General features: G+C 65.8%; 53 protein-coding genes (2 of these 53 only partly in view). 40 read left to right on the top strand and 13 right to left on the bottom strand.

Features of this window, described 5'->3' with window-relative positions; translation table 11 throughout:
* Window positions 1-40, bottom strand: partial view of a bifunctional phosphopantothenoylcysteine decarboxylase/phosphopantothenate--cysteine ligase CoaBC gene (gene coaBC / locus BLP96_RS05525; RefSeq protein WP_089683944.1) — the beginning only. Its footprint begins 1,217 nt before the window's first position; 40 of the gene's 1,257 nt are visible here — the first part of the coding sequence; it begins with the start codon at window positions 38-40; its stop codon lies off the left edge, out of view.
* A 161-nt stretch (window positions 41-201) separates the two neighbouring features.
* On the opposite strand from coaBC, the gene radC reads away from it, so the two are divergent.
* The 11 genes from radC (at window position 202) to BLP96_RS05470 (ending at window position 10,346) form a co-directional block, all read left to right on the top strand.
* A complete protein-coding gene (gene radC, locus BLP96_RS05520; protein WP_089683942.1) occupies window positions 202-876 on the top strand; it encodes a RadC family protein in 675 nt (224 codons plus the stop codon).
* Window positions 877-1,096: 220 nt separating this feature from the next.
* Complete coding sequence (gene rpmB, locus BLP96_RS05515; RefSeq protein ID WP_089683940.1) at window positions 1,097-1,333, top strand: 50S ribosomal protein L28; 237 nt, start codon at window positions 1,097-1,099, stop codon at window positions 1,331-1,333.
* Between the two features lie 29 nt (window positions 1,334-1,362).
* Window positions 1,363-1,518 carry a 50S ribosomal protein L33 gene (gene rpmG / locus BLP96_RS05510; protein WP_021819788.1) on the top strand — a complete coding sequence of 52 codons (156 nt, stop codon included), beginning with the start codon at window positions 1,363-1,365 and terminating at the stop codon, window positions 1,516-1,518.
* Window positions 1,519-1,605: 87 nt separating this feature from the next.
* Window positions 1,606-2,430 carry a bifunctional DNA-formamidopyrimidine glycosylase/DNA-(apurinic or apyrimidinic site) lyase gene (gene mutM, locus BLP96_RS05505; protein WP_089683938.1) on the top strand — a complete coding sequence of 275 codons (825 nt, stop codon included), beginning with the start codon at window positions 1,606-1,608 and terminating at the stop codon, window positions 2,428-2,430.
* Between the two features lie 22 nt (window positions 2,431-2,452).
* Entirely contained in the window at window positions 2,453-3,643 is a 1,191-nt protein-coding gene (locus BLP96_RS05500; RefSeq protein WP_089683936.1) for a class I SAM-dependent rRNA methyltransferase, read from the top strand.
* Between the two features lie 37 nt (window positions 3,644-3,680).
* Window positions 3,681-4,001 (top strand): putative signal transducing protein, encoded by a 321-nt coding sequence (locus BLP96_RS05495; protein WP_089683934.1) that lies wholly within the window; start codon window positions 3,681-3,683, stop codon window positions 3,999-4,001.
* 34 nt (window positions 4,002-4,035) lie between these two features.
* Window positions 4,036-4,476: an acyl-CoA thioesterase gene (locus BLP96_RS05490; protein WP_089683931.1), complete on the top strand. Its 441-nt coding sequence runs from the start codon at window positions 4,036-4,038 to the stop codon at window positions 4,474-4,476.
* A gap of 171 nt (window positions 4,477-4,647) precedes the next feature.
* Window positions 4,648-5,763: an alanine dehydrogenase gene (gene ald / locus BLP96_RS05485; protein WP_089683929.1), complete on the top strand. Its 1,116-nt coding sequence runs from the start codon at window positions 4,648-4,650 to the stop codon at window positions 5,761-5,763.
* A 307-nt stretch (window positions 5,764-6,070) separates the two neighbouring features.
* On the top strand, window positions 6,071-7,096 hold the full coding sequence (locus BLP96_RS05480; protein WP_089683927.1) for a tryptophan--tRNA ligase: 1,026 nt from the start codon (window positions 6,071-6,073) through the stop codon (window positions 7,094-7,096).
* A gap of 228 nt (window positions 7,097-7,324) precedes the next feature.
* A complete protein-coding gene (locus BLP96_RS05475; RefSeq protein WP_089684090.1) occupies window positions 7,325-8,485 on the top strand; it encodes a YeeE/YedE family protein in 1,161 nt (386 codons plus the stop codon).
* 181 nt (window positions 8,486-8,666) lie between these two features.
* Window positions 8,667-10,346, top strand: a complete 1,680-nt coding sequence (locus tag BLP96_RS05470; RefSeq protein WP_089683924.1) for an NAD-dependent malic enzyme — start codon at window positions 8,667-8,669, stop codon at window positions 10,344-10,346.
* A gap of 197 nt (window positions 10,347-10,543) precedes the next feature.
* Here BLP96_RS05470 and acnA read toward each other — a convergent pair whose 3' ends face one another.
* On the bottom strand, window positions 10,544-13,288 hold the full coding sequence (gene acnA / locus BLP96_RS05465; RefSeq protein ID WP_089683922.1) for an aconitate hydratase AcnA: 2,745 nt from the start codon (window positions 13,286-13,288) through the stop codon (window positions 10,544-10,546).
* Window positions 13,289-13,499: 211 nt separating this feature from the next.
* On the opposite strand from acnA, the gene BLP96_RS05460 reads away from it, so the two are divergent.
* Complete coding sequence (locus tag BLP96_RS05460; protein ID WP_340147956.1) at window positions 13,500-13,682, top strand: CPXCG motif-containing cysteine-rich protein; 183 nt, start codon at window positions 13,500-13,502, stop codon at window positions 13,680-13,682.
* Window positions 13,683-13,818: 136 nt separating this feature from the next.
* Window positions 13,819-14,769 carry a thioredoxin-disulfide reductase gene (gene trxB / locus BLP96_RS05455; RefSeq protein ID WP_089683918.1) on the top strand — a complete coding sequence of 317 codons (951 nt, stop codon included), beginning with the start codon at window positions 13,819-13,821 and terminating at the stop codon, window positions 14,767-14,769.
* Window positions 14,770-14,807: 38 nt separating this feature from the next.
* Here the strand turns inward: trxB and BLP96_RS05450 are convergent, their stop codons facing one another.
* The gene (locus BLP96_RS05450) at window positions 14,808-15,086 is read right to left on the bottom strand and encodes a SlyX family protein (RefSeq protein WP_245682174.1); all 279 of its coding nucleotides are present in this window, start codon (window positions 15,084-15,086) and stop codon (window positions 14,808-14,810) included.
* A gap of 97 nt (window positions 15,087-15,183) precedes the next feature.
* Between BLP96_RS05450 and BLP96_RS20480 the strand changes: the two genes are divergently transcribed.
* The gene (locus BLP96_RS20480; protein WP_089683914.1) at window positions 15,184-15,648 is read left to right on the top strand and encodes a cold-shock protein; all 465 of its coding nucleotides are present in this window, start codon (window positions 15,184-15,186) and stop codon (window positions 15,646-15,648) included.
* A 187-nt stretch (window positions 15,649-15,835) separates the two neighbouring features.
* Here the strand turns inward: BLP96_RS20480 and BLP96_RS05440 are convergent, their stop codons facing one another.
* The 7 genes from BLP96_RS05440 to map all read right to left on the bottom strand — a co-directional run bounded on the left by BLP96_RS05440 (window position 15,836) and on the right by map (window position 23,606).
* On the bottom strand, window positions 15,836-16,234 hold the full coding sequence (locus BLP96_RS05440) for a hypothetical protein (RefSeq protein WP_089683912.1): 399 nt from the start codon (window positions 16,232-16,234) through the stop codon (window positions 15,836-15,838).
* Window positions 16,235-16,252: 18 nt separating this feature from the next.
* Entirely contained in the window at window positions 16,253-17,425 is a 1,173-nt protein-coding gene (dapE, locus tag BLP96_RS05435) for a succinyl-diaminopimelate desuccinylase (protein ID WP_089683910.1), read from the bottom strand.
* Entirely contained in the window at window positions 17,412-18,437 is a 1,026-nt protein-coding gene (gene dapD / locus BLP96_RS05430; protein WP_089683908.1) for a 2,3,4,5-tetrahydropyridine-2,6-dicarboxylate N-succinyltransferase, read from the bottom strand. The genes dapE and dapD overlap by 14 nt, the downstream gene beginning before the upstream one ends.
* A gap of 59 nt (window positions 18,438-18,496) precedes the next feature.
* Window positions 18,497-18,835 carry a Spx/MgsR family RNA polymerase-binding regulatory protein gene (locus tag BLP96_RS05425; protein WP_089683906.1) on the bottom strand — a complete coding sequence of 113 codons (339 nt, stop codon included), beginning with the start codon at window positions 18,833-18,835 and terminating at the stop codon, window positions 18,497-18,499.
* Entirely contained in the window at window positions 18,829-20,037 is a 1,209-nt protein-coding gene (gene dapC / locus BLP96_RS05420; RefSeq protein WP_089683904.1) for a succinyldiaminopimelate transaminase, read from the bottom strand. The genes BLP96_RS05425 and dapC overlap by 7 nt, the downstream gene beginning before the upstream one ends.
* 90 nt (window positions 20,038-20,127) lie before the next feature.
* Window positions 20,128-22,803 (bottom strand): [protein-PII] uridylyltransferase, encoded by a 2,676-nt coding sequence (locus BLP96_RS05415; protein WP_089683902.1) that lies wholly within the window; start codon window positions 22,801-22,803, stop codon window positions 20,128-20,130.
* Between the two features lie 11 nt (window positions 22,804-22,814).
* Window positions 22,815-23,606, bottom strand: a complete 792-nt coding sequence (gene map / locus BLP96_RS05410; protein WP_089683900.1) for a type I methionyl aminopeptidase — start codon at window positions 23,604-23,606, stop codon at window positions 22,815-22,817.
* Window positions 23,607-23,905: 299 nt separating this feature from the next.
* Between map and rpsB the strand changes: the two genes are divergently transcribed.
* The 18 genes from rpsB to tilS all read left to right on the top strand — a co-directional run bounded on the left by rpsB (window position 23,906) and on the right by tilS (window position 44,869).
* Window positions 23,906-24,649, top strand: coding sequence for a 30S ribosomal protein S2 (rpsB, locus tag BLP96_RS05405; protein WP_089683897.1), 744 nt, complete (start codon window positions 23,906-23,908; stop codon window positions 24,647-24,649).
* An 84-nt stretch (window positions 24,650-24,733) separates the two neighbouring features.
* Window positions 24,734-25,603, top strand: coding sequence for a translation elongation factor Ts (gene tsf / locus BLP96_RS05400; RefSeq protein WP_089683895.1), 870 nt, complete (start codon window positions 24,734-24,736; stop codon window positions 25,601-25,603).
* Between the two features lie 116 nt (window positions 25,604-25,719).
* The gene (pyrH, locus tag BLP96_RS05395; RefSeq protein ID WP_089683893.1) at window positions 25,720-26,505 is read left to right on the top strand and encodes a UMP kinase; all 786 of its coding nucleotides are present in this window, start codon (window positions 25,720-25,722) and stop codon (window positions 26,503-26,505) included.
* Between the two features lie 4 nt (window positions 26,506-26,509).
* Window positions 26,510-27,067 (top strand): ribosome recycling factor, encoded by a 558-nt coding sequence (gene frr, locus BLP96_RS05390; protein ID WP_089683891.1) that lies wholly within the window; start codon window positions 26,510-26,512, stop codon window positions 27,065-27,067.
* Window positions 27,068-27,123: 56 nt separating this feature from the next.
* Window positions 27,124-27,891, top strand: coding sequence for a polyprenyl diphosphate synthase (gene uppS / locus BLP96_RS05385; protein WP_089683889.1), 768 nt, complete (start codon window positions 27,124-27,126; stop codon window positions 27,889-27,891).
* On the top strand, window positions 27,884-28,684 hold the full coding sequence (locus BLP96_RS05380; RefSeq protein WP_089683888.1) for a phosphatidate cytidylyltransferase: 801 nt from the start codon (window positions 27,884-27,886) through the stop codon (window positions 28,682-28,684). Before uppS ends, BLP96_RS05380 begins: the two co-directional genes overlap by 8 nt.
* Before the next feature lies 1 nt (window position 28,685).
* Window positions 28,686-29,891, top strand: coding sequence for a 1-deoxy-D-xylulose-5-phosphate reductoisomerase (gene ispC / locus BLP96_RS05375; RefSeq protein ID WP_089683886.1), 1,206 nt, complete (start codon window positions 28,686-28,688; stop codon window positions 29,889-29,891).
* 38 nt (window positions 29,892-29,929) lie between these two features.
* Window positions 29,930-31,288 carry a sigma E protease regulator RseP gene (gene rseP / locus BLP96_RS05370; protein ID WP_089683884.1) on the top strand — a complete coding sequence of 453 codons (1,359 nt, stop codon included), beginning with the start codon at window positions 29,930-29,932 and terminating at the stop codon, window positions 31,286-31,288.
* 126 nt (window positions 31,289-31,414) lie between these two features.
* Window positions 31,415-33,760, top strand: a complete 2,346-nt coding sequence (gene bamA, locus BLP96_RS05365; protein ID WP_245682168.1) for an outer membrane protein assembly factor BamA — start codon at window positions 31,415-31,417, stop codon at window positions 33,758-33,760.
* 25 nt (window positions 33,761-33,785) lie between these two features.
* Complete coding sequence (locus BLP96_RS05360) at window positions 33,786-34,298, top strand: OmpH/Skp family outer membrane protein (RefSeq protein WP_089683882.1); 513 nt, start codon at window positions 33,786-33,788, stop codon at window positions 34,296-34,298.
* 37 nt (window positions 34,299-34,335) lie between these two features.
* Complete coding sequence (lpxD, locus tag BLP96_RS05355) at window positions 34,336-35,376, top strand: UDP-3-O-(3-hydroxymyristoyl)glucosamine N-acyltransferase (protein ID WP_089683880.1); 1,041 nt, start codon at window positions 34,336-34,338, stop codon at window positions 35,374-35,376.
* 143 nt (window positions 35,377-35,519) lie between these two features.
* On the top strand, window positions 35,520-35,963 hold the full coding sequence (gene fabZ, locus BLP96_RS05350; protein ID WP_089683878.1) for a 3-hydroxyacyl-ACP dehydratase FabZ: 444 nt from the start codon (window positions 35,520-35,522) through the stop codon (window positions 35,961-35,963).
* The gene (gene lpxA / locus BLP96_RS05345) at window positions 35,960-36,727 is read left to right on the top strand and encodes an acyl-ACP--UDP-N-acetylglucosamine O-acyltransferase (protein ID WP_089683876.1); all 768 of its coding nucleotides are present in this window, start codon (window positions 35,960-35,962) and stop codon (window positions 36,725-36,727) included. The genes fabZ and lpxA overlap by 4 nt, the downstream gene beginning before the upstream one ends.
* Window positions 36,728-36,729: 2 nt before the next feature.
* Complete coding sequence (gene lpxB, locus BLP96_RS05340; protein ID WP_089683874.1) at window positions 36,730-37,932, top strand: lipid-A-disaccharide synthase; 1,203 nt, start codon at window positions 36,730-36,732, stop codon at window positions 37,930-37,932.
* The gene (gene rnhB, locus BLP96_RS05335; protein ID WP_089683872.1) at window positions 37,929-38,555 is read left to right on the top strand and encodes a ribonuclease HII; all 627 of its coding nucleotides are present in this window, start codon (window positions 37,929-37,931) and stop codon (window positions 38,553-38,555) included. The genes lpxB and rnhB overlap by 4 nt, the downstream gene beginning before the upstream one ends.
* Window positions 38,556-38,767: 212 nt before the next feature.
* Complete coding sequence (dnaE, locus tag BLP96_RS05330) at window positions 38,768-42,271, top strand: DNA polymerase III subunit alpha (protein ID WP_089683870.1); 3,504 nt, start codon at window positions 38,768-38,770, stop codon at window positions 42,269-42,271.
* Window positions 42,272-42,521: 250 nt separating this feature from the next.
* Window positions 42,522-43,475 carry an acetyl-CoA carboxylase carboxyltransferase subunit alpha gene (locus BLP96_RS05325; protein WP_089683868.1) on the top strand — a complete coding sequence of 318 codons (954 nt, stop codon included), beginning with the start codon at window positions 42,522-42,524 and terminating at the stop codon, window positions 43,473-43,475.
* Between the two features lie 92 nt (window positions 43,476-43,567).
* Window positions 43,568-44,869 (top strand): tRNA lysidine(34) synthetase TilS, encoded by a 1,302-nt coding sequence (gene tilS / locus BLP96_RS05320; protein ID WP_089683866.1) that lies wholly within the window; start codon window positions 43,568-43,570, stop codon window positions 44,867-44,869.
* Here tilS and ppx read toward each other — a convergent pair.
* Window positions 44,850-46,373, bottom strand: coding sequence for an exopolyphosphatase (ppx, locus tag BLP96_RS05315; protein ID WP_089683864.1), 1,524 nt, complete (start codon window positions 46,371-46,373; stop codon window positions 44,850-44,852). The genes tilS and ppx overlap by 20 nt on opposite strands.
* 501 nt (window positions 46,374-46,874) lie before the next feature.
* Between ppx and rho the strand changes: the two genes are divergently transcribed.
* The 8 genes from rho to BLP96_RS05285 all read left to right on the top strand — a co-directional run bounded on the left by rho (window position 46,875) and on the right by BLP96_RS05285 (window position 53,809).
* Window positions 46,875-48,134 (top strand): transcription termination factor Rho, encoded by a 1,260-nt coding sequence (gene rho, locus BLP96_RS05310; protein WP_089683862.1) that lies wholly within the window; start codon window positions 46,875-46,877, stop codon window positions 48,132-48,134.
* Between the two features lie 72 nt (window positions 48,135-48,206).
* Window positions 48,207-49,706, top strand: a complete 1,500-nt coding sequence (gene ubiD / locus BLP96_RS05305) for a 4-hydroxy-3-polyprenylbenzoate decarboxylase (RefSeq protein ID WP_089683860.1) — start codon at window positions 48,207-48,209, stop codon at window positions 49,704-49,706.
* Window positions 49,703-50,482, top strand: a complete 780-nt coding sequence (locus tag BLP96_RS05300) for an NAD(P)H-flavin reductase (RefSeq protein ID WP_089683858.1) — start codon at window positions 49,703-49,705, stop codon at window positions 50,480-50,482. The genes ubiD and BLP96_RS05300 overlap by 4 nt, the downstream gene beginning before the upstream one ends.
* On the top strand, window positions 50,479-51,192 hold the full coding sequence (gene folM / locus BLP96_RS05295; RefSeq protein ID WP_089683856.1) for a dihydromonapterin reductase: 714 nt from the start codon (window positions 50,479-50,481) through the stop codon (window positions 51,190-51,192). The genes BLP96_RS05300 and folM overlap by 4 nt, the downstream gene beginning before the upstream one ends.
* Before the next feature lie 147 nt (window positions 51,193-51,339).
* The gene (locus tag BLP96_RS20475) at window positions 51,340-51,465 is read left to right on the top strand and encodes a hypothetical protein (protein ID WP_281182549.1); all 126 of its coding nucleotides are present in this window, start codon (window positions 51,340-51,342) and stop codon (window positions 51,463-51,465) included.
* 309 nt (window positions 51,466-51,774) lie between these two features.
* On the top strand, window positions 51,775-51,939 hold the full coding sequence (locus BLP96_RS20095) for a hypothetical protein (RefSeq protein WP_176761464.1): 165 nt from the start codon (window positions 51,775-51,777) through the stop codon (window positions 51,937-51,939).
* 5 nt (window positions 51,940-51,944) lie between these two features.
* Window positions 51,945-53,012 (top strand): 3-deoxy-7-phosphoheptulonate synthase, encoded by a 1,068-nt coding sequence (locus BLP96_RS05290; protein WP_089684087.1) that lies wholly within the window; start codon window positions 51,945-51,947, stop codon window positions 53,010-53,012.
* A 284-nt stretch (window positions 53,013-53,296) separates the two neighbouring features.
* A complete protein-coding gene (locus BLP96_RS05285) occupies window positions 53,297-53,809 on the top strand; it encodes a DUF3087 family protein (RefSeq protein WP_089683854.1) in 513 nt (170 codons plus the stop codon).
* Between the two features lie 15 nt (window positions 53,810-53,824).
* On the opposite strand, the gene ppk1 is transcribed toward BLP96_RS05285, so the two are convergent.
* On the bottom strand, window positions 53,825-56,044 hold the full coding sequence (gene ppk1 / locus BLP96_RS05280) for a polyphosphate kinase 1 (RefSeq protein ID WP_089683853.1): 2,220 nt from the start codon (window positions 56,042-56,044) through the stop codon (window positions 53,825-53,827).
* 41 nt (window positions 56,045-56,085) lie between these two features.
* Window positions 56,086-56,563: the 3' end of a porphobilinogen synthase gene (gene hemB, locus BLP96_RS05275; RefSeq protein WP_089683850.1), read on the bottom strand. Its footprint extends 530 nt past the window's final position; the window shows 478 of its 1,008 coding nt (coding positions 531-1,008); its start codon lies off the right edge, out of view; it ends in the stop codon at window positions 56,086-56,088.

Below are 56,563 nucleotides of genomic sequence, written 5' to 3'. Positions count from 1 at the left end.
GCCCGGCGTGCCGGTTGGCGGAGGAAAAAGAGGACGACATGACGGCTTCCCGCGCTGGAATCCAGCCATCTACCTTACCACCCTGGCGAATGTCGCGCAGCCGCGGTGTGACGTTGGCCGAGCGGCTACACTGGTGGATGCGGCGGGAATGCCGTGAGGCGGTCTCGCAACGCTGAAGCCATCATCGAGAAGGAGACAGGGATGTCGATTCGCGACTGGCCGGAGGGCGAGCGCCCCCGGGAAAAACTGCTGGCGCTGGGGGCCGAGGCGCTTTCCGATGCCGAGTTGCTGGCGATCTTTCTGCGCGTGGGCGTGGCCGGTCGCTCGGCGGTGGACCTGGCTCGCGATCTGCTTCTCGAGTTCGGCGGCCTGCGCCAGTTGCTCGAGGCCGATCGCGAGCGTTTCTGTGCAGCCAGGGGCATGGGCAGCGCCAAGTTCGTTCAGTTGCAGGCGACGCTGGAGCTGTCGCGGCGTCACCTGGCGAGCCAGCTGGCCCGGGGCGATGCACTGACCTCGCCGACCCTGGTGCGGGCCTACCTGGCCTCCCAGTTGCGTCACCTGGGCCATGAGGAGTTCGCCGCGCTGTTTCTCGACACCCAGCATCGGGTCATCCGCTTCGAGTCGCTGTTCCGCGGTACCCTGGACAGTGCTTCCGTCTACCCTCGGGAGGTGGCGCGCCGGGCGCTGGAGCTGGGAGCCGGAGCGGTTATCTTCGCCCACAATCACCCGTCCGGCGTTGCCGAGCCCAGCGGAGCCGACCGGCGCATCACCGAGCGGCTCCGCGAGGCACTCGCGCTGTTCGAAATTCGGGTGCTGGATCATTTCGTGGTCGGGGATGGGGAGGTGGTGTCGTTCGCCGAACGCGGCTGGCTTTAGACCGCCTCTTCGATCTGTCCCCGTCATGCCCAACTGCGATTCCCCTAAGTCTTTGCGGATGGACTTGCCTGTAAGGGGGCGCTCTGGTATAAAGTGCAGCCTTTGAATTCCCTTGGGTCAAATCACAACGGGGTCGTTCCCGGTTTGCCCGACAGGTTTTGAACACTCAGGTCGCGAATGCTCATGTCGCGAATACCTGGCCAAGCGGTTGGAGGCTCCCATGTCCAAAGTATGTCAGGTTACCGGCAAGCGCCCGGTGACTGGTAACAACGTTTCACACTCCCAGCGCAAGACGCGTCGTCGCTTCTTGCCCAATCTGCACTCCCACCGCTTCTGGGTGGAGTCGGAGAACCGCTTCGTCAAGCTGCGCGTTTCCTCCAAGGGCATGCGCATCATCGACAAGAAGGGCATCGAGGCGGTGCTCAGCGACATTCGCAAGCGCGGCGAAGCCGTCTAAGTCAAGCGTTCACCTGAGGGAGAGCAGTCATGCGCGACAAGATCAGAATGGTGTCCAGCGCCGGTACCGGCCACTTCTACACCACCGACAAGAACAAGCGGAACACTCCGGACAAGCTCGAGATGAAGAAGTTCGACCCGGTGGTCCGCAAGCACGTGATGTACAAGGAAGCCAAGATCAAGTAACGCTTGATGGCATCCTTCCGCAGGTAGCGAGACCTGTCCCTGAACCCGGCCCTGAGGTCGGGTTCTTGCGTATCGACGGACGAGACCATGCCCGAGCTACCCGAAGTCGAGACCACCCGCCGCGGCATCGCTCCTCACGTGGAGGGGCGCGAGGTCGTCGAGGTGATCGTGCGCGAGCCGCGTCTGCGCGTGCCGGTACCGGCCGACCTCGTCGACCGGCTGGTGGGAGCTCGCCTGGGACCGCTCGGCCGGCGCGCCAAGTACCTGCTGGTGCCCGTCGAGAGCGACGAGCCCGGTACGCTGCTGTGGCACCTGGGCATGTCCGGCAGCCTGCGCATCGCGCGCCTGGGCGAGTTGCCGCGCAAGCACGATCACCTCGACCTGGTGCTCGGCGACGGCGGCATCCTGCGCTACCACGATCCGCGTCGCTTCGGCTTCGTCGACTGGCTGACCGGCAGCGTGGGGGTCGACCGCCGGCTGGCGCGGCTGGGGCCGGAGCCACTGTCCGAGTCTTTCGACGGTGAGCGGCTCTACCGTCTGTCGCGCGGACGCCGCCTTGCCGTCAAGCCCTTCGTGATGGACAGTGCCGTGGTGGTCGGCGTGGGCAACATCTATGCTGCCGAGGCGCTGTTCCTGGCCGGCATCGATCCGCGACGCAGTGCCGGGCGTGTCTCGCTGGCGCGTTATCACCGCCTTGCCGCGGCGGTGAAGGAGGTGCTGGCCGCCGCCATCACGCAAGGCGGAACGACCCTGCGAGACTTCGTCGGCGGTACCGGCGAGCCGGGCTATTTCAAGCAGCGCCTCAACGTCTATGGCCGTGCCGGCGAGGCCTGTCGGCGTTGCGGCGACGAGCTGCGGCTGGTGACGCTCGGCCAGCGAGCCAGCGTCTTCTGTGCCCGCTGCCAGACCTGACCCCTTTTCTGCGAGATGGATCATGACCCAAGCGCTGCGTCTGAAGAAGAATGCCGACCGCCGACTCAAGGCCGGCCATCTGTGGCTCTACTCCAACGAGATCGATACCGACGCCACGCCGCTCAAGGACTTCGAGCCGGGGGCTCAAGCGCTGGTGGAAGCGGCCGGCGGCAAGCCGTTGGGCATCGCTTACGTCAACCCCCACTCGCTGATCTGCGCGAGGGTGGTCTCGCGCGACCCGAGCGTGCGGCTGGATCGTTCGCTGCTGGTGCACCGCTTCAACCAGGCACTGGCGCTGCGCGAGCGGCTCTATGCGAAGCCCTTCTACCGGCTGGTTCACGGCGAAGGCGATCTGCTGCCGGGTCTGGTGGTCGACCGTTTCGATGACGTGGTCGTCGTGCAGCTCAATACGCTGGGCATGGAGCGTCTCGGCGAGGAGGTCGTGGCCGCCCTCGACAAGGTGCTCGCACCGCGTGTCATCGTCTTCAAGAACGACTCCTCGGGACGGCGCCAGGAGCGGCTCGAGGCGAGCGTCGAGGTGGTCAAGGGCTCGCTCGACGGGCCGGTACTGATGGAGGAGAACGGCGTACGCTTCGCGGTACCGGTGCTCGACGGCCAGAAGACCGGCTGGTTCTACGACCATCGCCCCAACCGTGCCTGGCTCAACGCCCTGGTGCCCGGCAAACGGGTCCTCGACGTGTTCAGCTACGTCGGGGGCTGGGGCGTGCAGGCGGCGGCTCATGGCGCCTCGGAAGTGCTGTGCGTGGACGCCAGCGTCCCGGCGCTGGAGCGGGTGTCCGAAAATGCCGCGCTCAATGGCCTGCACGAACGGGTGGCGGTGGGCGAGGGCGACGCTTTCGAGGCCCTGTCGGCACTTCGCGCTGAGGGTGAGCGCTTCGACGTGGTGATCCTCGACCCTCCCGCCTTCATCAAGAAGCGCAAGGACATCGCCAGCGGAGAGCGCGCCTACTCACGGCTCAACCGCGAAGCGATGCGCCTGCTGGGGCGCGATGGCCTGCTGCTATCGGCATCGTGCTCCATGCACCTGGCCCCCGAGCGTCTCGTGGAGGTGGTACGCGGGGCCGTGCGCCATCAGGACCGTCACGGTCAGGTGATCTTTCAGGGCCATCAGGCGGGGGATCATCCGGTGCATCCGGCGATTCCCGAAACCGCCTACCTGAAGGCGCTGGGCGTCAGGGTGTTTCGGGACTAGCAGGGGAACGCCGGCGCTCGCTGCCGGCTCTACGCCCATGAATGACTTTTCCTACGTTCGCGTTTTCGCCCACTCCAATGCACTGCTGGTCAGTCATGTGGGGAATCTGCTCGAGGCAGCCGGCATTCCTGTCGAGCGGCACAATCTGGCGCTCGGCGGCGGTGCCGGCGAGCTGCCGCTGACCGAGTGCGAACCGCAAATCTGGGTGGCGCCGCACAATTACGAACGCGCAGAGGCCCTGATCCACGCCGCCATGACGGGCATCAGCGGGGCTCCGGGGTGGACCTGCCCCGGCTGCGGCGAGGCGCTGGAGGGGGCGTTCGATACCTGTTGGCGCTGTGGCACGCCGAGAGCCTGACTCCACCAGGATCGATCCAGCCAAGGAGAGCGCCATGTCGCAGGCGTGGGACCTTCCCGATCCGTTCGTCATCGAACTCACGGTGGCCGCGTCGGCCATCGACGAATATGGGCATGCCAATAACGCCGAGTATCTGCGCTGGGTCGAACGGGTGAGCTGGGCCCACTCGGAGCACCTGGGGCTCGACCTGGCGCGCTACCGCGAGCTGGACCGCGCCATGGCGGTGCATCGTCACGAACTCGACTACCTGGCCCCGGCCTTTCAGGGAGAGCGCCTGCAACTGGCGACGTGGATCGTCGGCTGCGATGGCCGCCTCACCCTGACTCGGCGCTTCCAGCTGATACGTTCTGCCGACGACCGTACTCTGCTGCGAGCTCGTACACGCTTCGCCTGCATCGAACTCTCCAGCGGTCGGCCGCGGCGCCTCCCCGAGGAATACGTTGCCATCTACGGCGGTGCGCGCATTGCCGAGTGAGGCTGTGTTTTTTTTGTCAGCCTTTTTTCTTTCGATACGATTTTCTGATGTGAATTTGATATTTGGAGTTTGTTACCGTTTTTCGTTTTGGCTCCTTCATGTTTTGACTGCCTGTGCTGTAATGCGCGTGTTCCCATCTAACAACACGCAGCAGATGCTCAGGAGGTACCCATGCAGATCGCCGTCCCGAAGGAAATCAAGAACCATGAATATCGCGTCGCCCTGACCCCCACGGGCGCACGCGAGCTGGTGGCACGTGGCCATCGAGTGACCGTGCAGGCCGGTGCCGGCGAAGGTGCGGGCTTCCCCGATGCCGCCTACGAAGCGGCCGGCGCGGCGCTGGAAGCCGACGTGGCCAAGGTGTGGGACGCCGCCGAGCTGATCCTCAAGGTCAAGGAGCCGCAATCCGAGGAGGTCGCGCGCCTGAAGGCCGGCCAGACGCTGTTCACCTACCTGCACCTCGCCGCCGAGGAGCGCCTGACCCGCGGCCTGATGGCCAGCGGTGCTACCTGCATCGCCTACGAAACCATCACCGACCGCCAGGGCGGTCTGCCGCTGCTGGCGCCGATGAGCACCGTGGCCGGGCGCATGGCCATCCAGGCGGGCGCCCACAGTCTGGAGAAGGCTCAGGGCGGATCCGGCGTGCTGCTGCCCGGCGTGCCCGGCGTGGCTCCGGCCAAGGTGGCGGTGATCGGCGGCGGTGTGGTGGGCGAGAACGCCGCCCGCATGGCGCTGGGCCTGGGCGCCGAGGTGACGGTGCTGGACAAGTCGATCCCGCGGCTGGAGACCCTCGACGACCGTTACCAGGGGCGCATGAAGACGGTGTTCTCCACTGCCGATGCCATCGACGAGGCGGTGCGCGAGAGCGACCTGATCGTTGGCGCGGTGCTGATTCCCGGCGCTGCCGCGCCCAAGCTGATCACCCGCGCCATGCTCGCCGACATGAAGCCCGGCAGCGTGCTGGTGGACGTGGCCATCGACCAGGGCGGCTGCTTCGAGACCAGCCGTGCCACCACCCACGCCGAGCCGACGTACATCGTCGACGGCGTCGTCCACTACTGCGTGGCCAACATGCCGGGCGCCGTGGCGCGCACGTCCACTCAGGCGCTGACCAATGCCACCATGCCCTACGTCATCGCCCTGGCCGACAAGGGCTGGAAGCAGGCGCTGGCCGACGATGCCCACTTCCTGCCCGGGCTCAACGTCCACGACGGCCAGGTCACCTACCGGGCCGTGGCCGAAGCTTTCGACCTTGAGAGCGTCGATCCCGCGCGCCTGGTGAGCTAATCACTCAGCACCTAGGCATCCCACTGTGGCGAGCGGCGCCGGGGATAGGCCGCAGTGGAGGTCCGATGCCATGGGTGAGGAGCACTGCTCCGAACGGGCTGGCCATGGATGGCCAGCCCCGGTCCTGCAAGCGGAGCAGGATGCGAGAGCGAAGCAGGGCATCGGTAGCGCCCAGGGATGGATTTACAGCGCCTCCACGGAGGCCTGTCGCCGGGAAAGCCGCGGGGGACCGCATCTGGCTAGGTCGCCTTGACCGTCCCCTCGCGTTACCATAGCGGGCATTTCCGATCAGCAGAGTCCGCTTTCCATGAGTGCAGCTTCCCAGAAGACACGCGTTCTCACCGGCATCACCACCACCGGCACGCCCCACCTGGGCAACTACGTCGGCGCCATCAAGCCCGCCATCGCGGCCAGCCAGGATCCCAGCGTCCAGTCCTACTACTTCCTCGCCGACCTGCACGCCCTGATCAAGTGCCAGGATCCCAAGCGCGTGCAGGCGTCACGCCTGGAGATCGCCGCCACCTGGCTGGCGCTGGGCCTGGATACCGACAACGCTATCTTCTACCGCCAGTCGGACATTCCCGAGATCCCCGAGCTCACCTGGTTGCTCTCCTGCGTCTGCGCCAAGGGGCTGATGAACCGCGCCCACGCCTACAAGGCGGCGGTGGCGGAGAACGAGGCCGCCGGCAACCAGGATCCCGACAAGGGCATCACCATGGGCCTGTTCGGCTACCCGGTACTGATGGCCGCCGATATCCTGATGTTCAACGCCCACAAGGTGCCGGTGGGTCGTGACCAGATACAGCACATCGAGATGGCGCGTGACATCGCCGGTCGCTTCAACCATCTCTACAAGGGCGACTACTTCGCCTTGCCCGAGGCGGTGGTGGACGACGACGTGGCGACCCTGAACGGCCTCGATGGGCGCAAGATGTCCAAGAGCTACAACAACACCATCCCGCTGTTCGTGTCCGAGAAGAAGCTGCTCAAGCTGATTCGCAAGATCAAGACCAACTCGCTGGAACCCGGCGAACCCAAGGATCCCGACACCTGTACGCTGTTCCAGATCTATGCTGCCTTCGCCACTCGCGAGCAGCGCGAGGCGATGCGCGCGGAATACGCGGCGGGCATTGGCTGGGGCGAGGCCAAGAACCGCGTGTTCGACTACCTCAACGAGCACCTCAGGGAGCCCAGGGAGCGCTACCAGGCGCTGCTGGAAGATCCGGGGCATATCGAGGCGGTACTGATGAAGGGCGCCGAACGGGCCCGGGCCCAGGCGGCACCCACCATGGATCGCCTGCGTCAGGCGGCGGGCCTCGGTCGTTTCGTCTGACTCTGCGGGTGGTACCCACCCATGCTGCGGGCGCCCTTGGGCGCCCGCTGGCATTGCGTTACCGCTCGTTATTCCTTTAGAGAATTGATATCTTTTTTTAAATGCTTTTACGTGCTTTGCCTCGATGGTTATCCTGCCGGTCAATCGGGCACTAGCCCTTGACGACTTCAGGAGGACACCGTGAGTGAACTCGCCCTGACCCAGCGCCCCCGCCTTTCCGTACCTGCCATGGCAGCAGGCGCTCTGCTGCTGGGCGCCCTGGCCGTGGGTGCCGCCTTTGGCGCGCGCATCGGTTGGCTGATGGTGGTCGGCGGTCTGTTCGGCATGGTGCTTTACCATGCCGCCTTCGGCTTCACCGCGGCCTGGCGGGTATTCATCGTCGAGCGTCGCGGGCGCGGCCTGCGTGCGCAGATGGTGATGCTGGCCATCGCCGTGTTGCTATTCTTTCCCGCTCTGGGTGCCGGCAGCCTGTTCGGCCAGTCGGTCTACGGTTTCGTGGCGCCCATTGGCGTCTCGGTGGTGGTCGGTGCCTTTCTGTTCGGCGTGGGCATGCAACTGGGCGGTGGCTGCGCCTCCGGCACTCTGTTCACCGCCGGCGGCGGCAACGCGCGCATGCTGATCACTCTGCTGTTCTTCATCGTCGGTTCGCTGATCGGCACGGCTCACTTCAGCTGGTGGCAGAGCCTGCCGGCGTTTCGTCCCGTCTCGCTGGTCGGCGAATTCGGCGCTGGCGGCGGTATCGTCGTGAGTCTGGCGCTGTTCGCCGCCATTGCCGCCTTCACCGTACTGATGGAAAAGCGCCGTCATGGTCAGCTGGAGCAGGCGCCGCGTATCGACGCCGGCAACCGGCGCTGGCTGACCGGCCCCTGGCCGCTGCTGGCCGGTGCGGTGGCACTGGCGCTGCTCAACTTCGCGACCCTGGCCCTGGCCGGCCGGCCCTGGGGCATCACCTCGGCCTTCGCGCTGTGGGGGGCCAAGGGGTTCGAGTTCCTGGGCGGCGACGTCTCCGCCTGGGGCTACTGGCAGTCGCCCGGCAATGCTGCTGCCCTGCAGAACAGCGTATGGAGCGACATCACCACGGTGATGAACGTCGGCATCATGGTGGGCGCCCTGGTGGCGGCCTCGCTGGCCGGCAAGTTCGCTCCCAACTTTCGCATTCCGGCCAAGTCGGTGCTGGCTGCGGTGCTCGGCGGCATTCTGCTCGGTTACGGGGCGCGCCTGGCCTTCGGCTGCAACATCGGTGCCTACTTCAGCGGCATCGCCTCCGGCAGTCTGCATGGCTGGGTGTGGCTGGTGGCCGCCTTTGCCGGCAACATGCTGGGCGTCAAGCTGCGCCCGTTGTTCTTCGAGGGCGAGGCGGCTCGTCAGCCGGCCGCCAAGGGTTGCTGAGTGGCGAACCTGGCGAGCGTGCCGCGCCCCGGCTCCGGCCGGGGCGCCGCCGTTTCAGGCGTGGTAAAGTGTCGCACGAGGCGCCACTAGAGCGCCGAGACTGTGTCCGAAAGCTGGCTGCGCTCGCCGTCTTTCCAGGCACAGCCTACGGCACGTTCCAGTCACCGCATCGAGAGAAGAGATGACCACCGAACCCAAGCGTCCCCTCTACATTCCTTATGCCGGACCTCCGCTTCTGGAGATGCCACTGCTCAACAAGGGCAGTGCCTTCACCCGGGAGGAGCGCATCGAGTTCAACCTGATCGGCCTGCTGCCGCAGAATGTGGAGTCCATCGACGAACAGGTCGAGCGGGCCTACCGCCAGTACCAGCAGTGCCGGACCGACCTGGACAAGCACGTCTACCTGCGCGCCATTCAAGATGACAACGAGACCCTCTACTTTCGGCTGGTCTCGGAGCATCTGGCGGAGATGCTGCCGATCATCTACACGCCGACGGTCGGCAAGGCGTGCCAGGAGTTCTCGAACATCTATCGCAACCATCGCGGGCTGTTCGTCAGCTACACCGACCGCGAGTACATGGACGACATCCTGCGCAGCGCCACCAAGGACAACGTCAAGGTCATCGTCGCGACCGATGGGGAGCGCATCCTCGGCCTCGGCGATCAGGGCATCGGCGGCATGGGCATTCCCATCGGCAAGCTGGCTCTCTATACCGCCTGCGGCGGGATCAGCCCCGCCTATACCTTGCCGATCATGCTCGACGTGGGCACCAACAATCAGGCGTTACTGGACGATCCCATGTACATGGGCTGGCGGCATCCGCGCATCTCCCAGGAGGAGTACGATGCCTTCATGGCCGAGTTCATTGCGGCCGTGAAGCGGCGCTGGCCCAATGTGCTGCTGCAGTTCGAGGACTTCGCCCAGGCCAACGCCGTGCCCCTGCTGGAGCGCTACCGCAACGAACTGTGCTGCTTCAACGACGACGTTCAGGGTACCGCCTCGGTGGTCGTGGGTACCTTGATGGCGGCCTGCCAGGCTCGCGACGAGAGCATCGGCCAGCAGCGCGTGGTGTTCGTGGGTGCGGGGTCGGCCGGCTGCGGCATCGCCGAGCAGGTGGTGGTGGCCATGCAGGCCGAAGGTCTCTCCGAGAAGGAAGCCCGCAGTCGGGTGTTCATGGTCGACCGCGAAGGCTTGGTCACCGACGACCAGGCCTGGCTGCGCGATTTCCAGCGTCGTCTGGCCCACGATTCCGCCCTCACCGAGGGCTGGCAGGGGCAGGATCTGGTGGAAACGATCCGCCAGCTCGCGCCATCGGTACTGATCGGCGTCTGCGGCCGGCCGGGCATCTTCACCGAGGAAGTGGTGCGTACCATGCATGCCGGCTGTGAAATGCCAGTGATCATGCCGCTTTCCAACCCTACGTCCCAGGCCGAGGCGCTGCCGGAGGATGTCATCCGCTGGACCGAGGGGATGGCCCTGGTGGCGACAGGCAGCCCCTTCCCGCCTGTCGAGTATGAGGGACGCAAGATTCCCATCGCGCAGTGCAACAATGCCTACATTTTCCCGGGGATCGGCCTCGGCGTGGTGGCCGCCGGCGCGCGCCGGGTGACGGACGACATGCTGATGACCGCTTCACGTGCCCTGGCCCGGGAAGCGCCCATCGTCAAGGAGGGAAAGGGGGCGCTGCTACCGCCGTTGGGCAAGATTCGCGAGCTTTCCAAGGCCATCGCCTTCGACGTGGCAGCACAAGCCCAAGGCGAGGGAGTGGCGCTGAAGACAGATGGCATCAAGCTGCGTGCGGCCATCGAGCGCAACTGCTGGACGCCGGAGTATCGGCGCTATCGCCGACGGTCGTTCTAGACCGCGAGCCACGGGCTTCGAGCTAGAATGCTGCCCGAAGCCCGAAGCCCGAAGCCCGAAGCCCGAAGCCCGAAGCCCGAAGCCCGAAGCCCGAAGCCCGAAGCCCGAAGCCCGAAGCCCGAAGCCTACGCTAAAAGAAGGCCCCGCGTCGGCGGGGCCTTTCACTGCAGCGCTGATGCGGGTTTCAGGCCGTCCCGTCAGGCCGAGCCGATCATCTTGCGCAGCACATAGTGGAGGATGCCGCCGTGGCGGTAGTACTCCAGCTCGTTGGCGGTGTCGATGCGGCACAGCGCCTCGATCTTCTTCTCGCCCTTGTCGGAGGCGATGGTCACCGTGACCCTGCCGCCGGGGGTGAGCTCGCCGAGCCCCGTGATGGAAATCCGCTCGTCGCCGGTGAGGCCGAGCGTCTTGCGGCTCTCGCCCTCGGGGAACTGCAGCGGCACCACGCCCATGCCGATCAGGTTGGAACGGTGGATGCGCTCGTAGGATTCGGCCAGCACGGCGCGCACGCCGAGCAGTCGAGTGCCCTTGGCGGCCCAGTCGCGGGAAGAGCCGGTGCCGTACTCCTTGCCGGCGATCACCACCAGCGGCGTGCCCTCCTGCTGATACCTCATGGCGGCGTCGTAGATGGCCATCTGCTCGCCGCTGGGCACGTGGCGGGTCTCGCCGCCGACCACGCCATCGAGCATCTCGTTCTTGATGCGCACGTTGGCGAAGGTGCCGCGCATCATCACCTCGTGGTTGCCGCGCCGCGAACCGTAGGAGTTGAAGTCCACCGGCTTGATGCCTCGCTCCTGCAGGTAGCGCCCGGCGGGGCTGTCGGGCTTGATGGCGCCGGCCGGCGAGATGTGGTCGGTGGTCACCGAGTCGCCCAGCATGGCCAGGATGCGAGCATCCTCGACGTCCTCCACCGGGTTGGGCGTCTTGCCCATGCCCTCGAAGAAGGGCGGGTGCTGAATGTAGGTGGAGTCAGCCGACCACTGGTACACCTGGCTCTGCGGTACGTCGATGGCCTTCCACACTTCGTCGCCGTCGAAGACTTCCGCATACTCCTTGCGGAACATCTCGGTGTTGACCTGTTCCACGGCCTGAGCGATTTCTGCTTGAGAGGGCCAGATGTCCTTGAGATAGACCGGCTGACCGTGACGGTCGGTGCCGATGGGGTCGCGCGCCAAGTCGACCTGGACGTTGCCGGCCAGTGCGTAGGCGACCACCAGAGGCGGCGAGGCCAGCCAGTTGGTCTTGACCAGCGGATGGACGCGGCCCTCGAAGTTGCGGTTGCCCGAGAGCACCGAGGCCACGGTGAGATCGCCGTTCTCGATGGCTTCCTCGATCGGGCCGGCCAGCGGGCCGGAGTTGCCGATGCAAGTGGTGCAGCCGTAGCCCACCAGGTTGAATCCCAGGGCGTCGAGGTCGTCTTGTACGCCGCCGGCGGCCAGGTAGTCGGTCACCACCTTGGAGCCCGGCGCCAGCGAGGTCTTGACCCAGGGTTTGGTGGCCAGCCCCTTCTCGCGGGCCTTTCTCGCCACCAGGCCGGCGGCCATCATCACGCTGGGATTGGAAGTGTTGGTACAGGAGGTGATGGCGGCGATCACCACGGCTCCCGGGTTGAGACGAAAAGCTTCGCCGTCGAGATCGACGTCCTGGCTGTCATGGTGGTCGTAGCTTTCATCGATGCCCACGGCGGTCTGCCCGCCTTCGGACATCAGTTTGCCGTTCTCGGTGGAAGAGAGCGGCTTGCCGTCGTCTTCCATCACCTTGGCGAAGGCGGTTTTCATGTCCTTCAGGGCGACGCGGTCCTGGGGACGCTTGGGGCCGGCCAGGCTGGCTTCCACCTCGTTCATGTCCAGCGCCAGTGTGTCGCTGAAGATCGGCTCGTCGCCGGGGTCGCGCCATAGCCCCTGGGCCTTGCTGTAGGCTTCCACCAGCTCGACCTGAGCGTCGTCGCGACCGGTCAGGCGCAGGTAGGTGAGGGTTTCGTCGTCCACCGGGAAAAAACCGCAGGTCGCACCGTACTCGGGGGCCATGTTGGCGATGGTGGCGCGGTCGGCCAGCGGCAGATCCTTCAGGCCATCGCCGTAGAATTCGACGAACTTGCCGACCACGCCCTTCTTGCGAAGCATCTCGGTGACGGTCAGCACCAGGTCGGTGGCGGTGATGCCTTCACGCAGCTTGCCGGTGAGCTTGAAGCCCACTACCTCGGGAATCAGCATCGACACCGGCTGGCCGAGCATGGCGGCCTCGGCTTCGATGCCGCCCACGCCCCAGCCCAGCACGCCCAGGCCGTTGATCATGGTGGTGTGGGAGTCGGTGCCGACCAGGGTATCGGGATAGGCGTAGGTCTTGCCGTCCACTTCCTTGGTCCATACCGTCCGGCCCAGGTATTCGAGGTTGACCTGGTGACAGATGCCGGTACCCGGCGGCACCACGCGGAAGTTGTCGAAGGCTTCCTGGCCCCAGCGCAGGAACTCGTAGCGCTCGCGATTGCGTTCCATCTCGATGGCCACGTTGTCCTTGAACGCCGTGGGGTTGCCGTACTTGTCGACCATCACCGAGTGGTCGATGACCAGGTCTACCGGTGACAGCGGATTGATGCGCGCCGGGTCTTCGCCGAGTTTCTCGACCGCTGCACGCATCGAAGCGAGATCCACGACCCCGGGCACGCCGGTGAAATCCTGCATCAATACCCGCGCGGGGCGATAACCGATCTCGCGGTCGGAGTGACCCTGCTGCTGCCAGTCGACCAGCGCTTGCATGTCTTCTCGGGATACGCTGTCGTCATCGGCGAAGCGCAGCTGGTTCTCCAGCAGGATCTTCAGTGTCTTGGGCAGTCGCTCGATGTCGCCCAATGCGGCGGCAGCCTTGGGCAGGCTGTAGTAGTGGTAGTCGGTACCGCCGGCTTGCAGTGTGTCGAGAGTATCGGGGGTGGGATCGTTGCTCATTGCTGTCCTCCTTTGCGGCCTCGCCTTGGGAGAGTGGACGAACCTTCCTGGCGCCACCATTAACACATGGTCATGATCGTTGGCATTTTCAAGCAAGGATGGGACCGTGCCGGTCGCTAGCGACGACACCGCGCGCCGTACTGAACTACAGTGGTGACGATAGGTGCGGCGATAGGAGTCCGTCATGCATGAGGAGTGGTTGGAAAGCCGAATGGTTCACTGCCCGTACTGTGACGCTCCCTTCGACCTGCTGGTCGACCTCTCTGGCGGCGACCAGCAGACGTGGGAGGATTGCCCGCACTGTTGTGCACCGATCCAGGTGCGCATCGCCGTCTCCTCGGTGGATGGGGACCTCGAAGAACTGACCCTTGGGCGTGACGACGAGGTGTTGTAGGGCGTCGAGCCCGGACCGGGAGGCTGATACAATAGCGGTCGTTTGCAGTCGCGATCGGCGTTAGGCGGCCATCCTGCAGATTCCGGCTGCCCTCTCGCCTTCCCGATGACCTTATCCGCGAGTCACGAGGTTTCTCATGAGCGAAGCGCGTCACGAACGCCTGATCATTCTCGGTTCCGGTCCGGCGGGTTACACTGCCGCCGTCTACGCGGCCCGTGCCAATCTCAAACCGCTGCTGATCACCGGCATGCAGGCGGGCGGCCAGCTCACCACCACCACCGACGTGGACAACTGGCCCGGTGACGATGCCGGCGTTCAGGGCCCGGAGCTCATGGAGCGCATGAAGCGCCATGCCGAGCGCTTCGACACCGAGGTGACGTTCGATCATATCCACGAGGTCGAGCTGCGCAGCCGCCCCTTCACGCTGCAGGGCGACAGCGGCACCTATACCTGTGATGCCCTGATCATTGCCACCGGCGCCAGTGCGCGCTACCTGGGGCTCGAATCGGAACAGCAGTTCATGGGGCAGGGAGTATCGGCCTGTGCGACCTGCGATGGCTTTTTCTATCGCAATCAGGAGGTGGTCGTGGTGGGCGGCGGCAACACGGCCGTGGAGGAGGCGCTCTACCTCTCCAACATTGCCTCCAAGGTGACCCTGGTGCATCGTCGCGACAGCCTGCGGGCCGAGAAGATCCTCCAGGACAAGCTGTTCGAGAAGGCCGAGAACGGCAATGTCGTGCTGGAGTGGAACCACACTCTCGACGAGGTGCTGGGCGATGACACCGGGGTGACCGGGGTGCGTCTCAAGTCGACCGAAACCGGCGAGACGAAGGAACTGGCGGTGCCGGGCGTGTTCATCGCCATCGGCCACAGCCCCAATACCGGCCTTTTCGAGGGCCAGCTCGAGATGCGCGGCGGCTACATCACCGTTCGGTCCGGCCTCGATGGCAATGCCACCGCCACCAGCGTGCCGGGCGTGTTCGCCGCCGGCGACGTCATGGACCATGTCTACCGTCAGGCGGTCACCTCCGCCGGCACCGGCTGCATGGCGGCGCTGGACGCCGAGCGTTATCTGGACGAGCTTTGACCGGGTTTCGGGCTAGGTTGTCTGCCCGCAGCCCGTAACTAATAATGCGGCGGCACCTCGTCCTCCGGGCGGGGTGTCGTCGTATCCGTCTCCTGCAGAGCCCGCTGCTGCTCGCGGAGCTTCTGCTGCATCAGCGCATTGAGCCGTTCGAGCTGGACGAGGCGCCGCTCCTGGGTGGCTACCGCCTGGTCCAGGGTGTCGAGCCAGTGCTCCTGGTAGGCGATGCGGCTTTCCAGGTCGTCCAGGCGGGTTGCCAGCCGGGCGGGCGATGGCTCATGGCTCGTGCTAGAATCGTCGCGCTGCCTGTCGCCGTTCACCGCGACAGGCTCAGTGGGCGGCGCGGTGCCATGCCGTGTCGTCATCGCAACTCCTATACCGTGTCGTTTCACCAACAAAAGCGAGCATTATCCATCCATGAATCGTAAGGTCATCCTTCGTTGCAGCCTCATCAGCCTGCTGTTGGCCGCGCCGGCCCCGCTGCTGATTGCCCTGTTCGTTCATCTTACCGGCGGCGATCTGGCGCGTCGTCTGTTCGCAAGCCTCGAGGTCGGCGGCATCGCCGTCGTCTACGTGGCCGCTGCGGCTGCCGTCTTCCTGCTGTTGCTGGTCGCCACTCTGGCAGTCAATGCCCTGACGCCGCAGTTGGCCAACATCGCCGAGGTCGAGAACGACGACCGCGAGATCGGCGAGGTCAAATGGTTCAACGTCAACAAGGGCTATGGGTTCATCAAGCGAGACAGCGGCGAGGATGTCTTCGTGCATTTCCGCGCCATTCGCGGCCGCGGCCATCGCACCCTGGCCGAAGGGCAGAAGGTACGCTATCACGTGATCGAGAATGAGCGCGGACTGCAGGCCGACGACGTCACCGTGATTACCTAGGAAAGCGGCTGCGTTCGGTCATACTGCGTCAAAAATCGAACTCAAAGTACTCATTGACTACCGCAAACTCCGTCTTTTCGTCGATTCTTGCCTTGTCTGACCTTCGCTCGCCGGCTTTCGCGAGAACGCCAGCCCCGCCACCTCAAGAGACAGCGCCCCGCCTCGAGCGGGGCGCTGTCATTTTCGGCTACCGGCCGGAGTCGGGCCAGTCGATCGCTCGCTCGGTGCCGTCGGGCAGCACCTGCCAGAAGCGGTCGGGATCGTCGCCAGGCTGCCAGCCACCCAGCGAGCAGCGGACCTCGCAGCCAAGCCGGGTGGCGGCGTCCCGGGCGCAGTCGGTGTCGCGCGGCCAGGGCGTGTGGGCGCTGTCGAACCACAGGCTGGCGAAACGGTCGGCAGCGTTCTCCACCAGTAGCACCGGGATGACGTGGCCTGCGTGGTGGCCGCGGGTCTTCCACCGATGGCGGCCGACACTGTGCAGCGGAGCGGCGTCAAGCAATTCCCCCAGCCAGGCGTTCAGGGGCTCCTGCGGTGCCTGGGCCAGGTATATCTCGATGTCCGGGTAGGGGATGTCGCTGGACGTCATGGCATTCTCTCGTCGTGTTCAGGGCTGGGCGCTGCCGTTGACGAACAGCTTGGTCAACACCGCCTCGTAGATACGGCTCAGGTCGTCGAGGTCGGCGGCATGGATGCGTTCATTGGCCTGATGAATGGTTGCGTTGCAGGGGCCGAGCTCGACTACCTGGCTGCCCAAGGTGGCAATGAAGCGCCCGTCCGAGGTGCCGCCGCTGGTCGAGAGCCGGGGCTGGCGCCCCATTACCGACTCGACGCCGTGCAGGGCCGCCTCCACCAGTTCGCCCTCGGCGGTGAGAAAGGGCTCGCCGTTGAGCGTCCAGTCGATGTGGTAGTCGAGCCCATGGGCGTCGAGAAGCGATGCGGTACGTGCCTGGAGTTCGCGGTGGGTCACCTCGGTGGAGAAACGGAAGTTGAACACCACCTCCACCTCACCGGGAATCACATTGGTGGCGCCGGTGCCGGCGCGGAAGTTGGAGATCTGGAAGCTGGTGGCGGGGAAGAAGGCGTTGCCCCCATCCCAGCACTCGTTCACCAGGGCGTTCAGTGCCGGCATGGCCTGGTGAATGGGGTTGCTCGCCAGGTGTGGGTAGGCCACGTGGCCCTGAGTGCCCTTGACGTGCAGCACTCCGCCCAGAGAGCCGCGGCGACCATTCTTGATCACGTCGCCAAGCGCCTCGCTCGACGAGGGTTCGCCCACGATGCAGTAATCGAGGCGTTCGTGACGCTCGCGCAAGTGTTCGACCACCGCACGGGTGCCGTCCACCGCCGGTCCTTCCTCATCGGAGGTGATCAGAAAGCCGATCTTGCCGTGGTGGTCGGGGTGCGCGGCGACGAAGCGCTCCACGGCGGTGACCATCGCCGCCAGGCTGCCCTTCATGTCGGCAGCGCCGCGGCCTCTGAGCATGCCGTCGTCGTCGATGCATGGCTCGAACGGGGGGTAGTCCCAGCGGACGTGGGGGCCGCTGGGCACCACGTCGGTATGGCCGGCGAAGGCCAGCAGCGGGCCGTGATGGCCTCGGGTCGCCCAGAAGTTCTCCACGTCGCCGAAGGGCAGGCGTTCGACATGGAAGCCGAGCGCCTCCAGGCGCTCGATCATCAGGTCCTGGCAGCCGAGATCGTCCGGCGTCACCGAAGGGCGGCGCAGCAGCTCGAACGCCAACTGCAGGGTGGGCGAAAGGCCGGCGGGATCAGTCGTTGGCATGCAGTGCCTCGTTGAGCGCCACGGCGCTCTTGTTGGTCAAGCACTCGATGCGGCCATTCTGCGAATTGCGACGCAGCAGCAGGTCGCTTTGATTGGCCAACTCGCGAGCGGCCACGGTCTCGACCTCCTGCCCCTGGTCGTCGAGCAGCGTCACCTTGGCGCCGGCGGTGATGTAGAGCCCTGCCTCCACGGTGCAGCGGTCGCCCAAGGGAATGCCGATGCCGGCATTGGCGCCGATCAGACAGCCCTCACCCACTTTGATGACGATGTTGCCGCCACCGGAGAGGGTGCCCATGGTGGAGCAGCCGCCGCCCAGGTCGGAGCCCTTGCCGATCACCACACCGGCGGAGATGCGCCCCTCGATCATGCCGGGGCCTTCGGCACCGGCGTTGAAATTGACGAAGCCCTCGTGCATCACCGTGGTGCCTTCGCCCAGGTAGGCACCCAAACGGACCCGGGCGGTGTCGCCGATGCGCACGCCGGAGGGCACCACGTAGTCGGTCATCTTGGGGAACTTGTCGACGCAGTCCACCGAGAGCGCGCGTCCCTCGAGGCGAGCCTTGAGACGGCGAGTCGGCAGCTCCTCGATGTCGATGGGGCCTTCGTTGGTCCAGGCCACGTTGCGCAGTAGGCCGAACATGCCGGTCAGGTCGACGCCGTGGGGCTTGACCAGGCGGTGCGAGAGCAGGTGCAGCTTGAGGTAGACTTCCGGGGCGCTCTGCGGGGGCAGGTCTTCGGCCAGGAACATGGCCACCAGCGGGCGCTGGCTGGTTGCCAGCACCTCGGCCAGTTCGGCCTGATCGGCGTGCCCCGCGGCCTTGAGGGCGCCGGCCAGCTCGGCGCAATGCTCGGGCAGAAAACTCACGGCGGCATTGCCGTCCGGCACGTCCATCACGCGTTTGACGGCCTCGATCAGGGCGCTGTCGGGCTGGAACAGGGGGGCGGGATAGTAGATCTCCAGCCAGTCGCCCTGGGTGTTCTGGGTGCCGATTCCAAGTGCAAAACTCAGCATGGGGTGGTGTCCTCTGGCTTGGTCAAGGTTCGTGGGACGGCTGGCGCCTGCCGGCCGACCTACAGCTTGTCGTAGTCGCCTTCGCGGTAGCCGACCAGAATGTCGTCGCCGGTATCCAGCAGCGGACGCTTGAGCAGGGTGGGGTGGGTGAGCATCAGCTCGCGCGCCGTGTTGGCATCGATGTTGGCCTTGGTCTCGTCATCGAGTTCGCGCCAGGTTCGGCTGTGCTTGTTGAGCAGCGTCATCAGCGGTACGTGGTGCAGGATGTGCTCGAGCAGCGGGGCCGAGAGACCGTCTTCTCGCAGGTCATGCACCTGGTAGGGCATGCCCTTGCGATCCAGGGCCTGGCGTGCCTTGCGGCAGGTGTCGCAGTTCTTGATCACGAACAGGGTCAGCATCGTGCGCTCCTTTCGATGAACCGTCGAATGCGTTCGGCGGCGTCCCGGACGGTGGACGTTTCCGCGACCAGAGCCAGGCGCACTCGGCCGGCGCCGGGGTTGATGCCATCCATGTCGGGTCGGCCCATGTAGGAGCCGGGCAGCACGCTGACGTGGGTCTCGGCGAAGAGTCGTCTGGCGAAGTCGACGTCATCCCCGCCGGGAGCCGCTGGCCATAGATAGAAACTGGCCTCGGGAGCGGGAAAATCAAGCACCGGGGCCAGCACCTCGGTGACGGTGGCGAAAGTGGCCCGGTAGGCGTCGCGATTGGCGCGGACGTGGGCCTCGTCGGCCCAGGCGGCGATCGAGGCGTGCTGCAGCGGCAGCGACATGGCACAGCCGTGGTAGGTGCGGTAGCGCTTGAAGGGAGCGATGAGCTCGGCGTCGCCGGCGACGAAACCGGAGCGCAGCCCCGGCAGGTTGGAGCGCTTGGACAGGGAGTGGAAGACCAGGCAGCGGCGGTAGTCGTGGCGACCGAGTGTCGCGCAGGCTTCGAGCAGCCCCGACGGTGGAGCGTCCTCGTTCAGGTAGAGCTCGCAGTAGCATTCGTCGGAGGCGATGATGAAGTCGTGCTCGTCGGCCAGTTCGATCAGCGTCTGGTAATCGGTCAGCGGCATTACCGCGCCGCTGGGGTTGCCCGGCGAACAGACGAAGAGGATCTGCACCTCGTGCCATACCTCGGCGGGTACGCTGCCGACATCGGGGAGAAAGCCCGTATCGGCTCGGCACGCCAGGTAGTGGGGGGTGCCGCCGGCCAGCAGGGTGGCCCCCTCGTAGATCTGGTAGAAGGGGTTGGGCATGGCCACCTTCGCCGGGCGCGTGCGGTCCAGCGCAGCCTGGACGAAGGCGAAGATCGCCTCGCGGGTGCCGTTGACCGGCAGCACCTGGGTTTCGGGATCGAGGCCGGCGGTCAGCGAGAAGCGCCGTGCGGCCCAGCCGGCGATCGCCTGGCGCAGTTCGGGAAGGCCGGAGGTCGCCGGGTAACGACCCATCTCGGTCAGGTGGGCGCCCAGCGTTTCCAGTGCCTCTGCATAAGGGGCGTGCCGGGGTTCGCCGATGGTCAACGGAATGGGCGCAAGCCCTTCGGGCGGCGTCACTCCGGCCTTGAGCGCGGCGAGCTTCTCGAAGGGGTAGGGCTTGAGGGCGTCGAGGTCGGGGTTCATGGGTGTCCAGGCGCGCCTTGCCGGCCATGGCCTCGGGCGTCGTTGTCGTGATCGGAAGGGGCTCGATTATAGGGAAGGCGCTTCGAGGCCTCAAACGTCGAGCACTTCCACCAGACGTTCGCGCAGCCGCTGCTGGCGCTCGGGGTCGGTCAGCGGCGCCCCGCGCTTGTCGGTGATGAAGAAGACGTCTTCCACCCGCTCGCCCAGGGTGGCGATCTTGGCCGCCGAGAGGGCGATGTCCTGCTCCATGAAGATGCGCCCGACCCTCGCCAACAGGCCGGGACGGTCGGGGGCGGTCAGCTCCAGCAGGGTGCGTTCGTTGGCCGGATCCTGTTCGATGCGCACCTCGGTGGGCACCTTGAAGTGGCGCAGCTGGCGCGGCGTGTGGCGGGTGACGATCTGCGGATAGTCGTCCGGGTCGTCGAGCTCTTCCACCAAATGACGACGTATCGCCTCGATGCGTTCGGGGTCGCGGATGGCGCGGCCCTGGTCGTCGAGCACGATGAAGGTGTTGAGCGTCCAGTCGTTGCTCGAAGTGGCGATGCGGGCGTCGTGGATCGACAGACCAAGCTGTTCCATGGCGGCCGCAGTCGCCGCGAACAGGTCTTCCACCGAGCGAGTATGGATGAACACCTTGGTGCCGCCATCGTCCAGCTCGTCGGCGGGCGGGCTGACCAGGATCAGCGGCAGCTGGCTGTCGCCGTGGGCCAGGATGCCCTGAGTCTGCCAGACGATCTCGCTGGGCGCGTACTGCAGGAAGTAGTCCTCGCCGAGCGACTCCCACAGCTGCTCGACCCGTGCCAGGTCCACGCCCACGGTGGCCAGCAGCGAGCGCGCCTCGGCGCGCGTCTCGCGCACCCAGTCGTCGCGGTCCAGCGGATTCTCCAGGCCGCGGCGCAGGGCACGTTTGGTTTCGGCGTGCAGCTGGCGCAGCAGCGATGCCCGCCAGCCGTTCCACAACGTGGGGTTGGTGGCGTTGATGTCGGCCACGGTCAGCACGTAGAGGTAGTCGAGCCGGGTTTCGTCGCGCACCACGCCGGCGAAGTCGGCGATCACGTCGGGGTCGGTGATGTCGCGCTTCTGAGCCACCATCGACATCAGCAGGTGGTGTTCCACCAGCCAGCTCACCAGGCGAGTGTCGCGTGCCGGGAGGCCATGGCGCTCGGCGAACTGCGCCACGTCGCGGGCGCCGATCTCCGAGTGGTCGCCGCCGCGGCCCTTGCCGATGTCGTGGTAGAGGCCGGCGATCCACAGCAGCTCCAGCTTGGGCAACTGGTGAATCAGTGTCGTCGCGACCGGGAACTCGTCTCGCGCCTCGGGCTCGCGGAAGCGCTGGATGCATTTGAGCAGGCGCAGGGTATGGGCATCCACGGTATAGATGTGGAAGAGGTCGTGCTGCATCAGCCCCACGGCCTGGCCGAATTCCGGGAGATACTTGCCGAGCACGCCATAGCGATTCATGCGGCGCAGTTGGCGTGGCACGTTGCCGCCGGAACGCAGCAGATCCAGGAACAGCTGCTGATGGCGGGGGTCGTCGCGGTAGAGGTCGTCGATCTGGTGACGGTGATCGCGGATCAGCCGGATGGTGTCGGCACGCACGCCTTCGATCTCGGGGTGCTCGGCCATCAGCAGGAAGAGCTCGAGCAGGGCCGAAGGCGCTTCGCGAAAGATGGCTCGCGAGCGCGCCTGGATGTAGCCGCCCTTGATCTCGAAGCGTTCGTTGAGTTGCGTGGTGGGCAGCGCTTCGCCCTTGCGCAGGATCGCTTCGTCGAAGTGCTGCAGCAGCATGTCGTTGAGCCCGGCCAGCGCCGTGACGTGGCGGTAGTAGCGCTTCATGAACTGTTCCACGGCCAGCCGCTCGGGAGTGTCGCGAAAGCCGAACAGCTCGGCGATGGTGCGCTGGTGGTCGAACAGCAGACGGTCCTCGGCGCGGTCGGTGAGCATGTGCAGGGCGTAGCGCACCTGCCACAGGAAGGCCTGGCCCTGGCTGAGGATGCGCAGTTCGGCATCGTTCATGAAGCCGTTGGCGACCAGGTCCTCGTAGCGCTGGCTGCCGAAATGGCGCTTGGCCACCCAGCCGATCATCTGGATGTCACGCAAGCCGCCCGGCGAACTCTTGATGTTGGGTTCCAGGTGATACTCGGAATTGTTGTGGCGGTAGTGGCGACTGATCTGCTCCTGCCACTTGGCCTCGAAGAAACGGTCCGCCGGCCACAGGCGCTCGGGGGCGAGGCGAGCCCTCATGGCCTCTCGCAGCCGCTCGGGACCGGCCAGAGTGCGCGATTCCAGCAGGTTGGTCATCACCGTGATGTCGCCGGCCGCTTCGCGCTCGCAGTCGGACAGCGAGCGGACGCTGTGACCGATCTCCAGGCCGATGTCCCATAGGAAGGTGATGAAGGCCGTCAGTGCTTCTCGGTAGGGCGTGTCGTCGTCGTTCTCGAGTAGCAGTTGCAGGTCGATGTCGGAGTGCGGATGCAGCTCGCCGCGCCCGTAACCGCCCACCGCGAGCAGGGCGATGCCGTCGTCGGGCCAGGCGTGGCGCTCCCATGCGATGGCCAGCAGCCGATCGAGGCACCAGGCCCGTCCGTGCACCAGGTCGCGGATGTCGGCGCCGGCGCGAAAGCGTTCATCGAGGCGAACCTGGAGATCGCGCAGGGCCGCCTTGAAAGGGGCGATGGGCGAGCGGCTGCCGGCGAGTTCGGTGCGGAAGGTCTCGGCATCGAACAGCGACTCGTCGGGCACGAAACGATAGTGGTGCAGGAGCATGAGCGATCGACTCAGCGGTCGAGGAAGGCGAGGTCTTCATCGCCGCGAGCGGTGAGCACCTCCACGCCGTTCTGGGTGACCAGCAGGGTGTGCTCCCACTGGGCGGAAAGGCTCTTGTCGCGGGTCACCGCAGTCCAGCCGTCGCGCAGCACCTTGGTCTGGTACTTGCCGGCGTTGATCATCGGCTCGATGGTCAGGCACATGCCGGCGGCGAGCTCGATGTCGGCTTCCGGCGCATAGCCATCGTAGTGCAACACTTGCGGATCCTCGTGGAAACTGGCGCCGATGCCGTGACCGCAGAAGTCGCGCACCACCGAGTAGCCGTTCGCTTCGGCATGGGACTGGATGGCGCGGGCCAGCGTGGAGAGGCGTACGCCCGGACGTACCAGGGCGATGCTGTGGTACAGGCACTCCTGAGTGACGCGGCACAGCCGCTCGCCCTGGATGGTCTCGCCGATCACGAACATCACGCTGGAGTCGCCGTGATAGCCATCGGCGGTCTTCACGGTGATGTCCAGGTTCATGATGTCGCCATTCTTGAGCCGCTTGGCGTCATCGGGGATGCCGTGGCACACCACGTGGTTGATGGAGGTGCACACTGACTTGGGAAAGCCGTGGTAGTCGAGAGGGGCGGGAGTGGAGCCCAGCTCGTCGACGATGTAGTCGTGGCACAGGCGGTCGATCTCGCCGGTGGAAATGCCGGCCTTGACGTGGGGAGTGATCATCTCGATCACGCTGGCGGCCTGACGGCCGGCTTCGCGCATCTTGTCGATCTCGTCGGGCGTCTTGATGGGAATGTTCATGAAATCTCGGTTCACAGGGTGGATCGCCCGGAAAAGCGGCGGGAACGGAAGCGGGCGACTTCATCTCGTTGGCGAACTATGGTATAAAGCCGCGCGCTTTCCTGCAATGTCGACCCGGCGGGCCTGGCCCGATCCGTCTCGGCCGCAGCGACGGCGCTGGCGCCTTTGCGCGCCGTGAACCTCAAGCCTTGAAAACACACATGCACCGGCACATGGTCCCGGGTGCTGCCGCGGTTTCCCCCCGGCAGTCGGATCCATGGGGTGCATGGAGGCCTAACCCGATTTTTCAGGAGTCATCCATGGCACATGTCAACATGCGCGACCTGCTCAAGGCAGGCGCCCACTTCGGCCACCAGACCCGCTACTGGAACCCGAAGATGAGCCAGTTCATCTTCGGTGCCCGCAACAAGATCCACATCATCAACCTCGAGCATACCCTGCCGGCGCTCAACGAGGCGATCGATGTGGTCGAGAAGATGGCGGCCGCCAACAACAAGATTCTGTTCGTCGGCACCAAGCGCAGCGCGAGCAAGATCATCAAGGAAGAGGCCACCCGCGTCGGTCAGCCTTTCGTCAACCACCGCTGGCTGGGCGGCATGCTGACCAACTACAAGACCATCCGCGTCTCGATCAAGCGTCTGCGCGAACTCGAAGCCATGCACGAAGACGGCACCTTCGACAAGCTGACCAAGAAAGAGGTCCTGATGGCGACCCGCGAGCAGGACAAGCTCGAGCGCAGCGTGGGTGGCATCAAGGAGATGGGCGGCCTGCCCGATGCCCTGTTCGTGATCGACGTCGACCACGAGCGCATCGCCATCAACGAGGCGAACAAGCTGGGCATCCCGGTGATCGGCGTGGTCGACACCAATTCCGATCCGGACGGCGTCGATTACGTGATTCCCGGCAACGATGACTCCATCCGCGCCATCCAGATTTACGTCAGGGCCGTCGCCGACGCTTGCGCACGTGCGAAGGAAGGCCGTCCCGACGAGTTCGTCGAGGTCACCGAGGGCGAGAGCGGCGACGCCGCTGCCGCCGAGTAACCGCGATGGCCGCAGCGGGCGCTCCAGCGCCCGCTGCGCTCACGCGATCTATCACCGGTCGAATCATTTCCAGAGGTAACTACCATGGCAGCGATCAGCGCCTCCCAGGTCAAGGAACTGCGCGAGCGTACCGGGCTCGGCATGATGGAGTGCAAGAAGGCACTCACCGAAGCCGGTGGTGACATCGAGGTCGCCATCGAGAACCTGCGCAAGAATTCCGGCCTCAAGGCCGCCAAGAAGGCTGGCCGTACCGCCGCCGAAGGCACCGTGGTGACGCGTGTCGCCGATGACGGCAGCTACGGCGTGATGGTCGAGATCAACTCGGAGACCGATTTCGTCGCCCGCGACGACAATTTCAAGGCCTTCGCCGACAAGGTCGCCGATGCCTTCTTCGCCGCCAAGAGCGAGGACGTGGCCGCGGTGATGGACGGCGATCTCGAGGTCACTCGTGAACAACTGGTGCAGAAGATCGGCGAGAACATCGGCGTACGGCGCTGCGCCGTGGTCGAGGCGCCGCAAGGCGGTCTGGTGGGCGCTTATGTCCACGGTGGTCGCATCGGCGTGTTGACCGTGCTCGAGGGCGGCAACGCCGAGGTGGCCAAGGACGTCGCGATGCACGTCGCTGCCATCAACCCGACCGTGGCGCGCCCCGATGACATGCCGCAGGAAAAGCTCGACGAAGAGAAGGCGATCATCCTGGCCCAGCCGGACATGGCCGGCAAGCCCGAGAACATCGCCGAGAAGATGGTTCAGGGCCGTCTGAAGAAGTACCTGGCCGAGAACAGCCTCACCGAGCAGCCCTTCGTCAAGGACCCCAACCAGAGCGTGGCCGAGTTCGTCAAGGCCGCCGGTGGCGTGGTGGTCGGCTTCACCCGCTTCGAAGTGGGCGAAGGCATCGAGAAGGAAGAGGTCGACTTCGCCAAGGAAGTCATGGAACAGGCTGGTCGTAGCTGAGGTCTGAGCTTCCAGCGCGTGAAGGCGTGCGCATGAGCGCACGCCTTCGCGTATCCGGCCGGCGTGCCCGGCCCGCCAACCTTGCAATCCACTCGACGTTGATTCAGGAGATGCCCATGCCCAGTGCCGATCGCAGCGAAGCCCCGCCCCGTCCCGACGCCAGCCGAGCGGAAAAGTCGCGCGACGACAAGTCGAAGTACAAGCGCATTCTGCTCAAGCTGTCCGGAGAGGCGCTGACCGGCGATGCCGAATTCGGCATCGATCCCAAGGTGCTCGACCGCATGGCGCTGGAGATCGGCCAACTGGTCGGAATCGGCGTGCAGGTGGGCATCGTAGTCGGTGGCGGCAACCTGTTCCGCGGTGCGGCACTGCACGAGGCCGGCATGGACCGGGTGACCGGCGATCACATGGGCATGCTGGCCACGGTGATGAATGCGCTGGCCATGCGCGATGCCCTGGAACGCTCCAATATCCGCTCGCGGGTGATGTCGGCCATCCCCATGAGCGGGGTGGTGGAGCACTATGATCGTCGCACGGCCATTCGCTACCTGACCTCCGGCGACGTGGTGCTGTTCTCCGCCGGTACCGGCAACCCGTTCTTCACCACGGATTCGGCGGCCTGTCTGCGCGGCATCGAGATCGATGCCGACGTGGTGGTCAAAGCCACCAAGGTGGATGGCGTCTACGACAAGGATCCGGTGAAGCACGCGGAGGCGGTGAAGTACGAGCGGCTCACCTACGACGATGCGATCGACCAGAAGCTCGGCGTCATGGATTTGACCGCCATCTGCCTGGTACGGGACCATGACATGCCGGTTCGCGTCTTCAACATGAACAAGCCGGGCGCCCTGCTGAATCTGGTCGTGGGCGGCAAGGAAGGCACCCTGATAGACAGAGGTTGACACCGTGATCGATGACATCAAGAAAGACGCCGAAAGCCGCATGAAGAAGAGCCTCGAGTCGCTTCATGCCAACTTCAACAAGATTCGTACCGGCCGTGCCCACTCGAGCATTCTCGATTCGGTGACCGTGGATTACTACGGCAGCCCGGTACCGATCAATCAGGTCGCCTCGATCAACGTCGAGGATGCCCGCACCCTCACGGTGGTACCGTGGGAGCAGAACATGGTGCCCAAGGTGGAGAAGGCGATCATCAGCTCCGACCTGGGCCTCAACCCCGCCAGCGCGGGCAGCGTGATCCGCGTGCCGATGCCGATGCTCACCGAGGAAACGCGCAAGGGCTACATCAAGCAAGCTCGCAGCGAGGCCGAGCACGCCCGGGTGGCGGTGCGCAACGTGCGTCGCGATGCCAATGGGGACATCAAGGCGCTGCTCAAGGAGAAGGAGATCACCGAGGACGAGCAGCACCAGGGCGAGGAAGCGATCCAGAAGCTCACCGACAAGTACATCGCCGAGATCGACAGAACGCTCGAGTCCAAGGAGCACGACCTGATGCAGGTGTGATTCCGCCGGGCTGCCGTTTCCGGGCCCGGCCCGTCCACCCCGCGATGTGAGACACCATGACGTCAACGCACACCACTGGGCCCTCGGCACTCGACAGTGCCGGCGTGCCACGCCATGTGGCCATCATCATGGATGGCAACAACCGCTGGGCCAAGGCGCGCGGCATGTCCAGCGTGCGCGGCCATCGAGCCGGCGTCGAGGCCGTGCGTGCCGTGATCCGTCGTGCCGGCGAACGCGGCGTAGAGACCTTGACGCTCTTCGCGTTCTCCAGCGAAAACTGGAAACGTCCCGAGGCCGAGGTCAGTGCCCTGATGGAGCTCTTCCTGCTGGCGCTGAAGCGCGAGGTGAGAAAGCTGCATGAGCACGGCATTCGCCTCTCGGTCATCGGCGAACGCCGCGCTTTCTCGCACTCCATCCAGAAGTACATCGAGCAGGCCGAGGCGCTGACCGCCGAGAATCCTGGCATGCATCTGGTGATCGCGGCCAACTACGGTGGTCGTTGGGACATCACGCGAGCGACGCGGCGGCTGGCCGAGCGCGTCGCCGCCGGCGAACTCGCCCCCGATGCCATCGACGAGTCGGCCGTCGAGAGCGCTCTCTGCCTTGCCGACGTACCGCCGGTGGATCTGTGCATCCGCACCAGCGGCGAACAGCGCATTTCCAACTTCCTGCTGTGGCAGATGGCCTATGCCGAGCTGTACTTCACGCCGCGGCTGTGGCCCGACTTCGATGGCGAAGCCCTCGATGCCGCCTTCGACGACTTCCGCAGTCGGCAGCGCCGCTTCGGCAAGACCGACGAGCAGGTCGAGGCCGACGGTGCTTAGGCAGCGAATCCTGACCGCCCTGTGGCTGGTGCCGCTGGCTCTGGGCGGGCTGTTCGGCTTGAGCGGTGCTGCCTATGGGCTATTCACCGGGGGTGTCGTGCTCCTCGCCGCCTGGGAGTGGACCAATCTGGCCGGCGTGACCCACCGGCGTCAGCGCGGGCTGCTGGTCGCCGCCCTGGCGGTGGCGATGGTGCTGCTGTGGGTCAGCGACGCTGCCCGCGCGATCTGGCCGCTGTGGCTGGCCCTGGCCGGCTGGCTGGTCAACCTCTACTGGGTCGTTCGTTACCCGGCCTGCCGCGAGCAGTGGCAGGCGTCGTCGCGGCGCCTGGCGATGGGGGGATGGGTGCTGTTGCCGGCCTGGGTCGGTTTCAACGTGTTGAGAGACGTCGGCAGCGTGTGGCTGCTCTTCGTGCTGCTGCTGGTATGGGGCGCCGACATTGGTGCCTACTTCAGCGGTCGGGCCTGGGGGCGCCGCAAGCTGGCACCGGCGGTCAGTCCGGGCAAGAGCTGGGAAGGCGTGGCCGGCGGCCTGGCGGTGACGCTGGCACTGGCCCTCGTCTTTGCCGCCTGGCAGGGGCTTGGGGTGGCCGGCGGCCTGGCGCTGCTCGCCGTGACGGCCGTGGTCACGCTGGTGTCGGTGCTCGGGGACCTGCTCGAGAGCATGCTCAAGCGCCATCGCGGCATCAAGGATTCCAGCCAACTGCTGCCGGGCCATGGCGGCGTGCTCGATCGCATCGACAGCCTGACCGCGGCGGTGCCGCTCTTCGCGCTGCTGTCGTTGGGGGTGCTGTGACATGAATGGTGCGAAGCGTGACCCCCACGGCCTGCGGGCCGTCACGGTGCTGGGAGCCACCGGTTCCATCGGGACCAGCACCCTGGACGTGATCGCCCGCCACCCCGAACGCTATCGCGTCCATGCGCTCACCGCCCATCGCTCCCGCGAGTCGCTGTTGAGACGGTGCCGTGAACACCACCCCGAGGTGGCGGTCCTGGACCGGGAACAGGATGCCGCCTGGCTACGGTCGCGGCTCGCCGACGAAGGGCTGGCCACCGAGGTGCGTTTCGGCGCCGCGGCGCTGGTCGAGGTGGCCGAAGCCAGCGATGTCGATGTGGTCATGGCGGCCATCGTCGGGGCTGCCGGGCTACTGCCGACGCTTGCCGCGGTCCGTGCCGGCAAGCGTGTGCTGCTGGCCAACAAGGAGGCGCTGGTGATGTCGGGCGCGCTCTTCATGGATGCCGTGGCGCGCCACGGCGCGACCCTGCTGCCCATCGATTCCGAACATAATGCCATCTATCAGTGTCTACCCGTGGAGCATCGCGGGGGTCTGTCCCGGCATGGGGTGACCCAACTGCTGCTGACCGCCTCGGGAGGGCCTTTCCGCGGCTGGACGCCAGAGCGTCTGGCGACGGTGACTCCCGATCAGGCCTGCGCCCATCCCAACTGGAGCATGGGGCGCAAGATTTCGGTGGACAGCGCGACCCTGATGAACAAGGGACTCGAACTGGTGGAGGCGTGCTGGCTGTTCGATGCCCGCCCGGAGCAGGTACAGGTAGTGGTGCATCCGCAGAGCGTCATCCACTCGATGGCCGCCTACAGCGACGGCTCGGTGATCGCTCAGCTGGGCAACCCCGACATGCGCACGCCGATCGCCTACGGACTGGCATGGCCGGAACGCATCGATGCCGGCGTCGAGGCGCTGGACCTGTTTCGCGTCGCGCACCTCGATTTCGAGGCGCCCGACGAAACGGCATTCCCGTGTCTGCGCCTGGCACGCGAGGCGATGGCCGCCGGAGGAACGGCGCCGGCGATACTCAACGCCGCCAATGAAGTGGCGGTGGATGCCTTCCTGACCGGCCGGCTCGGGTTCACCGCTATCGGAGATCTGGTGGCGCATACCTGCGACGCGCTGCCGGTGGAGCGGGCGGATGAACTGGGAACCGTGCTCGAGGCCGATGCCAGGGCGCGCCGCACGGCCGCAAGCCTGCTGGGCGATGACTGAGGAAACCGCCATGATGCCAATGGAACGAGGAGAGTGACTTGGGCCTGATCCAGAACGTGCTGGCCGTCATCGTGGTGCTTGGCCTGCTGATCACCTTCCATGAGTTCGGCCACTTCTGGGTGGCACGGCGTTGCGGTGTCAAGGTGCTGCGTTTTTCGGTAGGCTTCGGCAAGCCGATCTGGTCGCGCCGCGACCGGCACGGCACGGAATTCGTCGTGGCCGCCATTCCGTTGGGTGGCTACGTCAAGATGCTCGATGAGCGCGAAGCGCCCGTTCCGCCCGATCAACGCGAACGGGCCTTCAACGCTCAGCCGGTGTGGCAGCGGATCGCCATCGTGGCTGCCGGGCCGCTGGCCAACTTCCTGCTGGCCATCGTCGTCTATTGGGCTCTGTTCGTAGCGGGCACCACGGCGGTCGTGCCGGTGGTCGGCAACGTCTCCCCCGACTCGCCTGCGGCGCGTGCCGGCCTCTCCGGTGGCGAAGAGATCGTCGCGGTGCGCGGCGAGACGGTGCGCTCCTGGGACCAGATCAACCTCAAGCTGGTGGCGGCGATCGGTGCCAACGGCGAATTGAGTCTGCAGGCCCGCGATGATGCCGCCGCCGCTCCGCGTGAGTATCGCCTGCCGGTGGAAGACTTCCTGGTGCGCCAGGATCCGCCTCGGCCGCTCGCCACGTTGGGCATCACCCCCTGGCAGCCGGACATCCCCGCGGTGCTCGGCCAGGTGATGGACGGTGAGGCGGCTGCCGAGGCCGGGCTCGAACCAGGCGACGAGGTGGTCGCCGTGGACGGCGAACCGGTGGCCGACTGGATGGATTTCGTCAACCGCGTGCGGACGAGCCCGGGCGAGTCGCTGTCACTGGACGTGGCCCGTGGCGAGGAGCGCCTCGAACTGACCCTCACTCCAGGAGCGCGCGAGATCGAAGACGGTACGACCATCGGCTACGTGGGTGCCGGTGTCGAGCCGGTGGCGTGGCCGGACGAATACCGTCGCGAGATTCGCTATGGCCCGGTGGCGGCGGTGGGGCAGGCGCTGGGACGCACCGGTGAAATGACGCTGTTGACCCTGGACGCCATTCGCAAGATGCTGGTGGGGCTGATTTCACCGTCGAATCTGTCGGGTCCCATCACCATCGCCCAGTTGGCCGGCGATACGGCACGAACCGGGCTGGAGAGCTTCGTCAGTTTCCTGGCCTATCTGTCGATCAGCCTGGGAGTGCTCAATCTGTTGCCCATTCCGGTACTCGACGGCGGCCACCTGCTTTACTATTTCGTCGAGGCGCTGCGCGGGCGCCCGGTTTCCGAGCGAACCCAGGCCGTGGGGCTGCGCATCGGCTTGGCACTGGTCGTCACCCTGATGGTGATGGCGCTCTATTTCGATCTGATGCGTCTCTGGTAGCGAGCGACTCCCCCGGTCGGGGGCATGGGTAGGTATCTGCTGGTGCCTACCTTGTCAGTCACCCGCACAAATGTATAAGGTGCCTGTCTGGATTGACAGGCGGAACAACGCGAGCGAAGCGACTGCATGAACATCAAGAACCTTGGACTGGCGGCTCTGCTGCTAGCCGGTGCGCAGGCCGCGCTGGCCGAACCCTTCGAAGTCTCCGATATCCGCGTGGAGGGCCTACAGCGCATTTCACCGGACTCCGTCTTCAATGCCTTTCCCGTCAGTGCCAGCGATCGGGTCGATGAGCGCGAGCTGGCCGAGGCGGCTCGCAGCCTCTTCGAAACCGGCCTGTTCGAGGATGTCCAGCTGGCTCGCGAGGGCGACGTGCTGGTCATCCAGGTGGTCGAACGGCCGACCATCTCGCGGCTCGACATCTCGGGCAACAGCCAGATCGAGGACGAGCAGCTGCGTGAAGGCCTTCGCGAGGCGGGCCTGGCCGAGGGCCAGGTGCTGCAGCTCTCCACTCTCGAGGAAATCCAGCGCGAGCTCGAAGGCGTCTACCAGGCCCAAGGGCGCTACAGCGCGCAAATCGATGCCCAGGTTCGCGAGATCGATGAAGGTCGTGTACAGGTCGACATCGACATCAACGAAGGCGAAGTGGCCAAGATTCGCCAGATCAACATCGTCGGCAATAGCGACTTCGACGATGACGAGTTGCGCGACGTCTTCGAGCTCGAGGACAAGCCCGGCTGGCTGTTCGGCTGGTTTTCCAGCGATGAATATTCCCGCGAGGCGCTTGCCGGTGATCTGGAGCGCCTGCGCTCCTTCTATCTCGATCGCGGTTACGTGAACTTTTCCATCGATTCCACGCAAGTCTCGATCAGTCCCGACAAATCGCAGATCTTCGTCACCGTGAACATCAACGAAGGCCAGCAGTACCGGCTGGGCGATATCCATTTCCAGGGCGATCTGCACATCAGCGAAAGCGAAGCGCGAGATCTCCTCACCGTCGAGAGCGGCGAGATCTTCTCGCGCAGCGACGTGACCGCATCGAGCGAGGCGTTGCGCAATCGACTCGGCGCAGAGGGCTTCGCGTTCGCCAGCGTCGAAGGGATGCCCCAGCCGGGAGACGCCGAGGACACCGTGGATCTGACCTTTCGCGTCGATCCGGGGCAGCGTGCCTACGTGCGACGCATCGAGTTCGTCGGCAACACCACCACTCAGGATGAGGTGCTGCGCCGCGAGATGATCCAGATGGAAGGCGCGCCCGCCTCTACGGAATCGATCAGCCAGTCGCGTCAGCGTCTCGAGCGTCTGGGGTTCTTTCGTCAGGTGGAGGTCGAGACGGAGCCGGTCGCCGGGGAGCCCGACAAGCTGGACGTCACCTATTCGGTGGAGGAGCAGCCGTCGGGTTCCATTTCCGCCAGCATCGGCTACTCGCAGAGTGCGGGCGTCATCTACGGTGCCGCGCTGTCGCAAAACAATTTCCTGGGGACCGGCAATCGCGTCAACGTCGGTGCCCAGCGCAGCGACACCTTCACCAACATCAATTTCGGCTTCACCGATCCGTACTGGACGCTCGACGGCATCTCGCTGGGTTACAACGTCTTTTACCGCGAGACCGACTACGAGGATTCGGACATTTCCACCTTCTCCACCGATGCCTATGGCGGGGGCATCAACATGGGGTATCCGGTCAGCGAGCTGTCACGCCTCAACTTCGGGCTCAGCGCCGAGGATCTGACGATCAAGACCTACCGCGACACAGCATCGGAAATCTTCCGCTACGCTGACGACCAGGGAGAGGATGCCCAGAGCTTCAAGCTCACCGCGAGCTGGACGCGCAACAACCTCAATCGCGGCGTCATGCCCACCGACGGCAGCTATCAGCGCGTCTCACTGGAAACCGCCGTGCCGGGCAGCGACGCCGACTACTACAAGCTACGGGCCAACGCCAAGCAGCTGTTCCCGTTCAACGAGGAGCAGACCTGGGGGCTGAAGTTCGATGGGACCTTGGGTTATGCCGACTCCATCGGCAACGACCCCTATCCGTTCTACGAGAACTTCTATGCCGGTGGCCTGGGCTCGGTGCGTGGCTTCACCAGCAATACCCTGGGTCAGCCGACCACGCCGTCGCAAGGGTCGGACCGCGATCGTACCTTGGGCGGCAACGTGCTGGTCGAGGGGAGTGCCGAGTTGCTTTTCCCGCTGCCCTTCGTGGAAGATCAGCGCTCGCTTCAGGCTGCCGTCTTCGTCGATGCCGGCAACACCTTCCTGACCGACTGCTATCCGGTAGTGGCGGGCGATGGCCCCTCTCGCTGCAGCAGTGGCGCCGACCTGGGCGATCTTCGCTACAGCGCCGGCGTGGGGCTCTCCTGGCTGACCCCGGTGGGGCCGTTGACCTTCAGCATCGCCGAGCCATTGAACGATGAGAGCGGCGATGATACTCAGGCGTTCCAGTTCTCTCTGGGCCAGACATTCTGATCGTTCTTGATGAGGTGAACCCCGTATGCGTAAATTCATCGCTGTCTTCTGGCTCGGCCTGCTGAGTGCCCTGGCCGTATCGACTCAGGTTCAGGCGGCCGAGGTCGCTCTGCTGGATTGGCGCACCGCGCTGATGGAGTCGGATGCCGCCCAGCGCTCCATGGGTGACCTGGAGAGCCGCATCGGCGGCCAGCAGCAGGAAGCCGAATCCCTGGGCCAGGAGCTTCAGCAAATGCAGCAGCGCCTGCAGCAGGAAGGTGACAGCCTGCCGGAAAGCGAACGCCAGGCGCTGGTGCAGGAGTTCCAGCAGAAGGGCAGCCGCTTCGAACAGCTGCGCGGCGAGATCATGCAGGCGCAACAGGAGGCGGAGCAGGCCTTTCTGTCCGAGGCAGAACCCAAGCTGGAACAGGCCGTGGATCAGGTGATCACGCGGCACAGCGTCGAGGTACTGGTGGAACCGCAAGGCGTGCTGCATTCCGATGTCGACCTGCCGGACCTGACGTCGGAAGTGACCGAGATTCTGAATACGCTTCTCTGATTTCGGCGCGTGACGCCCCTGTTTTGACCAGGCTTCCATGACCCCAAACGACTCTTCCGGCTTCACTCTGGGTGCGCTCGCCGAACGTCTCGGTGCACGCCTCCAGGGTGATGGATCGCGCCCCATAGACGGCCTGGCGACCCTGAAGGATGCCGGTCCGCGGGATATCGCCTTCCTCGCCAATGCCGCCTACCTCAAGGATCTTGCCGATACCCGTGCGGCCGCGGTGCTGATCCAGCTCGAGCACGCCGAGGCGTGCCCCGTGGCACGCCTGGTGCTGGACAACCCCTATCTGGCCTATGCCCAGCTGTCCCAGCTGTTCGATCCTTTCCTGGCACGCCCGACGGGGGGCATCCATGCGTCTGCTGTGGTGGCCGAAGATGTTCGAATGGGCGAGAACGTCGAGGTCGGTCCCAACGCCGTGATCGAGGCCGGGGTCGTTCTGGGTGACGAAGTAGTGGTCGGACCGGGCAGCGTGGTGGAGGTCGGAGCCCGGATCGGAGACGGCTCCCGGTTGCACGCCAACGTCACCGTATGCCGTGGGGCAGTGATCGGCGCGCGAGCCATTCTGCACAGCGGTTGCGTCATCGGCGGCGACGGTTTCGGCTTCGCTCACGATGGCAGTCGCTGGCACAAGATCGCCCAACTGGGCGGCGTGGTGCTGGGCGACGACGTCGAGGTGGGCAGTTGCTCGAGCATCGACCGTGGAGCTCTGGACGATACGGTGATCGGCAACGACGTCAAGATCGACAGCCAAGTGCAGATCGCGCACAACGTGCGCATCGGCGATCACAGCGCCCTGGCCGGGTGCGTGGGAATCGCCGGCTCCACCCGCGTCGGCCGCCACTGCATGCTGGGCGGCGGCGTGGGGCTCTCCGGCCACCTGACGATCTGCGACGGAGTCCACGTCACCGGCATGAGCCTGGTCACCAACTCCATCGATACTCCGGGTGTCTACTCGTCCGGCACCGGAGCCATGCCCAACGCGCAGTGGCGCCGGAATGCGGTGCGCTTCAAGCAGCTCGATGACATCGCCCGGCGCCTGGCGCGTCTCGAGAAACACGAACGCGACGCTTGAGTACCGCACGGGCGACGCTATAATCCTTCGCCCGTCTGGCTGGCCGCAGCCGAGCGCTGGTTGCAGCGCGGGCGGGGCCTTCGGGAAGCCGGAGCAGCCACCGTTGCCCCCGGGCTCATCCCCATACCTCAGAGGTCGCTACGATGGTAATGGACATCAACGAGATTCGTGAGTACCTGCCGCACCGTTACCCGTTCCTGCTGGTCGATCGGGTCACGGAGCTGGCGCTCGGCGAATCCATCGTTGCCTACAAGCACGTCAGCATCAACGAGCCGTTCTTCAACGGTCACTTTCCGCACCACCCCATCATGCCCGGCGTGCTGGTCATCGAGGCGCTCGCCCAGGCATGCGGCATTCTCGGGTTCAAGACCGTCAACAAGCTGCCGGCCGATGGCTACGTCTACTATCTCGTGGGTAGCGACAACGTGCGCTTCAAACGTCCGGTGATGCCCGGCGACCGTCTGGTTCTTCAGGCCGATGTGGTGCGTGAGAAACGCGGCATCTGGAAATTTGCCTGTCGTGCTACCGTGGACGGAGAATTGGCTTGCGAGGCCGACATCATCTGTGCCGAGAGGAAAGTCGCTTGATCCATCCCACTGCCATCGTCGATCCCGGGGCGCGTCTGGCCGAGGACGTCGAGGTCGGTCCCTTCACGGTCATCGGACCCGACGTCGAGATCGGGCCCGGCTCGCGTATCGGTCCACACGTGGTGATCAAGGGGCCTACGGTGCTTGGGGCGCGTACCCGCATCTTCCAGTTCGCCTCGGTGGGAGAAGACTGCCAGGACAAGAAATACGCCGGTGAGCCGACGCGCCTGGTGATGGGCGACGACAACGTCGTTCGCGAAAGCGCGACCCTGCATCGCGGCACGGCTCAGGATCGCGGCGAAACGACCATCGGCTCGCGCAACCTGTTCATGGCCTACGTGCACGTGGGCCACGACTGCGTGATCGGCAACGACTGCATCCTCGCCAACCAGGCCACATTGGCCGGCCACGTCGTCGTGGGCGATTTTGCCATCCTCGGCGGTCTCGCTGCCGTCCATCAATTCTGCCATTTCGGCACTCACGCCATGGCCGGCGGCGGCTCGATCATCACCAAGGACACGCCCGCCTACGTGATGATCAACGGCAACCCGGCGCAGGTTCATGGCCTCAATCTGGTGGGCCTCAAGCGGCGTGGCTTCTCCAAGGAGGCGATCAGTGCACTGGGCGAAGCCTACAAGCTGGTGTATCGCCAAGGGCTCACCGTCGAACAGGCGCTGCTGCAGATCCGCGAGCGCTATCGACTGGCAGAAACCGAAACCTTTGCCGCTTCAATCGAGGTTTCGACTCGCGGCATCGTGCGCTGACCATGGCCGGCAAGCCGCTCAAGGTCTACCTGGTGGCCGGCGAGCTCTCCGGCGATCGGCTGGGGGGCGGCCTGATGCGCGAGCTCAAGGCACGCCATCCGGATGTCGAGTTTCGCGGCATTGGCGGACCGCGCATGCTCGCCGCAGGCATCGACGGCCGCTTTCCTCTGGAGACGCTCTCGGTGATGGGGCTGATGGAGGTGCTCAAGCACTTGCCTCGTCTGGTCGGGGTGCGACGCGCTCTGCGTCGCGACGCCCTGGCCTGGCAGCCGGACGTGATGGTCGGCATCGACGCACCGGACTTCAATCTGGGCCTGGAACGACAGCTTCGCGCAGCGGGCATCCCCACCGCTCACTACGTCAGTCCCTCCGTCTGGGCCTGGCGTCAGGGACGGGTCAAGAGCATTGCCCGTGCCGTGGATGCCATGCTCACCTTTTTGCCTTTCGAGGCGGCCTTCTATGCCAGACACCGCGTGCCGGTGGCCTTCGTCGGCCATCCGCTGGCCGACGAGCTGCCCCTGGAAAACGATCGCGCGGCGGCAAGGGAGGCGCTCGGCCTGCCTTCCGACGCCGAATTGCTGGCCGTACTGCCCGGCTCACGGGCCAGCGAGATTCGCTTCATGGGGGCTCCTTTCCTCGACGCCGTCCAACGGACGTGCGAGGCCCGTGCAGAGTTGCATGCCGTGATTCCGGCGGCCACACCGGAGCGTCGCGTGGAACTCGAGGCGTTGCTGGCCCAGCGGCCGTCACTGGTCGAGCGCGTCACCCTGCTCGACGGCCAGGCCCACGAGGCCATGGTGGCTAGCGACATGGTACTGCTCACCTCGGGCACGGCGGCACTGGAGGCGATGCTCTGTCACCGCCCCATGCTGGTGGCGTACCGCATGGCCTCGGCCACCCATTGGCTGGCCCAGCGTCTGGTCAAGACCGAGTGGATCTCGCTGCCCAATCTGATCGCCCGCCAGACGCTGGTGCCCGAGCTCATTCAGGACGACGCCAGCGCTGCGGCGATCGCCCAACGGCTTTCGGCGATGCTCGACGATGTCCCCGGGCGTGCCGTACTGGAGGCGCGTTTCGCCGAGATGCATGCCGGTCTGCAACGCGATGCCAGCCGCCGCGCCTGCGAGGCCATCGAGGCATTGGTGGAGGGGCGGCCCCTGCCGGCCAGCGTCACTCCCGAGGGTGCCGGGGAGTTGGCATCGTGAAGGAGAGCAAGACAAGGACGACCGAGTTTCCGCCGCTGGTGATCGACTATCGGGGCGCACGTCTTGCTGGCGTCGACGAGGTGGGCCGCGGCCCGCTGGTCGGTGCGGTAGTCGCCGCCGCGGTGATTCTCGACCCGGCGCGCCCCATCGAAGGGCTCACCGACTCCAAGGCACTCACCGCGCACCGGCGCGAGGCGCTGGACGCCAACATCCGCGATGCGGCGCTCGCCTTCGCCGTGGCCGAAGCCTCGGCCTCCGAAGTGGACGAATTCAACATCTACCATGCCACGCACCTGGCCATGCGCCGCGCCATCGATGCACTGACGCCGGCTGCCGAGTACCTGCTGGTGGACGGCAATCGCTTGCCCGGGCATCATGTTCCCGGCCAGGCGGTGGTCAAGGGCGATGCTCGCCATCCAGCCATCGCCGCGGCCTCGATACTCGCCAAGGTGGCCCGCGACGCCCAGATGATGGCGCTGGATGCCCAGTATCCCGATTATGGCTTCGCCCGCCACAAGGGCTACCCGACACGCGAGCACCTGGCCGCCCTGGAGCGCCTGGGGCCGCTGCCGGAGCATCGTCGCTCCTTCGGTCCGGTCAGGCGCCAACTGGCGTTGTTCTAGGCCAACGAATAGCCCTGATGGCGAGGAGCGCCGGGGGCAGGCCGCAGGGGAGGTCCGATTCCAGGGAAGGAATCGGTAGCGTACAAGGAGGTATTCACAGCGCCTCCCCGCAGGCCTGTCGCCGGGGTAGCTCCGAGCGAGGCTGCCATATGTCGCCAGTGCCATCGCTTCATTTCCGTGCCGACCATTTACCGTCAAGCCTCGAGTCCACCATGACCACGCCCTTCGTTCACCTTCGCGTCCATACCGAATACTCCCTGGTCGACGGCCTGGTGCGCCTCAAGCCGCTGGTCCAGGCCACGGCCGAACAAGGCATGCCGGCGCTGTCGGTCACCGATGAGGCCAACCTCTTCGCGCTCGTCAAGTTCTACAAGAGTGCCGAGGGAGCGGGGCTCAAGCCGCTGATAGGCGCCGACTTGTGGTTGACCAACCCCCATGATGAAGCGCATCCCTACCGCCTGACGCTGCTGGCCATGAACGAGGTCGGCTATCGCCACCTCACCGAGTTGATCTCGCGGGGTTGGGTCGATGGGCAGCAGCAGGGGCGCGCCGTGCTCGACAAGGCCTGGGTACTCGACCAGAGCGAGGGGCTGATCGCGCTCTCGGGCGGTCGCGAGGGCGAGATCGGCCGCCACCTGCTCAGCGATCACCGCGAGGAAGCACGCGTGCTGCTCGATGAGTGGAATGCCGCTTTTCCCGGGCGCTTCTATCTGGAACTGACCCGTACCGGGCGCCCGCTGGAGGAAGAGTGCGTGCATCTCTCGGTGGAACTCGCCGTCGAGAGCGCAACGCCGGTGGTGGCCACCAACGACGTGCGCTTCCTCGCCCGCGACGACTACTGGGCCCACGAGACGCGCGTGGCCATCGGCGAGGGCAAGGCTCTCGACGACCCACGCCGCGAGCGCCGCTATACCGAGGAGCAGTATCTCAAGAGCCCGGCGGAGATGGCCGAACTGTTTTCGGACATTCCCGAGGCGCTCGAGAACAGCGTGATGATCGCCGCGCGCTGCAATGTCGACGTGCGCCTGGGCGAGATCTTCCTGCCGGAGTTCGCGATTCCCGAGGGCATGACCCAGGACGAGTTCTTCCGCAAGATCTCCCACGACGGTCTCAACGAACGTCTCGACTTCCTCTACCCGGCAGAGAGGTACCCGCGCGACGGCGAGGAGTACCGTGCCATCGAGGCTCGCTACCGGGAGCGGCTCGACTTCGAGCTCGACATCATCATCCAGATGGGCTTTCCCGGCTACTTCCTGATCGTGATGGACTTCATCCAGTGGGCCAAGGACAACGACGTTCCGGTGGGGCCGGGGCGGGGCTCCGGTGCCGGCTCGCTGGTGGCCTATGCCCAGAAGATCACCGACCTCGACCCTATCGGCTACGATCTGCTCTTCGAGCGTTTCCTCAATCCCGAACGGGTTTCCATGCCCGATTTCGACGTCGACTTCTGCATGGAAAAGCGCGACCGAGTCATCGACTACGTGGCCGAACGCTACGGCCGCGATGCCGTCTCGCAGATCGTCACCTTCGGGACCATGGCTGCCAAGGCGGTGGTGCGTGACGTAGCCCGCGCTCAGGGCAAGCCCTACTCGCTGGGCGACAAGCTCTCCAAGCTGATCCCCTTCGAGGTGGGCATGACCCTGACCAAGGCGCTGGAGGCCGAACCGGCGCTGGGCGAGTTTCTCGAAGCCGACGAGGAAGCCGCCGAAATTTGGGAGATGGCGGAGAAGCTCGAGGGCATCACCCGCGGTACCGGCAAGCACGCCGGCGGGGTGGTGATCGCGCCGACCAAACTCACCGATTTTGCGCCGCTGCTGTGCGACGAGGACGGCTCGGGGCTGATGGTGCAGTTCGACAAGAACGACATCGAAGAGGCGGGGCTGGTCAAGTTCGACTTCCTGGGCCTGCGCACCCTGACCATCATCGACTGGGCGCTGGCCATGGTCGACAAGGTGCGTGCCGCGGCGGGGGAAGGGCCGCTCGACATCGACAGCATCCCGCTGGACGACAAGCCGACCTTCGAGATGCTCAAGCGCGCCGAAACCACGGCGGTGTTCCAGCTCGAGTCGCGGGGCATGAAGGAGCTGATCAAGCGCCTGCTGCCCGACTCGCTCGAGGACATGATCGCGCTGGTCGCGCTGTTCCGCCCCGGGCCGCTGCAGTCGGGCATGGTCGACGACTTCATCAACCGCAAGCACGGTCGCGCCGAGATCTCCTACCCGCACCCCGACTACCAGCACGAGCTCTTGAAGCCGGTGCTCGAGCCCACCTACGGCATCATCCTCTACCAGGAGCAGGTGATGCAGATCGCCCAGGTAATGGCCGGCTACAGCCTGGGCCAGGCCGACCTGCTGCGCCGCGCCATGGGCAAGAAGAAGCCCGAGGAGATGGCCAAGCAGCGCGTCGGTTTCCTGGAGGGATGCGAGGCCAACGGCATCGATGCGGATCTGGCCGGCAACATCTTCGATCTGGTGGAGAAGTTCGCCGGCTACGGCTTCAACAAGTCGCACTCGGCAGCCTACGCGCTGGTGTCGTACCAGACGGCGTGGCTGAAGGCCCATTACCCGGGGCCCTTCATGGCGGCGGTGATGTCCACCGAAATGGACAACCTCGACAAGGTCGTACCGCTGATCGAGGAGTGCCGCCACCTGGGGCTCACCATGACGCCGCCCGACGTCAACGTCGGCGGCTACAAGTTCACCGTGGACGGCGATGGCCGGGTGGTTTACGGCCTGGGCGCCATTCGCGGCGTGGGCGAGGGACCCATCGGCGCCATCGTCGAGGCGCGCGAAGCCGAAGGCCCCTTCAGCGACCTCTTCGACTTCTGCCGGCGCATCGACCCGCGGCGCATGAACAAGCGCACCCTGGAGGCACTGATACGCTCCGGTGCCCTGGACAACCTGGGGCCGAGCCGCGCCGTGCTCGCCGCGGCGCTGGACGATGCCCTCAAGGCTGCCGCTCAGACCCAGACCAACCAGAATCTCGGCATGATGGACATGTTCGGCGAGGCCTTCGTCGACGACGACACCGATGGCGATGCCTACGCCGACTATCTCAGGGTGCGCGAATGGAGCGACAAGGAGCGCCTGGCCGGCGAGAAGGAGACGCTGGGGCTTTACCTCACCGGCCACCCCATCGACGAGTACGAGAAGGAACTCGAGCGTTTCGTGGCCACGCGCATCGTCGATCTCAAGCCCTCTCGCGAACCGCAGCGAGTGGCCGGCCTGGTAGTGGGTCTGCGCACCATGAAGTCCAAGCGTGGCGATACCATGGCTTTCGTCACCCTGGACGACCGCACCGGGCGTATCGAGGCGTCGCTGTTCGGCGAGCTTTTCGACGCCTTGCGCGGCCAGATCGAAGCCGATCAGGTGCTGATCGTCGAAGGCGAAGTGTCGACGGACGACTACTCCGGCGGTTTGCGCCTGCGCGGCAAGGAAGTCACGCCCATGGTGGCGGCGCGCACCCGCTATGGAGAAGCGGTGGAGCTCTCGCTCGACGGCACTCGTGCCAACGGCCGGCTGGTGGACAGTCTGCAGGCGAGTCTGGCGCCTTACCGCGACGTCGGGGGCCTGCCGGTGCGCTTGCGGTACCGCAACGCCGTGGCGGCCGGCTGGCTGGAACTGGCCGACGAGTGGCGGGTCACACCCTGCGACGAGCTGCTGACCGGGCTGCGAGACGTCGAGGGGCAGGATGGCGTGCGGCTCAAGTACCGATAAGCTAGCTGCGGGCTGCGGGCTGCGGGCTGCGGGCTGCGGGCTGCGGGCTGCGGGCTGCGGGCTGCCAGAGAATAGCCGGAGACCTGTCGCCGGAACAGCCTCGAGCGAGGCTGCGGATCGAGCTGGCCTGTCGCGGATGCGGCCCGCCTTGCGTGGCGCGTTGAGGGTGCGATAATGCCAGCCACTTTCACTTTTCGCGCCGTCGGCCCGATTCGGGCCGGGCGGTGAAACCCAACAAGGCCTCCAGCCAATGAACCCCAACTATCTCGATTTCGAACAGCCCATCGCCGAGCTCCAGGCCAAGATCGAGGAGCTGCGCCTGGTCGGCAACGATAGCCAGGTCAACCTCAGCGACGAGATCGGCCGACTCGAGGAGAAGAGCCGCAAGCTCACCGAGTCGATCTTCAAGGACCTCTCGCCCTGGCAGGTTTCGCAGCTCTCGCGACATCCCCAGCGCCCCTATACCCTCGACTACCTGGAGCACGTCTTCACCGATTTCGACGAACTTCACGGCGACCGGCGTTTCGCCGACGACGCCGCCATCGTCGGTGGAGTGGCGCGCCTCGACGATCGACCGGTGATGGTGATCGGTCACCAGAAAGGGCGCGAGGTCAAGGAGAAGGTGCGCCGTAACTTCGGCATGCCGCGCCCCGAGGGCTACCGCAAGGCATGCCGATTGATGGAGATGGCCGAACGCTTCCGCATGCCGGTGCTGACCTTCATCGACACCCCCGGCGCCTACCCGGGCATCGATGCCGAGGAGCGCGGCCAGAGCGAGGCGATCGCCTACAATCTGGCGGTGATGTCGCGGCTCAAGACGCCGATCGTCGCCACCGTGGTGGGCGAGGGCGGTTCCGGCGGGGCGCTGGCCATCGGCGTGTGCGACGAGTTGGCCATGCTGCAATACTCCACCTATTCGGTGATCTCGCCGGAAGGCTGTGCCTCCATCCTGTGGAAGAGTGCCGAAAAGGCCGCCGAGGCGGCCCAGGCCATGGGCATCACCGCCGAGCGACTCAGGGAACTGGGACTGGTCGATACCCTGATTCCCGAACCCCTGGGCGGTGCCCACCGACACCCGCAGACCACCGCCGAACGCGTCAAGACGGCTTTGCAGGAAAGCCTCGAACGCCTCGATGGCATGGACACCGAGACGCTTCTCGAGCGGCGCTACGAGAAGCTGATGAGCTTCGGCGCTCCGGCTTAACGGGCCTTTGGCTGGTGTGCCAACCCGGCCGATTGCGCCGGTTTTTGCCCTGGCCATCGCTCGAGCGGCCCCGTTGGGGGTGAGGGTTGCCGATGTCCCTTCAGTTGCTGATCGATGACGCCCTGGCGAGAACCCCGCCGGGGCGTTGCGTCTGGGTCGCTCTCTCCGGGGGGCTCGACTCCAGCCTGCTGTTGACGCTCGCTGCCGCTGCCTGCCGCCACCACCCCCGGCCGCTCCGTGCCCTGCATGTCAATCACGGCCTGCAGGCGGCCGCCGATGATTTCCAAGGCCACTGTCGGCGCCTGTGTTCGCGGCTCGGGGTGCCCCTGTTCGTGGAGAGCGCGGTCGTCGATGTCGCGAACGGCCAAGGGCTGGAGGGGGCGGCACGCGAGGCGCGGTACGACGCCTTCGCGCGACGCGTGGCGCCCGGCGAGACGCTATGGCTGGCCCAGCACCGCGACGACCAGGCCGAGACTTTCCTGCTTGCGGCCCTGCGCGGCAGCGGTGTGCGCGGTCTGGCCGCCATGCCGGCATGCCGCGACTGGCGGGGGCGCCGGCTCGAGCGGCCGCTGTTGGGCGAGGCGCGAAGTGCGCTGGAAGCCAAGGCTAGGGCGCTGGGTCTGACTTGGATCGACGACCCTTCCAACCGCGACGTGACCCTGGATCGCAATTTCCTGCGCCATCGTGTGCTGCCTCTCCTCGAAACGCGCTGGTCCGGCGCCGGCCGAGCCCTGGCGAACAGTGCCGCACGGGCGGGCGAGGCCGACGGCCTGCTCGGCGAGCTCGCGGCATTGGATCTGGTGCGTCTTGGCGGTGAGCCGGCTCGGCTCGAGGTGGCCGGGCTGGCGGCGCTCTCGCTGCCGCGTCGGCGGTTGCTGGTGCGTCACTGCTGCGAGCGCCTGGGGTTGGCACTGCCGCCTGCGACGCGCTTGGAAACGCTGCTCGGCCAGCTCGACGCTCGATACGATGCCGAAGTGCAGGTGGCCTGGCCCGGGGGAGAGGCGAGGGTCTGGCGCGGTATACTGCACTTGTTGACGCCGTCCGCCGGGGTTCCTTTCGACTGGCGGATCGACGACTGGGATGGCCTGGCGCCCATTCCATCGCCGTTTGGCGAATGTCGGGCCTCGCTGGTTTCGACGACCGACACGCCGGTCGTCGGGTTGCGTGTGGCGGTTCGCCGAGGCGGCGAGCGACTGCGTCTTCCCGGTCGCGGTGTGCGTGACCTCAAGCGTCTGCTGCAAGAGATGGCGGTGCCGCCCTGGGAGCGTGCGCGCCTGCTGGTGGTCTGGCACGACGGGACGCCCGTGGCCGTGTTGGCACCGGACCGATGTCAATGGCTGCTGGTTGGAGAGGGGTGGCGGGGCGAGCCGCCACTCAGTCCAGGGTCAGAGTGAACCCGGCAGCGGCCTGGTAGTCGACTTCCTGCTCCAGGTCGGTGTGCAGCAGCGAGGGATCCTCGGCGGACTCGTGCAGCAGGTGCAGGTCATCGCCTCTGGCGGACAGCGTCGGCATCGCCGGAAGGCGCTCGGGACGGGCGTGGTTGAGCAAGACCGCCAGTCGCAGCAATCGGGCCAGCTTGCCGAGGGCGGGTTTCTCGGCTGCCGGGAGAGCCTGCCACTCCTTGACCGGAAACTTGCGCCGATGAGCGCGAACCAGAAAGGCCAGGCGGCGCTGTTCGGGGCGCGAGAAGCCGGCGAGATCCGAGTGCTCCAGCAGGTAGGCGCCGTGGCGGTGGAACTGGCTGTGGGAGATGGCTTGGCCGATCTCATGCAGGCGCGCCGCCCAGGCGAGGAAGCGTGCCTGCTCCTCGTCCAGCGCCCAGGGCTCGCGTACCTGGCCGAGCAGCGCCGTGGCGGTGTCGGCGACATGGCGGGCCTGGCGCGAGTCGATGCCGTAGCGTTGCTCGAGTGCCTCGATGGTCTTGAGTCGGGTGTCTTCCGGGCTGTTGCGACCCACCATGTCGTAGAGCACCCCCTCGCGCAGGGCACCGTCGGCGTAGCGCATCGTGGCCAGTTCGAAAGCCTCGAAAATGGCGCCGAGTATGGCCACGCCGGCGGGAAAGACTCGGGCACGATCGGCCTTCAGTCCAGTCAGGTCGAGCTTGTCGACGTGCTTGCTCTGCAGCAGCCGCTGGCGGAGCCGTTCGAGGCCATGGCGAGTGATCGTTCCTTCCGGGGCATCGCCTGCGGCAGCGATCACCGCAGCGGCGGCCTTGATGGTGCCGCTGGAGCCGACGGGGTCGTTCCAGCCCAGCTCGCGGTAGGGACGTTGGATATTGGCCAGCTCGGAGTGGGCGGCCAGTTCGGCGCGGCGAAAGGCTTTCTCGGTGATGGCTCCATCGGCGAAGAAGCGGCGGGAGTACGAGACGCAGCCGAGCTGCAGGCTTTCCAGTGCCAGCGGCTCGAAACGCTCGCCGATGATGAACTCCGTGGAGCCGCCGCCGATATCGACGATCAGCCGTCGCCCATTCTCGGCCAGGGAGTGGGCGGCCCCCAGATAGATGAGGCGTGCCTCCTCACGGCCGGCGATGATCTCCACGCGGCAGCCGAGCAGTGCCTCGGCGCGCTCGATGAGCGCTTCGCTGTTGGCGGCGTCGCGCAGGGCGTTGGTGCCCACCACGCGCAGGTTGCCCGGGGCGATGTCGCTGACGAAGGGCGCGAAGCGTGCCAGGCATGCCATGGCACGTTCCAAGGCAGCGTCATCCAGCCGGCCGGCATCATCCAGACCGGCGGCCAGTTGTACCTTCTCGCCGCGGCGTGCCACGACTTGCAGGCGGCCGCCCAGGGCATTGGCCACCAGCAGGTGGAAACTGTTGGAGCCCAGGTCGATGGCTGCCAGACGGGTCAGCGCGGGTTGGCGAGCGGCAAGGGGGGAGTTGCGGTCCGTGACGTCGGTCATGGGAATGTCCTGGCGGCAGGTGGGCAAAAGGGTGCGGTGCCATCGGGGGCTTGTCAATCGCCGCGCCAGCAGTGGTGGCGACAGGGGTTGCGTTCCCCGTCGGGCTTGTCTACCATCGAGTCGTTCGCCTGTTCCGAATGCTTTCCGGCCGAGACACGGCCTTCGCGTCGCGGTCAACTCAAGTCGTCAGTCAGTCCCTTTTTTCGTCCTCGATCCCGTGCCGGTCATCACGGAGGCACGCGAGCCGAGTGCAGGCGATGGTAGTCCAGGCGACACTAGCGCTGCTCCCTCGACCATGATGCTGCCTTGCGGCTTGCGTCCTTCAGCCGAGACCTCTGGCTGAATCGCGTCGAGCGTCTTGTTCACCACCCGTCGGTCATCGCCACGCAGTGGATGCCTTCCCGGGTCATGAACGCACCCTTGCGGCGTACCGTTCTTCATTCCCGTCGTTTCCGCGGCGTCGCGCCGTCACGCTGATATGAGCAACCTCCGAACGCACCGATGAATCTCACCGAACTCAAGCAAAAGCCCGTTCCGGAACTTCTGGAAATCGCCAGGGAAATGGGCATCGACAACCTGGCTCGCTCGCGCAAGCAGGACATCATCTTCGCCATCCTCAAGAAGCACGCCAAGAGCGGCGAGGCGATCTACGGGGACGGCGTGCTGGAGATCCTCCAGGATGGTTTCGGGTTTCTGCGCAGCGCCGATAGCTCCTATCTGGCCGGGCCCGATGACATCTACGTCTCTCCGTCGCAGATCCGGCGCTTCAACCTGCGCAAGGGCGACTCCATTTCCGGCAAGATTCGTCCTCCCAAGGAGGGCGAGCGCTACTTCGCGTTGCTCAAGGTCAGCGAGATCAACTTCGATCGGCCGGAGAACGCCAAGCACAAGATCCTCTTCGAGAACCTCACGCCGCTGTTCCCCCAGGAGCGGCTGCGCATGGAAATCGGCAACGGTTCCACCGAGGACATCACGGCGCGGATCATCGACCTGGTGGCTCCCATCGGCAAGGGCCAGCGCGGTCTGCTGGTTTCCCCGCCCAAGGCGGGCAAGACCTTGATGCTGCAGAACATCGCAACGTCGATCACCCGCAACAATCCCGAATGCCACCTGATCGTACTGCTGATCGACGAGCGCCCGGAGGAGGTGACCGAGATGTCGCGCACCGTGCGTGGCGAGGTGGTCGCCTCGACCTTCGACGAGCCGCCGGCGCGCCACGTGCAGGTCGCCGAGATGGTGATCGAGAAAGCCAAGCGACTGGTCGAGCACAAGAAGGACGTGGTGATCCTGCTCGACTCCATCACCCGCCTGGCGCGCGCCTACAACACCGTGGTACCCAGTTCCGGCAAGGTGCTCACCGGTGGCGTCGACGCTCATGCCCTGGAGAAGCCCAAGCGCTTCTTCGGTGCGGCGCGCAACATCGAGGAAGGCGGCAGCCTGACCATCATCGCCACGGCGCTGGTCGACACCGGCTCCAAGATGGACGAAGTGATCTTCGAGGAGTTCAAGGGCACCGGCAACATGGAGGCCCACCTGGACCGCAAGCTCGCCGAGCGCCGCGTCTACCCGGCCATGAACATTCGCCGTTCCGGTACCCGCCGCGAGGATCTGATCGCCTCCGACGAAGAGATGCAGCGCATGTGGATCCTGCGCAAGCTGCTCAACCCGATGGAAGATACCGCAGCCACCGAGTTCCTCATCGATCGCTTGAAAGATACCAAGACGAACCTCGAGTTCTTCGAGGCGATGAAGCGCCGCTAAGCGGTATCGGCGGTGCAGAAAGGGGCGGCATGCTAAGCTGCCCCTTTCGTCGTTCCGGAAACGGGAAATCGAATGAAGTACAATGACCTGCGCGACTTCATCGCGGCCTTGGAAGCCCAGGGCGAGCTGATACGGGTTTCTGCCGAGGTGGACCCCTATCTCGAGATCACCGAGATCTGCGACCGCACCCTGCGCGCCGGGGGGCCGGCGCTGCTGTTCGAGAACGTCAAGGGCCACGACATGCCGCTGCTGGGCAATCTGTTCGGCACGCCGAAGCGGGTCGCCATGGGCATGGGCCAGGACAGCGTCGAGGCGCTGCGCGAGGTGGGCAAGCTGCTCGCCTTTCTCAAGGAGCCCGACCCGCCCAAGGGCTTCCGCGATGCCTGGGAGAAGCTGCCGATCTTCAAGCAGGTGATGAACATGGGGCCCAAGACGGTGCGCTCGGCACCGGTGCAGGAGGTGGTCCTCGAGAACGAGGACGTCGACCTCGGCCGCCTGCCCATCCAGCACTGCTGGCCCGGCGATGCCGCGCCGCTGGTCACCTGGCCGCTGGTGGTCACGCGCGGGCCGCACAAAACCCGGCAGAATCTCGGCATCTACCGCCAGCAAAAGCTCTCCAGGAATCGGTTGATCATGCGCTGGCTGTCGCATCGCGGCGGGGCGCTGGACTTTCAGGAGTGGCAGGCGGCCCATCCCGGCGAGCCCTTCCCGGTGGCTGTGGCACTGGGTGCCGACCCGGCGACCATCCTCGGTGCGGTGACGCCGGTACCGGATACGCTCTCCGAGTACGCCTTCGCCGGGCTGCTCCGGGGCTCGCGCACCGAGCTGGTCAAATGCGGCCATGCCGACCTGGAGGTTCCTGCCTCGGCAGAGATCATCCTCGAGGGGGTCATCCATCCCGACGACATGGCGCCGGAAGGCCCCTACGGCGATCACACCGGCTACTACAACGAAGTGGACCACTTCCCGGTGTTCACGGTGACACGCATGACGATGCGGCGCGACGCCATCTACCATTCGACCTATACCGGTCGGCCGCCCGACGAGCCGGCGATACTGGGCGTGGCCCTCAACGAAGTCTTCGTGCCGATCCTGCGCAAGCAGTTCCCCGAGATCGTCGATTTCTACCTGCCGCCGGAGGGGTGTTCCTACCGCCTGGCGGTGGTGACCATGAAGAAGCAGTATCCAGGCCACGCCAAGCGAGTGATGATGGGCGTGTGGAGCTTTCTGCGTCAGTTCATGTACACCAAGTTCGTGGTGGTGCTCGACGACGACGTCGACGCGCGAGACTGGAAGGACGTGATCTGGGCCATCACCACCCGCATGGATCCGGCCCGCGACACCGTGATGGTCGAGAACACGCCCATCGACTACCTCGACTTCGCCTCGCCGGTGGCCGGGCTCGGCTCCAAGATGGGGCTCGATGCAACGACCAAATGGCCTGGCGAGACCGACCGCGAATGGGGCACGCCCATCGTCATGGACGAGGCCGTCAAGGCCCGTGTCAGTGAACGCTGGAACGAGCTGGGAATCGCGCTCCCCCAATCTCCTGATGACAAGAGGCATTCATGACGGCAAAGACCCTGACCTGCCGAGTCACGGCAGTGGAGGATCTGACCCCCGACGTGCTCCGGGTTCGCCTATCCGGGCGCGCCGAGGCCATGGCGCATGCGCCGGGCCAGTACCTGGAACTCAAGCTCGACGACGACACCTGGGTGCCGTTCTCCATCGCCAATGCCCACGTGGGTGACGGCGCCCTGGAACTGCACATTCAGCACTGGCCGGAGCGGGAGAATTCGGCCCAGCTTCGGCATCTCGTGCAGACGGCGGAACGGCTCACGCTGCATCTGCCCGGCGGCGACTGCGTGCTGGACGGCGAGAGCACGCGTCCGTTGCTGCTGGTTGCTGCCGGCACCGGTTTCGCGCAGATGAAGGCGATCGTCGAAGCCTCGCTGCACGAGGCTCCCGAACGCCCCATCGAGCTGTGGTGGGCGGCCCGCGAGCGGCGCGACCTCTACCTGGAGAGCCTGCCGCGCGAGTGGGCATCCGAGCACCCGGCCTTCCGCTTCCATCTGGTCACCGAGCGTGCGCCGGAGACGCCGGTTTCCGGTGAGCGGGTCATCGCCCATCGTGGCCGCATCGACCAGGCGCTGGCAGCCACTCTCACCGACGTCAGCGAGCATGACGTCTATCTTTCCGGCTCGCCCGGCATGGTCTATGCCTGCGTGGACGTGCTGGCCTCGTTCGGGCTGGTGGCGTCGCGCACCTTTTCCGATGTCTTCGCCTACGCACCCCGCGATCCCCTGGTGCCCACCCTGGGCAGCCTCAGGCGGGAGGCCGATGCATGAGTGCCGCACCGATACTCATCACCGGAGGGGCCCAGCGTCTGGGACGCCACTGCGCCGAGCGCCTCGTCGACGACGGGCATCCGGTGATCGTCAGCTATCGCCGTGAGCGTGACGAACTGAAGGCGCTGCGCGAGCGGGGCATCGTCACCCTGCAGGCGGATTTCGCGACGGAGGCGGGCATTCACGACTTCCTGGCCCGGCTCAAGGCCGAGACCGGAGCGCTGCGAGCCATCGTGCACAACGCCAGCGATTGGGCGCCGGATTCCTCCGGCGACGAGGCAGGGGCGACCTTCGAGCGGCTGTTCCGGGTGCACATGCTGGCGCCCTATCTGATCAACCTGCACGCTCGCGAGCTACTCGAGGCGTGTCGCGAACCGCAGCGCGACATCGTGCACCTGACCGACTACGTGGTGCAGAAGGGGTCGAAGAAGCATGCCGCCTATGCGGCCACCAAGGCGGGGCTTGCCAACCTGACGCTCTCCTTCGCGGCCATGTACGCGCCGTCGATTCAGGTCAATGCCATCGCCCCGGCATTGATCATGCTGAATGAAGGCGACAGCGAGGCCTACGTGGAGAAGGCCAAGGCCAAGTCGGTCATGGACATGATCCCCGGTCCCGGAGTGATCTATCAGAGCCTTCGTTACTTGCTCGACAATCGTTACGTCACCGGTGTCACCCTGCCGGTGGACGGTGGCCGCCACCTCCGCTAGAGCGCCGACCTCACGTTGGTCACCGGCCGGCCACGGTCGATGGCTGACGCTGCCCAAGGTAAACTTGGCTCTGCCTGAACAGTCGCTGAGCGTAGCCAGCTTTCGGGCAACGCCTAAGGTCCCCTGACGACAAAACGAGGCAATACCATGGCACATCATGACGATTTTCGTGACGACAGCGGTCTGCTCAGCATCATCATGGGCCTGCTCGTGCTGGTGAGCATGAGCTGTCTGCCGGCCACCATCGGTCTTTATCTGCTGCTCGTCGCCTGAGGCCCTTGCCAGCCGTTCTGCATTGCGGCAGGATGAAGCGACGTATCAAGGAGAGAGCCATGCCCCCGATCTTCCACGCCCAGTCTGTGCATGACGACGTTCACGTCGTTGGCGGCGTGCGTGGCTATTGGTTCGGCTACTGGTTTATGACCGGTGTGCCGGTGGCCATGTCCTGAACGCAAGACGCGACATCGCCGGGCGGCACACCACCAGGGCCGCCTCCGCACAGACCCCCGGACGGCTGCCCGCCCGGGGGTTCTGCATTTTGGGGTAACCGACACCGACGTGAGAGACATCAGGAGAGGCACCATGACCGCACCCATCGCTTTCGCCCATCGCCTGCAGACCGGTTTCGCTGGCTACTACGGCTATTGGCGATTTAGCGAAGCGCGGTCGGTTCAGTGCGCCACCTCCGACCGTGAGATTGCCGGTGGCATGAACTCGACACGATGTTTGCCGACCTCACGGAGTTGATCGCCATGAATGCCCCGCTTTCCCTGGCCAAGCGCCAATCCCCCGACACCGCCCGCACTGCCTGTTGCGAAACGCGACTTCCTACCCCGGCCGAGCTGCACGATCGGCTGCCCCTGTCTTCCGAACTCGCCGAACGCGTGGCTGCGCAGCGCGGCGCCGTCAAACGCATTCTCGCGGGTGACGACGATCGCCTGCTGGTGGTCGTCGGCCCTTGCTCGATTCACGATCCTGAGGCGGCGCTGGCGTACGCGCGGCGTCTTGCCGAACTCACGCCTGCGGTGGCCCACCGCCTGCTGCCGGTGATGCGCGTCTACGTCGAGAAGCCGCGCACCACCGTGGGCTGGAAGGGACTCGCCTACGATCCCGACCTCGACGGCAGCGGCGACATGGCGCGCGGACTGGCTCTGTCGCGACAGCTGATGCGCGAGATCGCGGCTCTGGGCCTGCCGGTGGCTACCGAACTGCTGCAGCCGATGCTGGCGCCCTACCTGGATGACCTGCTGGCCTGGGTGGCGATCGGTGCACGCACCACCGAATCGCAATTGCACCGTGAGCTGGCCAGCGGCCTCGAGGCCGCCGTGGGTTTCAAGAACGCCACCGGGGGTGAGGTTCAGGTGGCGCTGGACGCCATGCGCTCGGCGGCCCACTCGCATCGCCACTTCGCCCTGGATGCGGCTGGCCGGCCAGTGGTTCGCGATACCGCCGGCAACGCTCACACCCAACTGGTGCTGCGCGGCGGGCGCAGCGGTCCCAATCACGATGCCGATTCGGTACGCACCGCCCGCGAGTCGCTCACGGATGCTGGGCTGAACCCACGGCTGATGGTGGACTGCAGTCACGCCAACGCGTGCAAGGACCACCGTCGCCAGGCGACGGTGCTGCGCGACATTCTGGAGCAGCGCCGGGCCGGCGAAACGGCGCTGGCTGGGGTGATGCTCGAGAGCCACCTGCACGAGGGCAAGCAGCCGCTCGAGCGTGACCGGCTGCGCTACGGGGTCTCGATCACCGATGCCTGTCTGGGCTGGGAGGAGACCGAGGCGCTGCTGCGCGAGGCCGCCGAGCGGCTTCGCTAGCACCGTCGACAGGTCTACGAGGAGGCGCTGCGGCCCCCTTCTTGGGCGCTACCGATGCCCTGCGGCGCTCTCGCGTCCCGCTCCGCTTGCAGGACCGGTGCTGGCCATCCCTGGCCAGCCCGTTCGGAGCAACGCTCTTCACCCCTGGCATCGGACCTCCTCTTCGACCTGTCCCCGGCGCTCATATCTGACGTCGATTCCGTGACGCGCTGACCGAGCGACTGTACCGGAGCGGGCGATGTCGGGATAATCGCGCCATTCCCGACCGCCCCAAGGAGCCCGACATGCCGTTCACCTTCGAGGACCACGACCCGGACACCTACCGGCGCAAGGCGCGCATCATCAGCGTGGCCATGGCCGGCCAGTTGATCGTCTTCGGGCTGGTGTTCGCGCAGCTGCTCACCGCCACGTTCGGCTCCAGCCTGTGGCTCAATGCGCTGGGCGTGCTGCTCGGTCTGATGGCCACCAGCCTGGTATTCGCCGTGCTGCGCGAGCGTCCCTGGATGGCGGAAATGCGCTACGTGTGGCAGCTCAAGCACCACTTGTCGCGGATCAGCGGCTACCTTTCGAGCCTGCGCCGCGGCGTGGAGGAGGGCAACGACGTCGCTCTGCACCTGCTGACCGTCTACCACCAGGGCATGGCCCAGCTCGCCGAGCTCAACGGCCGCACCCTCGACGACGACAGCGAACTGTTGGCCGAACGGTTGCGTGTGCGGCAACTGCGCCATGAAAAGGGCCTGCCCGAACGCGTCGAGGCGTTCGATCCGGAGGATCTGCGCGCCTTCCGCAAGAGGTAGGCTAACGCCTGATTGTCACGCCTTGGCGGCGTAGGCGTAGAGCAGCGTCTCCTGAGCGCTGATCGGGGCGCTGTCGCCGCGCTGGGGGCGGCGGTAGGTGCCGTCGGGCTGCAAGAGCCAGCTCTGGCAGTTGTCCACCAGGTAGGTTTCCAGGTCCTTGCGCACTCGGGCCGCCAGCTTCCTGTCGCGCAACGGAAAGGCCGTTTCCACGCGGTGGAACATGTTGCGTGCCATGAAATCGGCGCTGGAGCACCAGGTTTCCGGCCTGCCGTCGTTGTGGAAGTGGAAGACGCGGGTATGCTCGAGGAAGCGGCCGATCACCGAACGCACGCGAATGGTCTGCGAGATGCCGGGGAGGCCGGGGCGCAGGCAGCACATGCCGCGAATGATCAGGTCGCATTCCACGCCGGCCTGGGAGGCTCGGTAGAGCGCCTGGATCAGCTTGGGCTCGGTCAACGAGTTGCACTTGATGATCAGGTGGGCGCGCCGTCCGCGACGGGCGTGTTCCGCCTCTCGTTCGATCATTGCCACCACGCGTTCATGCAGCGTGAAGGGCGCATGCAGCAGCGTCTCGATGTGTCGGGCACGGCCCATGCCGGAAAGCTGCTGGAAGACCTTGTGCACGTCGGCGCATAGCGTTGGATTGGCCGTGAGCAAGCTGTAGTCGGTGTACAGCTTGGCCGTTCTGGCGTGGTAGTTGCCGGTGCCGAGGTGAGCGTAGTGGCGCAGCTTGCCCCGCTCGCGACGCACGATGTGCACCATCTTGGCGTGGGTCTTGTAGGCCATTACGCCGTAGATGACGATGGCGCCGGCCTCCTGCAGCCGCGAGGCCAGCGCCAGGTTGTCGGCCTCGTCGAAGCGCGCGCGCAGCTCGATCACCACCGTGACTTCCTTGCCGTTGCCGGCGGCCTCCACCAAAGCGCTGACGATGGTGGAGTCGGCGCCGGTGCGATAGAGCGTCTGCTTGATGGCCAGCACGTCGGGATCGCGTGCCGCCTCGCGGAGCAGATCCTCGACCGGCGCGAAGGACTGAAAGGGGTGGTGGAGCAGGATGTCGCCGGCGGCGATGGCCGAGAACAGGCTCTCCTTGCGCAGCAATGGCTTGGGAATGCCGGGCGTGAACGGGCGATAGAGCAGGTCGGGGCGGTCGACTTCGCCGAGTACCGACATCATGCGCGTCAGGTTGACCGGACCGCTCACGCGATACAGGTCGGCTTCCTCGAGCTCGAACTGCTTGAGCAGGAAAGAGGCCAGCTCTTCGGGGCAGTTGTCGGCCACCTCCAGGCGCACGCCGCTGCCGTAGCGTCGCGCCAACAGTTCGCCGCGCAGCGCCGAGGCCAGGTCGGAAACCTCTTCTGGATCCACGGAGAGGTCGGCGTTGCGGGTCAGGCGGAACTGGTAGAGGCCACGCACCGCCATGCCGGGGAACAGCTCTTCGGCGTGGGCATGAATCATCGACGACAGGAACACGAACTCGCGAAAGCCGTCTTCGCACAAGGCGTTCGGCAGGGCGATCACCCGCGGCAGCGAGCGGGGAGCGGGCAGGATGGCCAAGCCCCCTTCGCGACCGAAGGCGTCCTTGCCCTCGAGTTCGACGATGAAGTTGAGGCTCTTGTTGACCAGCCTCGGGAAGGGATGCGAAGGGTCCAGGCCGATGGGGCTGATCACTGGCATGATCTCGGCTTCGAAATAGTCGCGTACCCAGCCTCGCTGCTCGACGTTCCATTCGCCACGGCGACGGAAGCGCAGTCCATGGGCTTCCAGCGCGGGAATCAGCGCCTCGTTGAGGATCTGGTACTGGCGTGCCACCTGGGCGTGGGCCAGTTCGCTGATTTCGCTGAGTACCGAGCGCGGTGAACGTCCGTCGGCTCCGGTCGACTCATCGCCCAGCGCGATCTGGTGCTTGAGGCCGGCCACGCGGATCTCGAAGAACTCGTCCATGTTCGACGAGAAGATCAGCAGGAACATCAGCCGGTTGAGTAGCGGGTGGGCTTCGTCGAGGGCCTGCTCCAACACGCGGATGTTGAACTGCAGGTGCGAGAGTTCGCGGTTGAAGTACAGACTCGGGTCGCCGAGGTCGGCTTCCGGGTCGGGAATCGCCTTGGGCTTGATCCCGGTCCCGGTCTGGTTGAGCCGCGGCGTGACGGGCTCGCCAGCGGTGTCGGCCGGCGCCTGGGCGTCACCGACTCGTGACGATGGGGTATCGGATGCAGGATGGCTGTGCGAGTCTTCCATGGTTCCTCTCATCATCGAGCCGGAAGGGCACAGCCTTCCGGTCACTGGGCGAGCATTCGTGCCGCGCGTTTGGCGAAATAGGTCAGCACGCCGTCGGCGCCGGCACGCTTGAAGCAGAGCAGCGACTCGAGAATCACCGCGTCGGCATCCAGCCAGCCGTTCTCGAAAGCGGCCATGTGCATGGCGTACTCGCCGCTCACCTGATAGGCGTAAGTGGGCACCTTGAGCTCTTCCTTGACGCGGCGTACCACGTCCAGGTAGGGCATGCCGGGCTTGACCATCACCATGTCGGCGCCCTCGGCGATGTCCATGGCCACCTCGTGGAGCGCCTCGTCGCCGTTGGCCGGATCCATCTGGTAGGTACGCTTGTCCGCCTTGCCCAGATTGGCGGCCGAACCCACGGCATCGCGGAAGGGGCCGTAGTAGTGGGAGGCGTACTTGGCGCTGTAGGCCATGATGCGCACGTTGGGCAGGTGCTCCTGCTCCAGTACCCGGCGAATCTCGCCGATGCGACCGTCC

This window comes from Billgrantia gudaonensis, assembly GCF_900100195.1.
GTDB lineage: Bacteria > Pseudomonadota > Gammaproteobacteria > Pseudomonadales > Halomonadaceae > Halomonas > Halomonas gudaonensis.
This window is presented reverse-complemented; position numbering and strand designations above follow the sequence as displayed.

What these genes read in the sequence shown, in the direction of transcription:
- radC (WP_089683942.1), top strand. Translation starts at nt 202, where the DNA reads ATGTCGATTCGCGACTGGCCGGAGGGCGAGCGCCCCCGGGAAAAACTG.
- rpmB (WP_089683940.1), top strand. Translation starts at nt 1,097, where the DNA reads ATGTCCAAAGTATGTCAGGTTACCGGCAAGCGCCCGGTGACTGGTAAC.
- rpmG (WP_021819788.1), top strand. Translation starts at nt 1,363, where the DNA reads ATGCGCGACAAGATCAGAATGGTGTCCAGCGCCGGTACCGGCCACTTC.
- mutM (WP_089683938.1), top strand. Translation starts at nt 1,606, where the DNA reads ATGCCCGAGCTACCCGAAGTCGAGACCACCCGCCGCGGCATCGCTCCT.
- BLP96_RS05500 (WP_089683936.1), top strand. Translation starts at nt 2,453, where the DNA reads ATGACCCAAGCGCTGCGTCTGAAGAAGAATGCCGACCGCCGACTCAAG.
- BLP96_RS05495 (WP_089683934.1), top strand. Translation starts at nt 3,681, where the DNA reads ATGAATGACTTTTCCTACGTTCGCGTTTTCGCCCACTCCAATGCACTG.
- BLP96_RS05490 (WP_089683931.1), top strand. Translation starts at nt 4,036, where the DNA reads ATGTCGCAGGCGTGGGACCTTCCCGATCCGTTCGTCATCGAACTCACG.
- ald (WP_089683929.1), top strand. Translation starts at nt 4,648, where the DNA reads ATGCAGATCGCCGTCCCGAAGGAAATCAAGAACCATGAATATCGCGTC.
- BLP96_RS05480 (WP_089683927.1), top strand. Translation starts at nt 6,071, where the DNA reads ATGAGTGCAGCTTCCCAGAAGACACGCGTTCTCACCGGCATCACCACC.
- BLP96_RS05475 (WP_089684090.1), top strand. Translation starts at nt 7,325, where the DNA reads ATGGCAGCAGGCGCTCTGCTGCTGGGCGCCCTGGCCGTGGGTGCCGCC.
- BLP96_RS05470 (WP_089683924.1), top strand. Translation starts at nt 8,667, where the DNA reads ATGACCACCGAACCCAAGCGTCCCCTCTACATTCCTTATGCCGGACCT.
- acnA (WP_089683922.1), bottom strand. Translation starts at nt 13,288, where the DNA reads ATGAGCAACGATCCCACCCCCGATACTCTCGACACACTGCAAGCCGGC.
- BLP96_RS05460 (WP_340147956.1), top strand. Translation starts at nt 13,500, where the DNA reads ATGGTTCACTGCCCGTACTGTGACGCTCCCTTCGACCTGCTGGTCGAC.
- trxB (WP_089683918.1), top strand. Translation starts at nt 13,819, where the DNA reads ATGAGCGAAGCGCGTCACGAACGCCTGATCATTCTCGGTTCCGGTCCG.
- BLP96_RS20480 (WP_089683914.1), top strand. Translation starts at nt 15,184, where the DNA reads ATGAATCGTAAGGTCATCCTTCGTTGCAGCCTCATCAGCCTGCTGTTG.
- BLP96_RS05440 (WP_089683912.1), bottom strand. Translation starts at nt 16,234, where the DNA reads ATGACGTCCAGCGACATCCCCTACCCGGACATCGAGATATACCTGGCC.
- dapE (WP_089683910.1), bottom strand. Translation starts at nt 17,425, where the DNA reads ATGCCAACGACTGATCCCGCCGGCCTTTCGCCCACCCTGCAGTTGGCG.
- dapD (WP_089683908.1), bottom strand. Translation starts at nt 18,437, where the DNA reads ATGCTGAGTTTTGCACTTGGAATCGGCACCCAGAACACCCAGGGCGAC.
- BLP96_RS05425 (WP_089683906.1), bottom strand. Translation starts at nt 18,835, where the DNA reads ATGCTGACCCTGTTCGTGATCAAGAACTGCGACACCTGCCGCAAGGCA.
- dapC (WP_089683904.1), bottom strand. Translation starts at nt 20,037, where the DNA reads ATGAACCCCGACCTCGACGCCCTCAAGCCCTACCCCTTCGAGAAGCTC.
- BLP96_RS05415 (WP_089683902.1), bottom strand. Translation starts at nt 22,803, where the DNA reads ATGCTCCTGCACCACTATCGTTTCGTGCCCGACGAGTCGCTGTTCGAT.
- map (WP_089683900.1), bottom strand. Translation starts at nt 23,606, where the DNA reads ATGAACATTCCCATCAAGACGCCCGACGAGATCGACAAGATGCGCGAA.
- rpsB (WP_089683897.1), top strand. Translation starts at nt 23,906, where the DNA reads ATGGCACATGTCAACATGCGCGACCTGCTCAAGGCAGGCGCCCACTTC.
- tsf (WP_089683895.1), top strand. Translation starts at nt 24,734, where the DNA reads ATGGCAGCGATCAGCGCCTCCCAGGTCAAGGAACTGCGCGAGCGTACC.
- pyrH (WP_089683893.1), top strand. Translation starts at nt 25,720, where the DNA reads ATGCCCAGTGCCGATCGCAGCGAAGCCCCGCCCCGTCCCGACGCCAGC.
- uppS (WP_089683889.1), top strand. Translation starts at nt 27,124, where the DNA reads ATGACGTCAACGCACACCACTGGGCCCTCGGCACTCGACAGTGCCGGC.
- ispC (WP_089683886.1), top strand. Translation starts at nt 28,686, where the DNA reads ATGAATGGTGCGAAGCGTGACCCCCACGGCCTGCGGGCCGTCACGGTG.
- bamA (WP_245682168.1), top strand. Translation starts at nt 31,415, where the DNA reads ATGAACATCAAGAACCTTGGACTGGCGGCTCTGCTGCTAGCCGGTGCG.
- BLP96_RS05360 (WP_089683882.1), top strand. Translation starts at nt 33,786, where the DNA reads ATGCGTAAATTCATCGCTGTCTTCTGGCTCGGCCTGCTGAGTGCCCTG.
- lpxD (WP_089683880.1), top strand. Translation starts at nt 34,336, where the DNA reads ATGACCCCAAACGACTCTTCCGGCTTCACTCTGGGTGCGCTCGCCGAA.
- fabZ (WP_089683878.1), top strand. Translation starts at nt 35,520, where the DNA reads ATGGTAATGGACATCAACGAGATTCGTGAGTACCTGCCGCACCGTTAC.
- lpxB (WP_089683874.1), top strand. Translation starts at nt 36,730, where the DNA reads ATGGCCGGCAAGCCGCTCAAGGTCTACCTGGTGGCCGGCGAGCTCTCC.
- dnaE (WP_089683870.1), top strand. Translation starts at nt 38,768, where the DNA reads ATGACCACGCCCTTCGTTCACCTTCGCGTCCATACCGAATACTCCCTG.
- BLP96_RS05325 (WP_089683868.1), top strand. Translation starts at nt 42,522, where the DNA reads ATGAACCCCAACTATCTCGATTTCGAACAGCCCATCGCCGAGCTCCAG.
- tilS (WP_089683866.1), top strand. Translation starts at nt 43,568, where the DNA reads ATGTCCCTTCAGTTGCTGATCGATGACGCCCTGGCGAGAACCCCGCCG.
- ppx (WP_089683864.1), bottom strand. Translation starts at nt 46,373, where the DNA reads ATGACCGACGTCACGGACCGCAACTCCCCCCTTGCCGCTCGCCAACCC.
- rho (WP_089683862.1), top strand. Translation starts at nt 46,875, where the DNA reads ATGAATCTCACCGAACTCAAGCAAAAGCCCGTTCCGGAACTTCTGGAA.
- ubiD (WP_089683860.1), top strand. Translation starts at nt 48,207, where the DNA reads ATGAAGTACAATGACCTGCGCGACTTCATCGCGGCCTTGGAAGCCCAG.
- BLP96_RS05300 (WP_089683858.1), top strand. Translation starts at nt 49,703, where the DNA reads ATGACGGCAAAGACCCTGACCTGCCGAGTCACGGCAGTGGAGGATCTG.
- folM (WP_089683856.1), top strand. Translation starts at nt 50,479, where the DNA reads ATGAGTGCCGCACCGATACTCATCACCGGAGGGGCCCAGCGTCTGGGA.
- BLP96_RS20475 (WP_281182549.1), top strand. Translation starts at nt 51,340, where the DNA reads ATGGCACATCATGACGATTTTCGTGACGACAGCGGTCTGCTCAGCATC.
- BLP96_RS20095 (WP_176761464.1), top strand. Translation starts at nt 51,775, where the DNA reads ATGACCGCACCCATCGCTTTCGCCCATCGCCTGCAGACCGGTTTCGCT.
- BLP96_RS05290 (WP_089684087.1), top strand. Translation starts at nt 51,945, where the DNA reads ATGAATGCCCCGCTTTCCCTGGCCAAGCGCCAATCCCCCGACACCGCC.
- BLP96_RS05285 (WP_089683854.1), top strand. Translation starts at nt 53,297, where the DNA reads ATGCCGTTCACCTTCGAGGACCACGACCCGGACACCTACCGGCGCAAG.
- ppk1 (WP_089683853.1), bottom strand. Translation starts at nt 56,044, where the DNA reads ATGGAAGACTCGCACAGCCATCCTGCATCCGATACCCCATCGTCACGA.